49 protein-coding genes and 4 tRNA genes (2 of these 53 cut by a window edge) are annotated in these 57,671 nt (G+C 71.2%); 36 read left to right on the forward strand and 17 right to left on the reverse strand.

Features of this window, described 5'->3' with window-relative positions:
* The 4 genes from KAG51_RS00560 to orn all read right to left on the reverse strand — a co-directional run.
* Positions 1 to 131: the start of a DUF4235 domain-containing protein gene (locus KAG51_RS00560; protein ID WP_290579538.1), read on the reverse strand. 175 nt of this gene lie to the left of the window's left edge; 131 of the gene's 306 nt are visible here — the first part of the coding sequence; its start codon is at positions 129 to 131; its stop codon lies off the left edge, out of view.
* Positions 128 to 1,324 (reverse strand): YihY/virulence factor BrkB family protein, encoded by a 1,197-nt coding sequence (locus tag KAG51_RS00565; protein ID WP_290579540.1) that lies wholly within the window; start codon positions 1,322 to 1,324, stop codon positions 128 to 130. Before KAG51_RS00565 ends, KAG51_RS00560 begins: the two co-directional genes overlap by 4 nt.
* A 97-nt stretch (positions 1,325 to 1,421) precedes the next feature.
* A tRNA-His gene (locus KAG51_RS00570) sits at positions 1,422 to 1,494 on the reverse strand.
* Between the two features lie 50 nt (positions 1,495 to 1,544).
* On the reverse strand, positions 1,545 to 2,156 hold the full coding sequence (gene orn / locus KAG51_RS00575; RefSeq protein ID WP_290579542.1) for an oligoribonuclease: 612 nt from the start codon (positions 2,154 to 2,156) through the stop codon (positions 1,545 to 1,547).
* Between the two features lie 173 nt (positions 2,157 to 2,329).
* On the opposite strand from orn, the gene KAG51_RS00580 reads away from it, so the two are divergent.
* Together KAG51_RS00580 and KAG51_RS00585 are read left to right on the forward strand one after the other, a co-directional pair.
* Positions 2,330 to 3,145 carry a thioredoxin domain-containing protein gene (locus KAG51_RS00580; RefSeq protein ID WP_290579543.1) on the forward strand — a complete coding sequence of 272 codons (816 nt, stop codon included), beginning with the start codon at positions 2,330 to 2,332 and terminating at the stop codon, positions 3,143 to 3,145.
* A gap of 24 nt (positions 3,146 to 3,169) precedes the next feature.
* Positions 3,170 to 3,880, forward strand: a complete 711-nt coding sequence (locus KAG51_RS00585; RefSeq protein ID WP_290579544.1) for a GAP family protein — start codon at positions 3,170 to 3,172, stop codon at positions 3,878 to 3,880.
* Positions 3,881 to 3,942: 62 nt separating this feature from the next.
* Here KAG51_RS00585 and KAG51_RS00590 read toward each other — a convergent pair.
* Positions 3,943 to 4,015: transfer RNA gene (locus tag KAG51_RS00590), tRNA-Arg, on the reverse strand.
* 41 nt (positions 4,016 to 4,056) lie between these two features.
* On the opposite strand from KAG51_RS00590, the gene KAG51_RS00595 reads away from it, so the two are divergent.
* The 4 genes from KAG51_RS00595 (at position 4,057) to ettA (ending at position 10,537) form a co-directional block, all read left to right on the forward strand.
* Positions 4,057 to 5,265, forward strand: coding sequence for a PrsW family intramembrane metalloprotease (locus tag KAG51_RS00595; RefSeq protein WP_290579545.1), 1,209 nt, complete (start codon positions 4,057 to 4,059; stop codon positions 5,263 to 5,265).
* Between the two features lie 83 nt (positions 5,266 to 5,348).
* Complete coding sequence (locus KAG51_RS00600) at positions 5,349 to 7,085, forward strand: GTPase (protein ID WP_290579547.1); 1,737 nt, start codon at positions 5,349 to 5,351, stop codon at positions 7,083 to 7,085.
* 67 nt (positions 7,086 to 7,152) lie between these two features.
* The gene (locus tag KAG51_RS00605) at positions 7,153 to 8,805 is read left to right on the forward strand and encodes a GTPase (RefSeq protein WP_290579549.1); all 1,653 of its coding nucleotides are present in this window, start codon (positions 7,153 to 7,155) and stop codon (positions 8,803 to 8,805) included.
* A 49-nt stretch (positions 8,806 to 8,854) separates the two neighbouring features.
* Positions 8,855 to 10,537 carry an energy-dependent translational throttle protein EttA gene (ettA, locus tag KAG51_RS00610; RefSeq protein WP_290579551.1) on the forward strand — a complete coding sequence of 561 codons (1,683 nt, stop codon included), beginning with the start codon at positions 8,855 to 8,857 and terminating at the stop codon, positions 10,535 to 10,537.
* Positions 10,538 to 10,611: 74 nt separating this feature from the next.
* Here ettA and KAG51_RS00615 read toward each other — a convergent pair whose 3' ends face one another.
* Positions 10,612 to 10,812: a DUF559 domain-containing protein gene (locus tag KAG51_RS00615; protein ID WP_290579553.1), complete on the reverse strand. Its 201-nt coding sequence runs from the start codon at positions 10,810 to 10,812 to the stop codon at positions 10,612 to 10,614.
* A gap of 27 nt (positions 10,813 to 10,839) precedes the next feature.
* Between KAG51_RS00615 and KAG51_RS00620 the strand changes: the two genes are divergently transcribed.
* Entirely contained in the window at positions 10,840 to 11,325 is a 486-nt protein-coding gene (locus tag KAG51_RS00620) for a hypothetical protein (RefSeq protein ID WP_290579555.1), read from the forward strand.
* Between the two features lie 321 nt (positions 11,326 to 11,646).
* On the opposite strand, the gene KAG51_RS00625 is transcribed toward KAG51_RS00620, so the two are convergent.
* Positions 11,647 to 12,132, reverse strand: a complete 486-nt coding sequence (locus KAG51_RS00625; protein ID WP_290579557.1) for a MarR family transcriptional regulator — start codon at positions 12,130 to 12,132, stop codon at positions 11,647 to 11,649.
* Between the two features lie 98 nt (positions 12,133 to 12,230).
* On the opposite strand from KAG51_RS00625, the gene KAG51_RS00630 reads away from it, so the two are divergent.
* The gene (locus KAG51_RS00630) at positions 12,231 to 12,770 is read left to right on the forward strand and encodes a YceI family protein (protein WP_290579559.1); all 540 of its coding nucleotides are present in this window, start codon (positions 12,231 to 12,233) and stop codon (positions 12,768 to 12,770) included.
* A 6-nt stretch (positions 12,771 to 12,776) separates the two neighbouring features.
* On the opposite strand, the gene KAG51_RS00635 is transcribed toward KAG51_RS00630, so the two are convergent.
* A complete protein-coding gene (locus tag KAG51_RS00635; RefSeq protein WP_290579561.1) occupies positions 12,777 to 13,355 on the reverse strand; it encodes a TetR/AcrR family transcriptional regulator in 579 nt (192 codons plus the stop codon).
* Positions 13,356 to 13,505: 150 nt separating this feature from the next.
* On the opposite strand from KAG51_RS00635, the gene KAG51_RS00640 reads away from it, so the two are divergent.
* From KAG51_RS00640 to KAG51_RS00660, 5 genes are all read left to right on the forward strand, one after another.
* On the forward strand, positions 13,506 to 14,651 hold the full coding sequence (locus KAG51_RS00640; RefSeq protein ID WP_290579564.1) for an acyl-CoA dehydrogenase family protein: 1,146 nt from the start codon (positions 13,506 to 13,508) through the stop codon (positions 14,649 to 14,651).
* 64 nt (positions 14,652 to 14,715) lie between these two features.
* Positions 14,716 to 15,933 (forward strand): acetyl-CoA C-acetyltransferase, encoded by a 1,218-nt coding sequence (locus KAG51_RS00645; protein WP_290579566.1) that lies wholly within the window; start codon positions 14,716 to 14,718, stop codon positions 15,931 to 15,933.
* Positions 15,930 to 16,697, forward strand: a complete 768-nt coding sequence (locus KAG51_RS00650) for an SDR family oxidoreductase (protein WP_290579568.1) — start codon at positions 15,930 to 15,932, stop codon at positions 16,695 to 16,697. Before KAG51_RS00645 ends, KAG51_RS00650 begins: the two co-directional genes overlap by 4 nt.
* Before the next feature lie 193 nt (positions 16,698 to 16,890).
* Positions 16,891 to 26,019 (forward strand): type I polyketide synthase, encoded by a 9,129-nt coding sequence (locus tag KAG51_RS00655; RefSeq protein ID WP_290579570.1) that lies wholly within the window; start codon positions 16,891 to 16,893, stop codon positions 26,017 to 26,019.
* Between the two features lie 10 nt (positions 26,020 to 26,029).
* Positions 26,030 to 26,431, forward strand: coding sequence for a holo-ACP synthase (locus KAG51_RS00660; RefSeq protein ID WP_290579572.1), 402 nt, complete (start codon positions 26,030 to 26,032; stop codon positions 26,429 to 26,431).
* A gap of 93 nt (positions 26,432 to 26,524) precedes the next feature.
* Here the strand turns inward: KAG51_RS00660 and KAG51_RS00665 are convergent, their stop codons facing one another.
* The 4 genes from KAG51_RS00665 to KAG51_RS00680 all read right to left on the reverse strand — a co-directional run bounded on the left by KAG51_RS00665 (position 26,525) and on the right by KAG51_RS00680 (position 30,102).
* On the reverse strand, positions 26,525 to 27,505 hold the full coding sequence (locus KAG51_RS00665; RefSeq protein ID WP_290579574.1) for a hypothetical protein: 981 nt from the start codon (positions 27,503 to 27,505) through the stop codon (positions 26,525 to 26,527).
* Positions 27,506 to 27,685: 180 nt separating this feature from the next.
* Complete coding sequence (locus tag KAG51_RS00670) at positions 27,686 to 28,300, reverse strand: TetR/AcrR family transcriptional regulator (RefSeq protein ID WP_290579576.1); 615 nt, start codon at positions 28,298 to 28,300, stop codon at positions 27,686 to 27,688.
* Positions 28,301 to 28,303: 3 nt separating this feature from the next.
* A complete protein-coding gene (locus KAG51_RS00675; RefSeq protein WP_290579578.1) occupies positions 28,304 to 29,341 on the reverse strand; it encodes a phosphotransferase family protein in 1,038 nt (345 codons plus the stop codon).
* 5 nt (positions 29,342 to 29,346) lie between these two features.
* Entirely contained in the window at positions 29,347 to 30,102 is a 756-nt protein-coding gene (locus KAG51_RS00680; protein WP_290579579.1) for an SDR family oxidoreductase, read from the reverse strand.
* A gap of 205 nt (positions 30,103 to 30,307) precedes the next feature.
* Between KAG51_RS00680 and KAG51_RS00685 the strand changes: the two genes are divergently transcribed.
* From KAG51_RS00685 to KAG51_RS00695, 3 genes are read left to right on the forward strand one after another with little or no spacing between them, the layout of a single operon-like run.
* Positions 30,308 to 31,801 (forward strand): acyl-CoA carboxylase subunit beta, encoded by a 1,494-nt coding sequence (locus KAG51_RS00685; RefSeq protein ID WP_290579581.1) that lies wholly within the window; start codon positions 30,308 to 30,310, stop codon positions 31,799 to 31,801.
* Positions 31,798 to 32,028 (forward strand): biotin/lipoyl-binding carrier protein, encoded by a 231-nt coding sequence (locus tag KAG51_RS00690; protein WP_290579583.1) that lies wholly within the window; start codon positions 31,798 to 31,800, stop codon positions 32,026 to 32,028. Before KAG51_RS00685 ends, KAG51_RS00690 begins: the two co-directional genes overlap by 4 nt.
* A 47-nt stretch (positions 32,029 to 32,075) precedes the next feature.
* Positions 32,076 to 32,798: a thioesterase family protein gene (locus KAG51_RS00695; protein WP_290579585.1), complete on the forward strand. Its 723-nt coding sequence runs from the start codon at positions 32,076 to 32,078 to the stop codon at positions 32,796 to 32,798.
* A 17-nt stretch (positions 32,799 to 32,815) separates the two neighbouring features.
* Here the strand turns inward: KAG51_RS00695 and KAG51_RS00700 are convergent, their stop codons facing one another.
* Positions 32,816 to 33,211 carry a globin gene (locus tag KAG51_RS00700; RefSeq protein WP_290579587.1) on the reverse strand — a complete coding sequence of 132 codons (396 nt, stop codon included), beginning with the start codon at positions 33,209 to 33,211 and terminating at the stop codon, positions 32,816 to 32,818.
* Positions 33,208 to 34,119 (reverse strand): mechanosensitive ion channel family protein, encoded by a 912-nt coding sequence (locus tag KAG51_RS00705; RefSeq protein WP_290579589.1) that lies wholly within the window; start codon positions 34,117 to 34,119, stop codon positions 33,208 to 33,210. Before KAG51_RS00705 ends, KAG51_RS00700 begins: the two co-directional genes overlap by 4 nt.
* A gap of 33 nt (positions 34,120 to 34,152) precedes the next feature.
* Between KAG51_RS00705 and KAG51_RS00710 the strand changes: the two genes are divergently transcribed.
* Entirely contained in the window at positions 34,153 to 34,425 is a 273-nt protein-coding gene (locus KAG51_RS00710; RefSeq protein WP_290579591.1) for a hypothetical protein, read from the forward strand.
* A gap of 212 nt (positions 34,426 to 34,637) precedes the next feature.
* Here KAG51_RS00710 and pepN read toward each other — a convergent pair whose 3' ends face one another.
* The gene (gene pepN / locus KAG51_RS00715; protein ID WP_290579593.1) at positions 34,638 to 37,178 is read right to left on the reverse strand and encodes an aminopeptidase N; all 2,541 of its coding nucleotides are present in this window, start codon (positions 37,176 to 37,178) and stop codon (positions 34,638 to 34,640) included.
* 268 nt (positions 37,179 to 37,446) lie between these two features.
* On the opposite strand from pepN, the gene KAG51_RS00720 reads away from it, so the two are divergent.
* The 19 genes from KAG51_RS00720 to KAG51_RS00810 all read left to right on the forward strand — a co-directional run bounded on the left by KAG51_RS00720 (position 37,447) and on the right by KAG51_RS00810 (position 54,268).
* Positions 37,447 to 38,589, forward strand: a complete 1,143-nt coding sequence (locus KAG51_RS00720; protein WP_290579595.1) for a glutamate--cysteine ligase — start codon at positions 37,447 to 37,449, stop codon at positions 38,587 to 38,589.
* 38 nt (positions 38,590 to 38,627) lie between these two features.
* The gene (locus KAG51_RS00725; protein ID WP_290579597.1) at positions 38,628 to 39,233 is read left to right on the forward strand and encodes a disulfide bond formation protein DsbA; all 606 of its coding nucleotides are present in this window, start codon (positions 38,628 to 38,630) and stop codon (positions 39,231 to 39,233) included.
* The gene (locus KAG51_RS00730; RefSeq protein WP_290579599.1) at positions 39,234 to 40,124 is read left to right on the forward strand and encodes an alpha/beta hydrolase; all 891 of its coding nucleotides are present in this window, start codon (positions 39,234 to 39,236) and stop codon (positions 40,122 to 40,124) included.
* A 13-nt stretch (positions 40,125 to 40,137) separates the two neighbouring features.
* Complete coding sequence (locus tag KAG51_RS00735; protein WP_290579601.1) at positions 40,138 to 40,623, forward strand: ribose-5-phosphate isomerase; 486 nt, start codon at positions 40,138 to 40,140, stop codon at positions 40,621 to 40,623.
* The gene (locus tag KAG51_RS00740; RefSeq protein WP_290579603.1) at positions 40,616 to 41,452 is read left to right on the forward strand and encodes a DNA-formamidopyrimidine glycosylase family protein; all 837 of its coding nucleotides are present in this window, start codon (positions 40,616 to 40,618) and stop codon (positions 41,450 to 41,452) included. The genes KAG51_RS00735 and KAG51_RS00740 overlap by 8 nt, the downstream gene beginning before the upstream one ends.
* Before the next feature lie 29 nt (positions 41,453 to 41,481).
* Positions 41,482 to 42,552 carry a PP2C family protein-serine/threonine phosphatase gene (locus KAG51_RS00745; RefSeq protein WP_290579605.1) on the forward strand — a complete coding sequence of 357 codons (1,071 nt, stop codon included), beginning with the start codon at positions 41,482 to 41,484 and terminating at the stop codon, positions 42,550 to 42,552.
* Between the two features lie 67 nt (positions 42,553 to 42,619).
* Complete coding sequence (locus tag KAG51_RS00750; RefSeq protein ID WP_290579607.1) at positions 42,620 to 42,784, forward strand: hypothetical protein; 165 nt, start codon at positions 42,620 to 42,622, stop codon at positions 42,782 to 42,784.
* Between the two features lie 64 nt (positions 42,785 to 42,848).
* Positions 42,849 to 42,924 (forward strand) — tRNA-Gly (locus KAG51_RS00755).
* Positions 42,925 to 43,210: 286 nt separating this feature from the next.
* The gene (locus tag KAG51_RS00760) at positions 43,211 to 44,278 is read left to right on the forward strand and encodes an ice-binding family protein (RefSeq protein WP_290579609.1); all 1,068 of its coding nucleotides are present in this window, start codon (positions 43,211 to 43,213) and stop codon (positions 44,276 to 44,278) included.
* 35 nt (positions 44,279 to 44,313) lie between these two features.
* Positions 44,314 to 44,387: transfer RNA gene (locus KAG51_RS00765), tRNA-Pro, on the forward strand.
* Between the two features lie 347 nt (positions 44,388 to 44,734).
* Positions 44,735 to 46,372, forward strand: coding sequence for an alkaline phosphatase D family protein (locus KAG51_RS00770; protein WP_290579611.1), 1,638 nt, complete (start codon positions 44,735 to 44,737; stop codon positions 46,370 to 46,372).
* 160 nt (positions 46,373 to 46,532) lie between these two features.
* On the forward strand, positions 46,533 to 47,903 hold the full coding sequence (tig, locus tag KAG51_RS00775) for a trigger factor (protein WP_290579613.1): 1,371 nt from the start codon (positions 46,533 to 46,535) through the stop codon (positions 47,901 to 47,903).
* A 216-nt stretch (positions 47,904 to 48,119) separates the two neighbouring features.
* Complete coding sequence (locus tag KAG51_RS00780; RefSeq protein WP_290579615.1) at positions 48,120 to 49,373, forward strand: hypothetical protein; 1,254 nt, start codon at positions 48,120 to 48,122, stop codon at positions 49,371 to 49,373.
* Positions 49,374 to 49,423: 50 nt separating this feature from the next.
* Entirely contained in the window at positions 49,424 to 49,903 is a 480-nt protein-coding gene (locus tag KAG51_RS00785; RefSeq protein WP_290579617.1) for an SRPBCC family protein, read from the forward strand.
* Positions 49,903 to 50,376: an SRPBCC family protein gene (locus KAG51_RS00790; RefSeq protein ID WP_290579619.1), complete on the forward strand. Its 474-nt coding sequence runs from the start codon at positions 49,903 to 49,905 to the stop codon at positions 50,374 to 50,376. The genes KAG51_RS00785 and KAG51_RS00790 overlap by 1 nt, the downstream gene beginning before the upstream one ends.
* A 132-nt stretch (positions 50,377 to 50,508) precedes the next feature.
* Positions 50,509 to 51,087 carry an ATP-dependent Clp protease proteolytic subunit gene (locus tag KAG51_RS00795; protein WP_290579705.1) on the forward strand — a complete coding sequence of 193 codons (579 nt, stop codon included), beginning with the start codon at positions 50,509 to 50,511 and terminating at the stop codon, positions 51,085 to 51,087.
* Positions 51,084 to 51,686: an ATP-dependent Clp protease proteolytic subunit gene (locus KAG51_RS00800; RefSeq protein WP_290579621.1), complete on the forward strand. Its 603-nt coding sequence runs from the start codon at positions 51,084 to 51,086 to the stop codon at positions 51,684 to 51,686. Before KAG51_RS00795 ends, KAG51_RS00800 begins: the two co-directional genes overlap by 4 nt.
* An 88-nt stretch (positions 51,687 to 51,774) precedes the next feature.
* The gene (gene clpX, locus KAG51_RS00805; RefSeq protein WP_290579622.1) at positions 51,775 to 53,043 is read left to right on the forward strand and encodes an ATP-dependent Clp protease ATP-binding subunit ClpX; all 1,269 of its coding nucleotides are present in this window, start codon (positions 51,775 to 51,777) and stop codon (positions 53,041 to 53,043) included.
* 34 nt (positions 53,044 to 53,077) lie between these two features.
* Positions 53,078 to 54,268 carry a saccharopine dehydrogenase NADP-binding domain-containing protein gene (locus KAG51_RS00810; RefSeq protein ID WP_290579623.1) on the forward strand — a complete coding sequence of 397 codons (1,191 nt, stop codon included), beginning with the start codon at positions 53,078 to 53,080 and terminating at the stop codon, positions 54,266 to 54,268.
* A 261-nt stretch (positions 54,269 to 54,529) separates the two neighbouring features.
* Here KAG51_RS00810 and valS read toward each other — a convergent pair whose 3' ends face one another.
* On the reverse strand, positions 54,530 to 57,112 hold the full coding sequence (gene valS / locus KAG51_RS00815; protein ID WP_290579624.1) for a valine--tRNA ligase: 2,583 nt from the start codon (positions 57,110 to 57,112) through the stop codon (positions 54,530 to 54,532).
* Between the two features lie 49 nt (positions 57,113 to 57,161).
* Positions 57,162 to 57,671, reverse strand: the end of a protein-coding gene (locus KAG51_RS00820) for an MMPL family transporter (RefSeq protein WP_290579626.1). 1,800 nt of this gene lie beyond the right edge of the window; only the last 510 of its 2,310 coding nucleotides appear in the window; the start codon falls outside the window, past its right edge — the gene reads right to left on this strand; the stop codon is at positions 57,162 to 57,164.

The raw sequence follows: 57,671 nt of genomic DNA on the forward strand, positions 1-57,671 counted from the left end.
ACCCGCTTCCACACCTGGTGGAACACCTTGCTCGCCACGAGGCCGCCGAGGATGCTCGCCACGAGGCCCCAGGGCCGGTACAGGATCTTGGCGGTCTTGCTGGGCTTCTCGGTCTCCCGCGACGTGCTCATGCGCTGCCTTCCTCGTGGTGGTGACGGACGGGGTCGCTGGTGCGCCCGGCGGTGAGCCGCAGGCGCCGACCCCGCTTGATGTCATCCTGCTGCTTCTCGGCGGCCTTCGCGATCTGGCGCGTGTCGCGCAACGGAAGCTGGATCGCCACCTCCGCGACGAGCCCGGCCTGCAGCTGCCGGCCGCGTTCGAGCTCGGCGTCGAGCTCGGCCCCGAACAGCAGGGCAAGGTTCGTGATCCACAGCCAGAGCAGAAACACGACGACGCCGGCCAAGGATCCGTAGGTCGCGTCGTAGCGGGAGAAGTTCGCGACGTAGAAGCCGAACAGGCCCGACGCGGCCGCCCAGACCAGGATCGCGAGGACCGCACCGCCGCTGATCCACCGAAATCGCGGCTGCTGCACGTTCGGTGTGGCGTAGTACAGCAGCCCCACGAGCAGCGCGACGGCCGCGAGCATGAAGGGCCACTTCGCGATGTTCCAGACCAGCACCGCGGTCGAGCCCAGTCCGACCGCCTCGCCGACCGCCCGAGCGGCGGGACCGGTCAGCACCAGTCCCATGGCCACGATCGCTGCCAGCACCACCGTCACGACGGTGACCGCGAGCATCGCGGGGCGGCGCGTCCAGATGGGCCGCCCCTCCTCGATCTCGTAGATACGGTTCAGGCCGCGGCCGAACGCCCCGACGTAGCCCGACGCCGTCCACAGCGCGGTGAGCAGGCCGATCACGACACCAGCGCCGACGCCGGGAATCCCGCTCATCTCGGCCAGGATCGGCTCGAGCGTGTCGGCCACGCCGGTCGCCCCGAGGTCCCGCAGGATGTCAGTCAGGGTGCGCACGGTCTCCTGCCCCTGGCCGACGACCCCCACCAGCGACAGCAGGGCGATGGTCGCCGGGAACAGGGCGAGCACGGCGTAGTAGGTGAGGGCCGCCGCCACGTCGGTGCACTGGTCCCGGGAGAACTCGCGCGCCGTCTTGCGTAGCACGTAGGTCCACGACGCACGCGTGAGGTCGTCGGGGGAGTCCGGCAGCTCGCGCTCGTCGTGGGTCCGGTCGCGGTCCGGGTCAGCAGCGGCGGGTGAGGCCGTCGCGGGCTCGTCCGCGACGGTCGGCTGTCCGCGCCGCAGTCGGGCGCCCGCGGCCACGACGGCTCCCACGAGGGTCAGGCCGCCGATCGTCTTCCACGTGCTGGTCATGAGTCCTCCCGCAGCGATCGGTGGCCGCGGGAGTACCCGCGGACGACCCCGGACATGCAGAACGGTCCTGGCGAACACGCCAGGACCGTTCTCTCGGGGTGGACGACGGGACTTGAACCCGCGACCACCGGCACCACAAGCCGGGGCTCTACCAACTGAGCTACGCCCACCACGCGCCCCGGGCTGGACCCGGAACGGCGAGGTAGAGCATAGCGCAGGGTCAGAGGGTCCCCGTCACCGAGCCGCCGACCTCCGCCGCGATCGCGCGGGCGGCGTCGGAGTCGATGCCGGGGTCCGGCGTGAAGACGGCCCGCCGGTAGTACCGCAGCTCCTCGATGCTCTCGGCGATGTCGGCGAGTGCGCGGTGGTGGCCGGCCTTGGACGGCGCCGCGAAGTAGGCCCGTGGGAACCAGCGTCGCGCGAGCTCCTTGATGCTGGACACGTCGATGATCCGGTAGTGCAGGTGCTGCTCGAGCTCGACCATGTCGCGGGCGAGGAAGGCGCGGTCGGTGCCGACCGAGTTGCCCGCCAGGGGAGCCTTGCGGGGCTCGGGCACGAAGCCGCGCACGTAGTCGAGCACCTGGGCGTGCGCGTCCTCGAGGCTGAGACCGGACTCGAGCTCGGTGATCAGGCCCGAGGAGGTGTGCATCGTCGTGACGACCTCGTTCATCTGCTCGAGCGCCGCCTGCGGGGGCTTGATGATCAGGTCGATGCCCTCGCCCTTGACCTGGAGATCGAAGTCGGTCACGAGGACCGCGACCTCGACCAACGCATCGGTCTCCAGCGACAGTCCGGTCATCTCGCAGTCGATCCACACCAAGGAGTCGTTCACGGTCGATCACCCTACGCGGCGCCCGGGTGCGGCCCGTCCGAACCCGGTGGGCCTGCGGCGTCGAGGTGACAGGGAACTCGTGGTGGGTGCTCGGTCGTTACGATCGTCAAGAGCCGCGGATCTCCCCGCCCAGACCTCGTGCCGCGTGGCACGGAACCCGAAGAGGAACACTCGTGAGCAAAGACCGTCAGCAGCGCGCCGCCCGCGCCGAGCAGATGCGCAAGGAACGCGAGAAGGCGTCCAAGCGTCAGCGCAACGCCATCACCGGCGCGATCGTCGCCGTCGTGATCGTCCTCGTGGCTGCGGCGGCCTACGGGGTCAGCACGATCAGCAGCGACAACGCTCCGGAGGCGTTCAGCGTCGACTACACACCCGAGGACGCCGGGGCGCCCGCGCCGACCGATGGCTACGAGCCCGTCGTGGTTGAGCTGTACGAGGACTTCCAGTGCCCCGCGTGCCAGGCGCTCGAGCAGGTCTACGGCGAGCAGCTGAAGGCGCTGGTGGCCGCGGGCGACATCACGATCAAGTACCACCCGTTCTCGTTCCTCGACGAGCGCGGCCTCAGCCTGAACGACTACTCCAAGCGTTCGACGAACGCCGCGATCTGCGTCGACGAAGAGTACGGTGCTGACGCCTACGTCCAGTATCACGACTACCTGTACGCGAACCAGCCTGCTGAGGGTACGGCTGGTCCTGAGAACGACGCGTTGATCGCTGCGGCCGATTCGATGGGCTTCACGGGCCTCGAGACGTGCATCAACGACGAGACCTACTTCGACCGCATCAAGAAGGCCAAGGAGGCCGGTGGTGAGCGCGGCGTCACGGGCACGCCGACGATCTACATCGAGGACGAAGAGGTCGCCGACAGGGGAACCCTGATCGAGCAGATCAACGCGGCCGTGGCCGAGAAGAAGGGGCTCCCGGCCCCGACGGCCGACCCGAGCACGGATCCCACGTCCGCGCCGACGGCCACGACGCCCGTTGGCTGACCGACTGACGCAGAGGCGCGAGCCGTGGCGCTGACGACGCTCGCGGTCCTGGCGGGGCTGGCCCTGGTCGACTCCACGAGCGTCGGCACCCTGGTCATCCCGCTGGTCTGGGTGCTCCGGCCGGGACCGGTCGCGTGGCGACCGCTGCTCACGTTCCTCGCGAGCGTCGCGGCGGCCTACGCCGCGATCGGGGCGGTGCTCCTGGTGGTCGGGCAGTCGTCCGCCGCGGCGCTCGCGGGGATCGGCGACGTCGACGCCGTGCGATGGTTCCAGTTCGCGCTCGGGGTCGCGCTCCTCGCCGTGGCGTTCAGCGACGCGGTCATGGGCCGGGTCGCGGGCCGGGCGCTGCGCTGGCGCGACCGGCTGCGCGGCGACGACGCCACGCACGGATCGAGCGCCCGGCGGTCTGTGGTCGCGACCGCGACCGTGGCCGTCGCGGTCGAGCTGCCCACGATGCTGCCGTACCTCGGGGCCATCGCGATCGTGGCCGCCGCGGACCTTGCCGCAGGCGCTCAGCTTGCCCTGCTCGGCGGCTACGCGGTCGTGATGGTGCTGCCGGCCCTGCTGCTGGCCGTCTCGCGCGCCGCGCTGGGAGCCAGGATCGAACCGTCGCTGCGGCGACTCGACGCCTGGCTGACCCGCCAGGCCGACGAGATGACGGGCTGGGTGTTCGGGATCGTCGGCTTCCTCCTGGCCGGCGACGCCGCGCAGGCGCTCGGCCTCCTCGGCGCCTGAAGGGCGGAACTGGGCTCGCGGGGGTCAGCGCCGGCGCGCAGGTCCCGCGTCGCCTGCCTGAGCGCGCCCGGCAGGAGTCGAACCTGCGACCGGGAGATTAGAAGGCTCCTGCTCTGTCCTCTGAGCTACGGGCGCTCGCGACCAGCGTAGTGGGAGCCTCGCCTACGATGCGTCACGTGACCCCTGACACCGCGACGGCGCCAGCGAAGGACCCCTGGCGCCAGCGTGGCCGGCTCCCGCTCCTGGTCGGCACGGGTCTGCTGGGGGTGGGCGCGGTCGCCCTGGTCGTCTACTTCGGGTACCGGGCCGACTCGGCGCGGGCCGTCGCGGTCGGCCTGGCGCTCGGCGTCGTGCCGCTTCCGCTGCTCGGGCTCTTCTACTGGTGGATCGACCGCTATGAGCCGGAGCCTCGGCGCTACGTCGTGGCGGCGTTCCTGTGGGGCGCCGCCGGGGCCGTGGGGATCGCCCTGGTCTTCAACGAGCTGCTGGCCTCGACGTTCGACCTCAGCGACGGCCAGACCGCGACGTTCGTGGCGCCCTTCGTCGAGGAGACCGCCAAGGGCCTGTTCCTGCTGGCCACGTTCCTGCGGGCGCGCAGGGTCATCGGCGGCGTCCTGGACGGGCTGTTCTACGCCGGTGTCGTCGGCCTGGGCTTCGCCTTCATCGAGAACATCCTCTACTACTCCGCGAGCTATCTCGGAGGACCGGAGCTCGGCCTCGGCGGGGCGCAGGGAGCCACGGCGACCTTTGCGATCCGTGGGCTCCTGAGCCCGTTCGCCCACCCGTTGTTCACCGCCAGCCTCGGTCTGGCGATCGGACTTGCCGTGCTGCAGCGCTCCTGGTGGGCCCGCGTGCCGCTGGTTCTCGGCGGCTGGGCCGGGAGCATGCTGCTGCACGGGCTCTGGAACGGGTCCATCAGCTACGCCGGGATCGCGGGGTTCGCGCTGTTCTACCTGCTGCTCGTCGTCGTGTTCGCCGGATTCGTGACGCTCGCGATCGTGCTGCGCCAACGCCAGTTCGTCGTCCTGCGACGCTCGCTGTCGTACGTCGCGGACCGTGGGTGGATCCATCCTGCCGAGCTCCCGTGGCTCACCTACGTCGGCTACCGCGCCCAGGCGCGTCGCCACGCCCGCGACCTCGGAGGCCGCGACGCGGCAGCGGTGGTGCGCCGGTACCAGGCCCTGGCCACCCGGCTGGCCTTCGTGCACGACGCCGTGATGCTCGGGCGCCCCGGTCGAGACGGGGTCGAGCGCACCCTGGCGATCCGGGCCGAGATGGACACGCTCCGGCCGCGCCTGCAGCTGCCGCCGGCAATCGCCCCGCTGCCTCGTCCGCCGCTGCTGGGGCCGCCGATGCTGACCGGTCCGCCGGTCCGCTGGTCCTGAGGCGGTCGTCCGGCCCGCCTGGGCCCGGCGTCCACTAGGCTTTCCACGAACCGTGTGACGGGTGAGACGTGAGAGGAGTGGTCGTGGTCGGCGTAGACGCCCCCGGCGAGCTCCTCGGCGCGCTCAGCACGCTGCTCGACCGGGTCCGCCATGTCGAGCTGCCGCTCGCCACCGACGACGCTCCCGAGGCACGGCGCCTGCAGGCCGCGGTCGCCGACCAGCTCTCCGACTACGTCCTGCCGCGTCTGGTGCAGCTCGATGCACCTGTCCTGGTCGTGGTGGGCGGGTCGACCGGCGCGGGCAAGTCCACCCTGGTCAACTCGATCGTGGGCGAAGTCGTCACCGAGTCCGGTGTCCTGCGCCCCACGACTCGCTCACCCGTGCTGACCCACCACCCCGACGACGGCGCCTGGTTCCAGGCCGATCGCATCCTGCCCGACCTGCCGCGCACCGACGTGCCGGGCAACGCGACCTACGGACTGCGGCTCAGGGCCAGCTCCCACGTCCCGAAGGGGCTGTCGATCCTCGACGCCCCCGACGTCGACTCGATCGATGAGGGCAACCGGGAGCTCGCGACGCAGCTGCTCGCGGCGGCCGACCTGTGGCTGTTCGTCACGTCCGCGGCGCGCTACGCCGACCAGGTCCCGTGGGACTACCTGCGCCAGGCCTCCGAGCGCAGCACGTCGGTCGCCGTGGTGCTCGACCGCACGGCACCCGACGGCATCGTCGAGGTGCGCGGCCACCTGGCCCGGATGATGACGGCCCGGGGTCTGTCCGACTCGCCGCTGTTCACCGTGCCCGAGACCCCGGTCGACACCGACGGCCTGCTGCCGGCCGACGCCGTCAAGCCGATCGTCGACTGGTTGCACGACCTCGCCAGCAACGACGAGACGCGTGCCCTGATCGTGCGGTCGACCCTCGACGGCGCGGTGCGGCACAACGTCCTGCGCAGCCACGACCTCGCCGACGCCTACGAGTCTCAGGTCCGCGCGGCCGACGAGCTCCGGGCCGCGGTCGACGGCAGCTTCGCCGAGTCCGAGCGGGCGCTGCGTGCCACGCTGGCCGGCGGCAGCCTCGTGAGCGGCGACGTCGCCGCCCGCTGGCAGAACTTCGTCGGCACGGGGGAGATGCTCCGTTCGGTCGAGGGCAAGGTGGGGCGCATCCGCGAGCGACTCGTCGACGGCGTGACGGGCAAGCGGTCCAAGGCCGACGACGTCGCAGCCGCGATCGAGCACGACCTCGCGGTGCTGATCGTCGATCACGCGGAGTCCGCCGCCACGACCGTCGTCGCGCAGTGGGCGTCCGACCCGGCGGGCGAGGCGATCGTGGCCGCCCGACCGGGCCTGGACCGAGCCCCGCGCGATCTGCGTGCCCGCGCCGAGCGCGTCGGGCGCGACTGGCAGCAGCACGTCACCGAGCAGGTGCGTGTCGCCGTGGCCGACCGCCGCCTGTCCACGGACGTGCTCGCGATCGGTGTCCCGGGGCTCGCGGTCTCGCTCATGATCACCGCGCTGGGCGCCGGCGGCACGGAGGCCGGCCGCATCAGCCGCCGGGTCCTCGACGCCGTCTTGTCGAGCGACGTGGTCGAGCGGCTCGCGCAGGACGCCCTGGCGACGCTCGAGACGCAGGTCATGCGTCTGGTGCAGGAGGAGCGGGCGCGGTTCGCCGCCCTGTCGCCGGACCCCGAGCACGTGCGAGAGTCGCAGCAGACCTTGCGTGACGCGGCCCGACGGGCCGAGTACGCGCGCCACCTGGACGATCTCGAGACCCGGGTCGTCCGAGGATCGCACTCGACGGGCCAAGGGGGCACGACCGGATGAACGACCGTTCCACCACGCATCCCGCGCCGGCGCTGCCACTCGCCGCGCTCGCCCAGGGGGTGACGGCGTGAGCGGCCTGAGCGACGCCCCCGCCCCCGTCTACCGCGACGACATCGGGGAGATCGGCCGCAAGGTCGACGGTCTGGTCGCCGCGGCCGACGCCGCCCACGGCCGCCTGCCGCAGTCGGTGCTGGCCTCGGCCGACCAGCTCTCGGGTCGTGCGGTCGAGCGCCTGCGCCTCTCGGGCGAGCACACGATCGTGGCCCTCGCGGGTGCCACCGGTTCGGGCAAGTCGTCGCTGTTCAACGCGTTGACCGACCTCGACCTCGCCGGCGTGGGCCTGCGTCGCCCGACGACCTCGTGGGCCCTGGCCTGCGCCTGGGGCCCCGACGGCGCGCAGGGGCTGCTGGAGTGGATGGGCATCCCGCCGCGGCACCAGGTCTCCCGCATGAGCATGCTCGACCGGTCCTCGGAGGACACCAAGCTCGACGGTCTGGTGCTGCTGGACCTCCCTGACCACGACTCGACCGAGGTCTCCCACCATGTCGAGATGGATCGCCTGGTGCAGTACGCCGACCTCATCGTCTGGGTGCTCGATCCGCAGAAGTACGCCGACGCCGCGATCCACGACCGCTACCTGCGGCCCATGGCCGCCTACAACGACGTGTCGCTCGTCGTGCTGAACCAGATCGACCGGATCCCGTACGAGCAGCGTGGGCGCGCCGTCGAGGACGTGCGCCGCATCGTGGCGGCCGGCGGCATGACCGACGTCCCGGTCATCGGGGTCTCGGCCACCCGCGGCGACGGCGTCGACGACCTCCGACGCGAGCTCGCGACCCGCATCCGGGCCCGCGCCTCGGCCAAGGACCGGCTGGACGCCGACATCCGCGCGGCGGCCGAGCAGATCGCGGCCGTGGGGGGACGCAGCAACGTCCCCGGGGTCACCGAGGCCGACCGTGACGAGCTCGTCCGTGCCCTGTTCGACGCCGTCGGTGGTGGGCAGCTGGCCGCCGCCGTCGGCGCGTCGAGCCGGCGGCGTGCGGTCCGGCTCACGGGCTGGCCCCTGACGCGGTGGATCGGCGGTCTGCGCAAGGACCCGCTCAGCGAGCTCGGGATCGACGTCGACCGGCGCGAGCTGGAGCGGTCGAGCCTGCCCGACGCGATCCGTCCGCAGCGGTCGGCCGTCGAGACCTCCGTCCGCGTCTTCGTCGAGAAGGCCTCGGTCGGGCTCGAGCGGCCCTGGCGCGACTCCGTGCGGGTCGCCGCCGACTCCGCGGTCGAGGGCTCGCAGGTCGCCGACGCGGTAGAGTCCGCGGTGGCCTCCACGCGCCTCTCGCTGCGCGGTGCCGCGTGGCTGCACCTGGTCAGCGCCCTGCAGTGGCTCCTGCTCGCCACGGCCGTGGGCGGCCTCGGATGGTGGCTGCTCGGTCGCGTCGGGTCGGGGGTCGGCGAAGGACCGGTCGTGTCCGGCTTCGGCCCGGCCGACGGCCATCCGCTCTCGCTCGTGCTCGGCGTCGTCGCCGCGGTCGCGGGCGTCGTGATCGCCGTGGGGGCCCGGATCGCGTCCCGGTTCGTCGCCCGCAGCCAGTCGGCGCGCGTCGAGCGGGAGCTGCGAGCAGCCCTCGGTCAGGTCAGCGCCGAGCTCGTCGTGGCACCGGTCGATGCCGAGCTCAGCGCGTACGAGCGCTACCGGGCCGGCATCGTCGCGGCCCTCGGCTGACCCTCCGGCCGACCAGGTCGGCGTGGTCGCTCGCTAGGCTGGAGCCACCATGGCTGACTACGTGATCTCCCTCCGCAACGTCCGCAAGGCCCACGGCGACAAGGTCGTCCTCGACAACGTGTCGCTCTCGTTCCTGCACGGGGCGAAGATCGGTGTCGTGGGCCCCAACGGCATGGGCAAGTCGTCGCTGCTCAAGCTGATGGCCGGCCTCGACCAGCCCAACAACGGCGATCTCGTGCGCGATCCCGAGGCCACCGTCGGCATGCTCCAGCAGGAGCCGCCGCTCACGGAGGGCACCACGGTGCTCGAGAACGTCGAGGAGGCCGTGGCGGAGATCAAGGCCAAGATGGCCCGCCTCGAGGCCGCGTACGCCGAGATGGCCGAGCCGGACGCCGACTACGACGCCCTCGGCACCGAGACCGGTGAGCTGCAGAACTACCTCGACGCGGTCGGTGCGTGGGACATCGACTCCAAGCTCGACCAGGCGATGGACGCCCTGCGCTGCCCGCCGCCGGACGTGCTGGTCGACCACCTCTCCGGTGGTGAGCGACGCCGGGTCGCGCTCTGCAAGCTCCTGCTGCAGCAGCCCGATCTCCTGCTGCTCGACGAGCCCACCAACCACCTCGACGCCGAGTCCGTCCAGTGGCTCGAGGGGCATCTCAAGAGCTACCCGGGCGCCGTCCTGGCCGTGACCCACGACCGGTACTTCCTCGACAACGTGGCCGAGTGGATCGCCGAGGTCGACCGCGGCCAGATCCACGGGTACGAGGGCAACTACTCGACGTACCTCGAGACCAAGAAGGAACGCCTCAAGATCGAGGGCCAGAAGGACGCCAAGCGCTCCAAGATGCTGGAGAAGGAGCTCGAGTGGGTCCGCTCCAACGCCAAGGGGCGCCAGGCCAAGAGCAAGGCGCGTCTGGCCCGCTACGAGGAGCTCGCGGCCGAGGCCGAGAAGGCCCGCAAGATCGACACCTCCGACATCAACATCCCGGCCGGGCCCCGCCTGGGCGACGTCGTGCTCGACGCGCAGGACCTCACCAAGTCGTTCGACGGCCGGGTCCTGTGGGACGACATCAGCTTCACCCTGCCGCGGGCCGGCATCGTGGGCGTGGTCGGCCCGAACGGCGTCGGCAAGACCACGCTGTTCCGCATGATCACCGGTGGTGAGGAGCCCGACTCGGGCACGCTGAACGTCGGCAAGACCGTCAAGATCAGCTACGCCGACCAGACCCGCGCCAACATCGACCCGGACAAGAACGTCTGGGAGGTCGTGTCGGAGGGGCTGGACTTCATCAAGGTCGCCAACTTCGAGATGAACAGTCGCGCCTACGTCGCCTCGTTCGGCTTCAAGGGTCCCGACCAGCAGAAGAAGGCCGGCGTGCTGTCCGGTGGTGAGCGCAACCGCCTCAACCTGGCGCTGACCCTCAAGCAGGGCGGCAACATGCTCCTGCTCGACGAGCCCACCAACGACCTGGACGTCGAGACGCTGTCGGCCCTCGAGGACGCGCTGCTCGACTTCCCGGGCTGCGCCGTGGTCACCTCGCACGACCGGTGGTTCCTGGACCGCATCGCGACCCACATCCTGGCGTGGGAGGGCACCGACGAGAACCCGGCCAACTGGTTCTGGTTCGAGGGCAACTTCGCCTCCTACGAGGAGAACAAGATCGAGCGCCTCGGCGCCGAGGCCGCCCGCCCCCACCGCGTCACCCACCGCCGCCTGACCCGCGACTGACCGCGTTCCCCAGATTTGCGCCGAGTTGTGCAGTTTCACGGTCGTGGAATCGCACAACTCGGCGCATTTCTTGATCAGGCCCGGGTGTCGAGGGCCTGACGGATCCGGGCGATGACGAGGTGGGGCTTGTCCATGTCGATGCTGGTGACGACGATGACTCGCCAGCCGGCTGCCTCGAGCTGCTCCCGCCTGATGTGGTCCCACTGCCGCTGCTTGGCGTCGCGGTCGTGCTGCCAGCCGTCGTACTCGACGAGGACCTTCTGGCGGAAATACACCAGGTCACCTCGCGCGAGCCAGCGACCATGCTCGTCGAGGATGTCGACGTTCACCTCCGGCTCGGGCAGGCCACCGCGTCGGATTGCCCACCGGAGATCGGACTCACGGACCGAACCGACGTGTTCCCTGACCTGCTTCGCCACGCGCCGCGCGCGTCTGACGCCGTCGAGGTGCGATTCCGTGCAGAAGTCACGCAGCTCGTCGAGTCCGATGAGCCCGTGCGCGACCATCCAGTCGCCCACTCGGAGCAGTCGGCGGTCGTCGAGCTGGGTGCCGAGGTCGACGAAGGTCCGCGATGGCGGGGTGATGATGAAGCCGTTCAGCACGTCGACGGCGAACTCGTGGCGGTAACGGTGGACGGCGATTGCCGGGTCGCGGTGCTGGTGGGGGTGACAGGTCGCGAAGTGCAGGGGGAGAAGTGGCCCGACGACGAATCCTCGAAGCCGAAGACTGGTGATGTGGCTGACGGCGACATGCTCCGGAAGGGTGAGTCGGGCGGCCTGAAGTCGTAGCTCGAGCGTCGGCTCGGTCTGTGCGGTGCGGTAGACGCCTTCGTGAAGTCGAACGAACCGGCGGCCCCGCAGCGAACCGTCACTGAGGCCGAGCCTGAGCGCCTCCTGGCGCGTGAAGGGGCGACCGTGAAGTGTCTCGGGTATGGGGTGCATCCCTCGACGGTGTCGCCGTTGTCGGCCACACGGGAGCGCCCGCCAGTCCCCTGGGGATTCAGCCCGGCTGTGGATAACGTCGTGCGCTGAGTTGTGCGGTTTCGCGAGTGGAAAAGTGCACAACTCGGCGCAAATCTGGGGGAGGCGGTCACCCAGGGTGGCGGTGGGTCAGGGGGCGGGGCAAGAGCCTTGGTCGTCGAGCTCGTCGACGACCCGCTGCATGACGCGGCCGAGGACGTCGAACTCGGCCGGCGAGGCGTGCTCGACCAGGTGCGCGTGGACGCCGCGCACGTGGGTGTGGGCCGCCTGCTCGAGCACGGAGAAGCCGTGGTCGGTCAGCACGGCCGAGACGCCGCGTCCGTCGCCGACCGCCTGGGTGCGTCGCACGATGCCCTTGCGCTCCAGGCGCGAGATCGTGTGCGTGACCCGGCTGCGCGAGTGCGCGACCTGCGCGGCCAGGGTGGCCATGCGGATGGAGCGGTCGGGCGCCTCCGAGAGGCGGACGAGGATCTCGTACTCGGGCATCGAGAGGTCGTGCGCCGTGCGCAGGTCGCGGTCGAGCCGGTCCATCAGGAGCGTCGTCGCCCCGAGGAACGACCGCCAGACGCGCTGCTCGGGCTCGGTGAGCCACGGCGTGTCGGTGATCGTGTCCATGGCGGCATCCTAACGGAGAACGGAGGTTGTTGAAGCGTCAATTACATGATATCGTCTCTCTTGTTGAACACTCAACCACAGACCACGCAGGAGCAGTCATGAGCATCGTCACCCCGGGTACCTGGAACCTCGACCCCACCCACACCGAGATCGGCTTCTCGGTCCGTCACCTGATGAGCAAGGTGCGCGGCACGTTCGGCACGTTCGAGGGCACCCTCGTCACGGCCGAGGACGTCACCGACTCGAAGGTCACCGTCGAGGTCGACCTCAGCTCGATCAACACCGGCACCGCCGATCGCGACGCCCACCTGCGCAGCAGCGACTTCTTCGACGTCGAGACGCACCCCGCGATGACGTTCGCGACCAACGGCGTCACGCAGAAGAGCGACTCCGAGTTCGTCGTGAACGGCGACCTCACGATCCGCGGCGTCACCAAGCCCCTCGAGCTCCAGGTCGAGTTCCTCGGCGAGGGCGGCGACCCGTGGGGCGGCACGCGCGTCGGGGTCGAGGCCACGGGCGAGATCAGCCGCAAGGAGTTCGGCATCGACTTCAACATCCCCGTGGCCGGCGCCGACAAGGCCATGATCGGCGACAAGATCTCGCTGACGATCAACGCCGAGGCCGTGCTCCAGGCCTGATCCCGCCTACGCCGGGCCGGGGCGCAGCATGCGGACCGCGAGGTCGGCGTGCAGGCGCCCCAGCTCGGCCGCGGTGTGAGCGCCCCCGGGCTCGAACCACCGCACCAGATCGACGCTGAGGCTCAGCACGGCACGCGCCGTGCCCCGCACGTCGGTCACCTCCAGGACGCCCTCGTCGACCCCCGCGACGAGGGCGTCCTGCAGGTGGTGCTCCATGCGTCGCCGCAGGTCGGCGATGATCGCGCGGTGCTCGGCTGAGAGCGCGCCGAACTCGTACTGCACGACCCGGCCGATCCGGCTGTTGCGGGCGTGCCACTCGCTGAAGGCCTGCACCATCGCCGCGATCTGCTCGACGGGGGAGTCGCTCGTGGAGGCGGCGTTCGCCAGGACCTCCAGCGCGTGCTCGTGGCCGCGCAGGGAGATCGCGAACAGCAGCTCTTCCTTCGTCGCGTGGTGCACGTAGACCGCCGCCGGGCTCATGTGCGCCCGCGCGGCGATGTCGCGCGTCGTCGTGCCGCCGAAGCCGTGCTCGGCGAACGCCTCGACGGCGGCGTCGAGCAGCCGGTCGCGGGCGGTGGTGGTCATGGCAGGTCCTCTCCCGGTGAGGGGGTGGGGCGTGGTGGACAGCATGGACCAGCGGTGGCATGCTAAGCAAGCGCTTAGTGACTCGGCGGTAACCGAGACCGACCGAATGAGCGCCTCGCCCACGAATCCCCTCCGCCCCGAGAGGCTCCCATGGACCGCACCATCTACACCGACGACCACGAGGCCTTCCGCGAGAGCTGTGCCGCATTCCTGGCCAAGAAGGTCGCGCCGCACATCGAGCAGTACATCGAGGACAAGTCGCTCCCGCGGGACTTCTGGCTCCGCGCCGGCGAGCTCGGTCTGCTGGGCCTGGAGGTCCCCGAGGAGTTCGGTGGCGCCGGCGCGGAGGACTTCCGCTTCAACGCCGTCCTGGCCGAGGAGCTCAGCAAGGTCAGTGCGGCGCTCGCGTCCTGCGTCGGCATCCACGCCGACATCACGGCGCCGTACCTCGTGGCCCTCGGCACGCAGGAGCAGAAGGAGCGCTGGCTCCCTGGGGTCGTGTCCGGCGAGATCCTGCTCGCGATCGGCATGACCGAGCCGGGCGGCGGCTCGGACCTGGCCGCCCTCAAGACCACGGCCGTGCGCGACGGCGACGGCTGGGTCATCAACGGGTCCAAGACCTTCATCACGAACGGCTACAGCGCCGACCTGGTCCTGACCGCCGTGCGCACCTCGCCCGAGAAGGGTGCCAAGGGCATCACGCTGTTCGCGATCGAGGCGGGCGACGAGGGCTTCAGCCGTGGCCGCAAGCTCGACAAGGTCGGCCAGACGGAGTCCGACACGGCCGAACTGTTCTTCGAGAACGTCCGCGTCGGCGACGACCGCATCGTCGGCGAGCTCGACGGCGGCTTCATCCACATGATGCAGAAGCTGCCGCAGGAGCGCCTGAGCTGTGCGATCTCCAATGTCGCGCACGCCAAGCAGATCCTGGCCGAGACGATCCAGTACGCCCACGAGCGCAAGGCGTTCGGCGCCTCGATCGGCAGCTTCCAGTGGAACAAGTTCCTCATCGCCGAGCTCGTGACGCAGATCGAGGTCGCCGAGGCCTACGTCGACCAGGCCGTCGTGGCCCATGCCGAGGGTCGCTTCAGCGCGATCGACGCCGCCAAGGCCAAGTGGTACACGTCCGACGTGCAGAACAAGGTCCTGGACCACTGCGTCCAGATCCACGGCGGCTACGGCTTCATGAACGAGTACCGCGTGGCCCGCGCGTGGCGTGACGCCCGCGTGACGCGGATCTGGGCCGGCTCGAACGAGATCATGAAGGAGCTCATCGGCCGCGACCTGGGCTTCTGAGCCCCGACCGTCAGCCCTGCTGGACCGCACGACATCCCACCCCGCTCGACCCGAGGAGAACACCATGCCCGAAGCCGTCATCGTCTCGACCGCCCGCTCGCCGATCGGTCGCGCCAACAAGGGATCGCTCAAGGACATGCGGCCCGACGACCTGGCCGCCGCGATGGTCCAGGCCGCGCTCGCGAAGGTCGAGGCGCTCGACCCGAAGGACATCACCGACCTGCACCTCGGCATCGGCCAGCCGGCCGGCGAGGGCGGACACAACATCGCGCGCGCCGTCGCCGTGCTCTCGGGGCTGGACCACCTGCCCGGCGTCACGGTCAACCGCTACTGCTCCTCGTCGCTGCAGACGACCCGCATGGCGTTCCACGCGATCAAGGCCGGCGAGGGCGACGTGTTCCTCTCCGGCGGTGTCGAGACCGTCAGCCGGTTCATGAACGGCTTCGCCGACCTGCCCGGTTCGGAGAACCCGCTGTTCGCCGACGCGATCGCCCGCACCGCCCAGCGCGCCGAGGGCGGCGCCGACACCTGGACCGATCCGCGCGAGTCCGGTGAGCTGCCCGATCTGTACATCGCGATGGGCCAGACGGCCGAGAACGTCGCCCAGCACCTCGGCATGAGCCGCCAGGAGCAGGACGAGTTCGGCGTGCGGAGCCAGAACCTCGCCGAGGCGGCCATCGCCAACGGCTTCTGGGCCAAGGACATCACGCCCGTCACCCTTCCGGACGGCACCGTCGTCTCCACTGACGACGGCCCTCGTGCCGGGGTCACGCTCGAGGCCGTCAGCGGGCTCAAGCCGGTCTTCCGCCCCGACGGTACCGTCACGGCCGGCAACGCCTGCCCGCTCAACGACGGCGCTGCCGCGGTCGTCATCATGAGCGACACCAAGGCCAAGGAGCTCGGCCTGACCCCGCTGGCGCGCATCGTCTCGACGGCGGTCACGGGCCTCTCGCCCGAGATCATGGGGCTCGGTCCGGTCGAGGCCATCCCGGCCGCGCTCAAGAACGCCGGCATGGGCATCGACGACATCGACCTGTACGAGATCAACGAGGCCTTCGCGGTCCAGGCCTGGGGCTCGGCCAAGACGCTCGGCATCCCGCTCGACAAGCTCAACGTCAACGGCGGGGCGATCGCGGTCGGTCACCCGTTCGGCATGACGGGCGCCCGCATCACCAGCACCCTGATCAACTCCCTGCAGCACCACGACAAGCAGTTCGGCGTCGAGTCGATGTGCGTCGGTGGCGGCATGGGCATGGCCATGGTGCTGGAGCGCCTCTCGTGAGCGCCCCCTCCGGAGCTCGGCACGCCGGAAAGGTCGCGATCGTCACCGGTGCGAGCCGTGGCATCGGGTTCGCGGTTGCCGAGCGCATCGTCGCCGAGGGCGGGCGGGTCGTCATCACGGCGCGCAAGCCCGAGGCGCTCGAGGAGGCCGCCACGGCACTGGGCGGGCCGGACACGGCTCGCTGGGTGGCGGGCAACGCGGGCGACGACGCGCACCAGAGCGAGGTCGTGGCGGTGGCGCTCGAGGCCTTCGGTGGTCTGGACCACCTCGTCAACAACACCGGCATCAACCCGGCGTACGGCCGCATGATCGACATCGACCTGGAGGCGGCGAACAAGATCTTCGCGACCAACGTCGTCGCGGCGATCGGGTGGGCGCAGAAGGTCTACCGGGCCTCGTTCGAGGCGAACGGCGGCTCGATCGTCAACATCGCCTCGGTCGCGGGTCGCCGCCCGGCACCGAACATCGGGACGTACGGCGCCTCCAAGGCCGCGTTGATCCACGTGACCGAGGAGCTGGCCGTAGAGCTGGGCCCGAACATCCGGGTCAACGCCGTCGCCCCGGCGGTCGTCAAGACCAAGTTCGCGGGGGCCCTCTACGAGGGCCGCGAGGACGAGGTGTCGGCGCCGTACCCGCTCAAGCGCCTGGGCGAGCCCGAGGACATCGGCTCGCTCGTGTCGTTCCTGCTGAGCGACGAGGCCAGCTGGATCACCGGCCAGACGGTCTCGATCGACGGCGGGCTGCTGCTCACCGGCGGCGTCTGAACCACTTCGTGTCACGGCCCGACGGGCGCCGATCCAGGACGGGTCGGCGCCCGTCGGCGCGTCTGCGGGAAGCCGCGGTGGAGCAGTGGACTGTCCACGTGACGAGAAACATGAGGAATCCCTCATGAAAAACTTGAGGAATCCCTCACGTTCTTGAGAGGATGGGGGCACACCGCACCTGAGGGGTTTCTCTGTGACGACGTTCGACACGCCTGTTCCGCCCGTCCACGACCGCGCTTCGGTCCTCGATCAGCCCGGCCGGGTCCGCGCGCTGCTCGACGACCTGCGCGCCGGTACCGACCGCTACGGCGTGGTCTTCGGCGGTCAGGGCATCGCCTGGCTGCCGACGCTCGCCGCACTGGTCCGCGACCATGGGACGGGCGCCGAGCTCGCGGAGCTCCTCGAGAGCGTCGAGCTGCGCCTGGCGCCCGTCGCGGGCGAGCTCGCCCGGGTCGACGCGCGATTCACCCCGCTGGCCTGGGCCGATGTCCTGGCGGCCGGGGAGTCGGTCGACAGCGACGACGACGCGGAGGCCCCGGCCGTCCCGTCCGAGGGCGATCTCGCGGTGCCTGCGCTCTCGGTGCCTGGCATCGCGTTGACCCAGATCGCCGCGCTGCGGGCCCTGCGCGGCTGGGGACTGGACCCGACGCCCGGCGGCGAGCACGGTGCCCGTGCCGCCGCAGGTCACTCACAGGGCGCGCTGGCGGTCGAGGTCCTGCGGGGTCGTGACGAGGCCGACGTCCTGCTGGTCGCCCGCCTGTGCGGTGTCGCGACGCAGCTGGTGGCCCGCCGCCGCGGCCTGACCGGCTCGGCCGACGCGCCCGTCATGGTCTCGGTGCGCGACGTCGAGCTCGGCGCGGTCGACGAGGTCCTCGAGGGTCTGCCGGGGACGCGCGCGGTGCGCGGCCTGCGCAACGGTCGTCGCTCGGTCGTGCTCGCCGGCCCGTCCGCCGATCTCGCCGCCGTGCTGGCGGCCTTCGAGCGCCGCTCGGCCGCCGAGAAGGACGCCCGCGACAAGAAGCTCACGGGCGGGGCCGTGTTCGCTCCCGTCGTCGAGCCGCTCGGCGCGGCGGTCGCCTTCCATCATCCCGACCTGGCCGAGGCCGCAGATCTCGTGGCCGGCTGGGCCTCGACGCTGGGCCTCGACGCCGCGTGGGCCCGGGATCTCGCCCGGACCTCCTTCATCGACCCGGTCGACTGGGTCGCGCAGCTCGACGACGTGCTCGCGACGGGAGTCGACTGGCTCCTCGACCTCGGTCCCGCGGCCCTCGCAGCGACCGTCACGGCCGACGAGGTCACCCCGCGGGGCGTCGGCGTCGTCACCGTCACGACCCGCCGCGGTCGCCGCGAGCTCACCGTCCCCGGCGCTGCTCCCACGCGCCCGACCCCCTGGTCGAGCCACCTGCCGACCGTCGTGCACCTGCCCGACGGCTCCGTGCGGCTCGAGACGGCATTCACCCGCCTGACCGGCAAGTCGCCCATCCTGCTCGCCGGCATGACCCCGACGACCGTCGACGCGGCGATCGTCGCCGCTGCCGCGAACGCCGGCTTCTGGGCTGAGCTCGCCGGCGGCGGCCAGGTCACGGCGGAGATCTTCCGCGACCGCATGGCCGAGCTCGACGGCCTGCTCGAGCCGGGGCGCAGCTTCCAGTTCAACTCGCTCCTGCTCGACCCCTACCTGTGGAAGCTGCAGCTGGGGCAGCAGCGACTCGTCCAGCGGGCGCGCGCCGCCGGCTCGCCGATCGACGCCGTCATCGTGACGGCGGGCGTGCCCGAGCTCGACGAGGCCGTCGCGCTGGTCCGCGACCTGCACGAGGTCGGCATCGAGCACGTCGTGTTCAAGCCCGGCACGGTCCGCCAGATCCGTCAGGTCCTCGACATCGCGAAGGCCCTGGCCGACACCGAGCTCGACGGCACCAGCCTGATCATCCAGATCGAGGGGGGCCAGGCCGGCGGGCACCACTCGTGGGAGGACCTCGACGACCTGCTCGTCGCGACCTACGCCGACCTGCGGGCCACGCCCGGTGTCGTGGTCTGCGTCGGAGGCGGCATCGGCACCCCCGAGGCGGCCTCGTCGTACCTGACCGGGGAGTGGGCACGTCGTCACGACCTGCCGCTCATGCCGGTCGACGGCGTCCTGATCGGCACCGCCGCGATGGCGACCGCCGAGGCCACGACCTCGCCGCAGGTCAAGCAGCTGCTCGTCGACACCCCGGGCACTGCGGCCTGGATCGGGGCCGGCCAGGCCGTCCGTGGCATGTCCTCCGGCCGCAGCCAGCTCGGCGCCGACATCCACGAGATCGACAACACCGCCTCGCGGACGGGTCGCCTGCTCGACGAGGTCGCCGGTGACGCCGACGCCGTGGCGGCGCGTCACGACGAGATCGTCGCGGCGCTCGACGCGACCGCGAAGCCGTACTTCGGCGACGTGGCGCACATGTCGTACGGCGCGCTCCTGGAACGCTTCGCGGCTCTGACGACCGTGCGCACCGACGAGGGCGCCGAGGCCTGGCTCGACGTCTCGTTCCGGGACCGCTTCCTGGAGCTCGTGCACCGCGCCGAGGCGCGCCTGGCCGACGCCGACCACGGCGACGTCCCGACGCTGTTCGCGAGCGCGGCCGACGTCGTGTCACCGGCCGAGGCCCTGGCGACGCTGCGGACCGAGCACCCCACCCTCGACGACGTCGTGCTGCACCCCGCCGACGTCAGCTTCTTCCTGGCGGTGTGCCGCCGTCCTGGCAAGCCCGTCACGTTCGTGCCCGTCATCGACGCCGACGTCCGCCGGTGGTGGCGCTCGGACTCCCTGTGGCAGGCGCACGACGCGCGCTACGGCGCGGACGCCGTCTGCGTGATCCCCGGACCCGTCTCGGTGCGCGGCATCACCCGCGCTGACGAGCCCGTCGCCGAGCTGCTGCAGCGCTTCGAGGACGAGACGATCGACGGTCTCCTGGCCGCCGGCCGGTCGACCTGCCGTGTCCCGGGTCGCCGCCGCGACGACCGGGCCCCGGGTGTGCTGGGCCTCGTGCTCGCCGCCCACGACGTCCTGTGGGCCGGCCGCACCGTGATCAACCCGGTGCACCGTCTCGGGGAGGGGTGGACCGTCACGACGGACACCCGAGCCGACCACACGCCGACCGGCGCCACCCTCCTGGAGCACGAGGACCACGTGGTCCTGACGGTTCCGGTCGGCGACGGTCGTGCGGTGGAGCTGCCGATCGACGTCCCGGCAGGTGCCGCCCTCGGCGCAGCGCCGGTCGTCGAGGTCGCCGCCGCCGCAGCCGCCATGAGCGAGCTGCTGCGCGGGGCCGCCGGTGGCGTCCTCCCGCGATCGGGCGTGGACTCCCTCGTCCACGCCTGGTCGTGGGACCTGGTCGCTGATCACGCGGGCGTCACGACGCCGGCGGTCACCGGCACCGACCCGCTGACCGAGGACTTCGTGCCCGACGTGCTCGTCGGCCTGGCCTGGCCGGCCGTTTTCGCCGAGCTCACCGCCGCGACCACCGCGACCGGGCTGCCCGTCGTCGAGGGCGCGCTCGACCTGGTGCACCTCGACCACGCGATCGCCGTCCACGAGGCTCCGGCCGAGGGCGCCGAGCTGCGCATCGAGGCCCGTCTCGAGGGCGTGGAGGACACCGAGGTCGGTCGCGTCGTCACGATCGACGTCGACGTCACGACCGGCGGCAGCACCGTCGCGACCCTCCGCGAGCGCCTCGCGATCCGCGGCAGGGCCGGTGCCGGATCCCTGACCGACCCCCGTCGCGGCGGAGGCGTCCTCGTGGACCCGCGCGACACCCCGCGACGCACCCGGGCCAAGGTCCGCGTCGGCGCCCCGGTCGACATGCGGGCGTTCGCCGCGGTCTCCGGCGACCACAACCCGATCCACACCAGCAGCGCCGCCGCCCGGCTGGCCGGTCTCGGCTCGCCGATCGTCCACGGCATGTGGATCTCCGCACTCGCGCAGCGTGCGGTGGGCCGCCGGCTCGAGGGCTGGACCGCCCGCTTCCTGAGCCCGGTCCGCCCGGGCGCCGATCTCGACGTCCGCGTCGAGCGGGTCGCCCTCGACCAGGGGGCCGAGGTCCTCGAGGTCACGGTCCGCAGCGACGGTGAGCTCGCGATGTCGGCCACGGCCCGGGCCGTCGCCCCGCGCACCGCGTACGTCTTCCCGGGTCAGGGCATCCAGCACGCGGGCATGGGCATGGACGGCTACCAGCGCTCGGCCGCCGCGCGCGACGTCTGGGACCGCGCCGACGCGCACACCCGCCAGGTGCTCGGCTTCTCGATCCTGACGGTCGTGCGTGACAACCCGACCGTGCTCGTCGCGAACGGCGTCACGCACCGCCACCCCGACGGCGTCCTGTTCCTGACCCAGTTCACGCAGGTCGCGATGGCGGTGCTCGGGTCGGCGCAGACCGCAGAGCTCCGGGAGACGGGAGCCTTCGTGGAGGGCGCCGTGCTGGCCGGCCACTCGGTCGGTGAGTACAACGCGCTCGCCGCGGTCTCCGGCGTCATCCCGCTCGAGGCCGTCGTGGAGGTCGTGTTCCAGCGTGGCTCGGTCATGCACACGCTCGTCGAGCGTGACGCCGAGGGACGCAGCGACTATCGCCTCGCCGCGATCCGTCCGTCGCAGATCGGCCTGGACGACTCGACCGTCGGGGCCTACGTGGACGAGCTCTCCGAGCGCACCGGGGAGTTCCTGCAGATCGTCAACCTGAACCTGCGCGACTCGCAGTACGCGCTCGCCGGCAGCGTCCGGGGTCTCAAGGCGCTCGAGGCCGACATCGCCGAGCGGCGTGAGCGGTTCGGGGGCAAGGGCGCGTTCATCCTGGTGCCCGGCATCGACGTGCCCTTCCACTCGCGCGTCCTGCACGGCGGCGTCGACGACTTCCGGGCGCGGCTCGACGAGCTGCTGCCCGCGGAGATCGACCCCGATGTCCTGATCGGACGCTACGTGCCGAACCTCGTGCCGCGCCCGTTCACGCTCGATCGTGGCTACGTGACCGAGGTCGCCGAGCTGGTCGACCCGGAGGGTCGGGGCATCGGCGTCCTGCGCGGCGTGCTGGCGGACTTCGAGCAGTGGAGCGCCCGTCCGGGTGCCCTGTGCCGCACGCTGCTGATCGAGCTGCTCGCCTGGCAGTTCGCGAGCCCGGTCCGCTGGATCGAGACGCAGGACCTGCTGTTCGCCCCGCTCGGCGAGGGCGGCCTGGGGGTCGAGCGCCTCGTGGAGATCGGGGTCGGCCAGTCGCCGACGATCGCCAACCTGGCGGCCTCGACGCTGAAGCTGCCGGTCGGTTCGCACACGCGCCGTCGCGACACCGTGCAGGTGCTCAACGTCGAGCGCGACGCGGCCGTCGTGTTCTCGACCGACGAGGAGGTCCCGGACGTCGACGTGGTCGACGACGAGCCCACCGAGACGACGTCGAGCGATGCCGCGCCGGCCGCACCCGCGCCGGCCGCGTCGGGGGGTCCGTCCGAGCAGACGGCCGCCGACCTGCCGTTCGCGGCATCGGACGCCACGTCGGTGCTGATCGCCTGGTGGACCAAGCTGCGGCCCGAGCAGATCGGCGCCGCCGACACGATCGAGTCGCTGTGCGACGGCGCGTCCTCACGCCGCAACCAGCTGCTGCTCGACCTCGGCGGGGAGCTCTCGCTGGGGGCGATCGACGGTGCGGCCGAGGCCGACATCGTGACGCTGGGCGCGCAGGTCGACGGCCTGGCCCGGGGCTACAAGCCGCTCGGCCCGGTCCTGTCGGCCGCGATCGGCGACCACCTCAAGAAGGTGCTCGGCCCGACCGGCAAGCGTCCCGGCGCCATCACCGACCGTGTCACACAGACCTGGGGCCTGGGCGCCGGGTGGGCGCAGCACGTGCTGGTGCGCGTCGCGCTCGACACCCGCGAGGGTGCCAGCGTGCGCGGTGGCCAGCTCGGTGAGCTGACGATCGGCTCCGCCAGCGACCTCGACGCGGCCATCGACACGGCCGTCGCGGCGGTCGCCGCCTCGAACGGCACGACGGTGCAGATGCCGAGCACGGGCGGTGGCAGCGGTGGCACCGTCGACGTCGAGGCGCTCGGCGAGCTCACGGCCCACATCGCGGGGCCGGACGGCGCGCTCGCATCGGCCGCCCGCATCGTGCTCGACCGGCTCGGGCTGGCTGACGTCGCGGACACTGCGGCGGTCAGCGAGGCCGACGCCGACGACGCCGCCGTGCTGGAGCTGGTCTCGACCGAGCTCGGCCCCGACTGGGCGCAGCGCGTGGCCCCCGCGTTCGACTCCCGTCGCGCTCTGCTGCTCGACGACCGCTGGGCCTCGGCCCGCGAGGACCTTGCGCGCATCGCCCACGGCGACGACGTCCGAGGGAGCTTCACCGGCACCGGGGAGGTCGTCGCCCGCCAGGCACGCTTCTGGGCCGGTTCCGTCTCCGACCCGGCCCTCGCGACCCGCTTCGAGCAGATCGCTGCCGACGCGACCGACACCTCCACCGGCCCCTGGGCCGACGAGGTCGCGGTCGTGACCGGGGCGAGCCCGGGTTCGATCGCCGCTGCCGTCGTCGGTGAGCTGCTCGCCGGTGGCGCCACGGTCGTGGCGACCACGTCGTCGCTCGGTCCGTCGCGTCTCGCGGCGTTCCGCGACCTGTACCGCACGCACGCCCGCGGCGGCGCGACCCTGTGGGTCGTGCCGGCCAACCTGGCCTCGTTCGTCGACGTCGACGCCCTCGCGTCGTGGGTCGTCAGCGAGCAGGTCGACACCTCGGGCCCGGTCTCGACGGTCGTCAAGCCGGCCCTGACGCCCACGCTTCTGCTGCCCTTCGCGGCCGGCCCGGTGCGCGGCGACCTGGCCGACGCCGGACCGTCGAACGAGATCGACATGCGCATCCTCGTGTGGTCGGTCGAGCGGCTCATCGGGGCGTTCGCGCTCCAGGGCCGTGGGCACGACATCGCCTCTCGCCTCCACGTCGTGCTCCCGGGCTCGCCCAACCGCGGCACGTTCGGCGGCGACGGCGCGTACGGCGAGGCCAAGGCCGCGCTCGACGCGATCGTGGCCAAGTGGCGCGTCGAGAAGCGGTGGTCGCAGCGCGTGACCCTCGTGCACGCCCTGATCGGCTGGGTGCGCGGCACGGGCCTGATGGGCGGCAACGACCCGCTCGTCGAGGCCGTCGAGGCGCGAGGGATCCGCACCTGGGCGACCGACGAGATGGCCGCCGCGCTGCTCGAGTCGTGCACGCCGCGGGCCCGTGACGAGGCGCTCTCGGCACCGCTCGAGCGCGACCTCACCGGCGGCCTGGCCGGCGCCGACATCGACCTGCCGGGTCTGGCCGCCTCGCTCGGACGGCCTGCGGGCGAGGCCGAGCCCGAGGTCGCGACGATCAAGGCCCTCGCCCCGGCGCCGACCGCCTCGCGGCAGGTCGCCGAGGCACCCTCGTGGCCTGAGGTCTCGGCGAGCCCGGAGGACCTCGTGGTCATCGTCGGCGCCGGCGAGCTCGGCCCGTACGGTTCCTCGCGCACGCGGTTCGAAGCCGAGGTGGAGGACCGCCTGTCCGCCGCCGGGGTCGCCGAGATCGCCTGGAGCACCGGCCTGATCCGGTGGGAGAACGGCAGCTGGGTCGACACCGAGACCGACGAGGACGTGGACGAGGCCGACCTGGTCGAGCGGTACCACGACGTCGTGCGGGAGCGGGTCGGCGTGCGCAGCTACGGCGACGACCAGACGATCACCGATCACACGGTCCCGCTGCTCGCGAGCGTCTTCCTCGACCAGGACCTCACGTTCACGGTCGGCACGCGCACCGAGGCGGAGGCCATGAAGGCCGCCGACGCGGAGCACACGCGCATCACCGAAGGTGCGGACGGCGACTGGACGGTGACCCGCCTCGCGGGAACCGAGATCCGGGTGCCGCGCCGCATGAAGCTGACGCGGACCGTGGGTGGCCAGATCCCGACCGGGTTCGACCCCACCGTGTGGGGCGTCCCGGCCGAGATGGTCGAGTCCGTCGACCGGGTCGCACTGTGGAACCTCGTCTGCACCGTCGACGCGTTCCTGTCGAGCGGGTTCGACCCGTCCGAGCTCATGCGCTGGGTCCACCCGGCCCTCGTGGCCAACACGCAGGGCACCGGCATGGGCGGCATGTCCTCGATGCAGTCGCTCTACGTCGACACGCTGCTCGGGGAGGCCAAGGCCAACGACATCCTGCAGGAGGCGCTGCCCAACGTCATCGCGGCGCACGTCGTGCAGTCGTACGTCGGGTCGTACGGCGCCATGGTGCACCCCGTCGCGGCCTGCGCCACGACCGCGATCTCGGTCGAGGAGGGCGTCGACAAGATCCGCCTCGGCAAGGCCGAGTTCGTCGTGGCCGGCGGCTTCGACGACCTCAGCGCCGAGGGCATCATCGGCTTCGCGGACATGTCGGCCACGGCCGACACCGAGGCGATGCGGGCCAAGGGCCTGCAGGACCGGTACCTCAGCCGGGCCAACGACCGCCGTCGCGGCGGGTTCGTGGAGTCGCAAGGCGGCGGCACGATCCTGCTGGCCCGCGGTGACGTGGCGCTCGCGGCCGGTCTGCCGGTCCTGGGTGTCGTGGCGTACGCGGGCTCGTTCGCCGACGGGGTCCACACGTCGATCCCGGCACCGGGCATCGGGGCCCTGGCCGCGAGCCTCGGTGGGGAGCGGTCGCCGCTCGGTCGGGGGCTCGCCGCCCTCGGCCTGACCCACGACGACGTCGCGGTGGTGTCGAAGCACGACACCTCGACGAACGCCAACGACCCGAACGAGTCCGACCTGCACGAGCGCATCGCCGCCGCGCTGGGGCGCGCCGAGGGCCGACCGCTGTACGTCGTGTCGCAGAAGTCGCTGACCGGCCACGCCAAGGGTGGGGCCGCGGCGTTCCAGCTCATCGGACTCTGCCAGGTCCTGGAGTCGGGCACGCTGCCGCCGAACCGGAGCCTGGACTGTGTCGACGACGTGCTCGCCGAGCACGAGCACCTGGTCTGGCTGCGTCGTCCGCTGGCGACGTCGGGCCTGCGGGCGGGGCTCGTCACGAGCCTGGGCTTCGGGCACGTGGCCGGGCTCATCGCGCTGGCGCACCCGGCCGCCTTCCTGGCGACGGTGCCGGCCGAGCAGCGGGTCGAGTACCTGGGGCGCGCCGAGGCGCGGCGGACCGCGGGTCGGCGCCGGCTGGCCGAGATCATGCACGGGGGTCAGCCGGCCTACCAGCGCCCGGCCGACCGGCGGCTCGGGGCCTCGGGCGTGAAGGCGCGCGAGGCGGCCCTGCTGCAGGATCCGGATGCCCGGCTGGTCGGTGACGTCTACGCGGGGCCGGGGTGCTCGTGAGCGTTCCTCGATGACCGTCCTCGGTGTGGGCGTCGACCTCGTCCACGTGCCGTCGTTCGCCGCCCAGCTGGCGCAGCCCGGCACGCGGTTCGCGGAGGCGTTCACGCCGGGGGAGCGGGCCGATGCGGCCGAGCGGGCCGATCCCGATGCCTCCCTCGCGGCCCGGTGGGCGGCGAAGGAGGCGGTCGTGAAGGCCTGGTCGGCCGCGCTGTTCGGCTCCCCGCCGGGGCTGCCCGAGGGCGTGCACCGGCGGATCGAGGTCGTCTCCGACGCCTGGAACCGCCCCGCCGTCCGTCTCCTCGGCGACGTCGCGACCGCCGTCGCCTCCTCCGTCGGCCCCGACCTCCACTGGCACCTCAGCCTGTCCCACGACGCCGAGTACGCGACCGCCTACGTCACCCTCACCCGCTGACCCCCGCCCGGGCACGAGTTACGGAGTTGACTCCGTAACTGGGGACTTCGCACGGGACGTGTGCCGTGCGAAGTCCCGACCTGCCGTGCTGAGTCAGGCGCCGAGGTCGATGACGCGGCGGACGAACCGGGCTGACCGCGCGAGGTCCGCGCGGACACGGGCCGCGAGTCCTCGCTCGTGCGAGGGATCCAGGTCCTGCCACGTCCAGCGCGTGACACCGTTGGCCCGCTGCCGGATCGCGTCTTCGCGACGCTTCTCGTCGACCAGCACCTGGCCGACGTCGGTGGCGTAGGGGTTGAGGCGGCCGTACTTCACCAGGCCGTCGAACTCGCCGACGTGACAGAACAGCTCCCACCAGAAGTCCGACCGGGCGATCACGAGACCGGATGCGTCGCGGAGCTCGTGCTGCAGCTCGGGCAGGGCAATGGCGTGCGCGGCGAAGAAGCACATCGAACGCACCTCGCCGACCGACTCGAGACGGGGATCGGCGAGGTGGGCCGCGCGAGTGGCGGAGACCGCGCCGGGCCACCGTTCGACCGCCGTGATCAGCTCGGCGATCTCCGCCTCGGGCACGCCGGCGTCGCGCATGGCCGACGTGAACGTGACGGCACCCGTCGCGGTGGTGCCGGCCAGCGCGGTCTCCACCGCGGCGCGGGCGGGGGAGGACACCAGGATTCCGTCGATCTCGACGAGGTCGGCGTCGTCGATCTCGCCGCAGTGGAACCGCACGCCGGCGTCGAGGCGGCCCGAGCGACCATCGAGCCGTCCGACCTGCACCTCGGCCAGGTCGACGCCCCACAGGTCGAGCCCGTGCAGGGCGGCGGCGGAGTGGTGCGACGCGTAGACGTGCCGTCCGAGCTTGGCGAGCACCGCGCGGGCGAGGATCTGGTGGCGCTCGACGGATGACGAGGCTCGCCAGGTCGGGCCGTGCGCATAGGTTCCGTAGCGGACACGGGTGATGTCGCCGTCACGCAGCGCACGCCGCAAGGCCGTGTCGGTCCAGCCGAGGTCGTGCAGCTCGTGCCGCTCGAGAGAACCGCCGACGGCGTGGAACAGGTGTCCGAGATCGTCCATCGCGCCAGGATCGCCAAGCCTGGACCGCAGGGGGCGACCCGCGGCAGCGCCTGTGGACGCGGCCGGCTTGGGGACGATGGCACTCCGCACGGAGACTCGTGACTTCGCACGGGACGTGTGCCGTGCGAGGTCACGAGTTGCGGAGTGGACTCCGTAACTCGGCGCAGGCGGGCAGCGGGGTCAGGCCTCGGCGGCGAGGAGGTACGCGGCGAGGAGGCGCTTGAGCTCGATGACGGCCTCGGCGTGGGCCTGGCCGTCGCGGATCGAGAAGTTGAGCATCGAGTAGGTCACGTGAACCAGGACCTCGGCGACGATGCGGCGGCGCTCGCGGGGGGTGCCCGGGGTCAGGGGGGCGAGCGCGTGGGCGACGGAGGCGGCGAGGTCGCGCTCGGTGACCGCGGCCGTCGCGCGGGTGGCGGGCGTGGCCTGCACGGCGTGCCAGACCGCGCGACGCGACGGGTCGGCGACCCACAGCGCGGCGATGTGGTCGATCAGGCGGTCGAGGAAGCGCAGCCAGTCGAGCGTGGGGATCTGGCCGGCGAAGGCCTCCAGCTCGGACTTGACCGCCACGGCGTCCTGGCGGTCGAGCTCGCACACGATGACGTACTTGTTCGCGAAGAACTGGTACAGCGTCCCGATCGGCAGCTCGGCGCGCTGGGCGACCTCCTCGCACGTGAACGACTCGAACCCGACCTCCAGCAGGAGCTCACGCGAAACTGCCAGAAGAAGATCGAACTTCTTCTGGCTCCGCTCCTGCGTCGGGCGCTTGCGTGGCTCGAGGATCTCGACCGTCACGCGTCACACCCTAGTGGCCTCCAGCCCGGCGGCGACCAGAACGACGACAGCGTCGCCGAGCCCGTCGAAGCCGCCACCCACGGTCTGGCCGTGGCTGTGGCGGTAGTGGATGCCCTCGAGGATCACGGCGAGCTTGAAGAACGCCAGCCCGATGTGGAAACCCATCGCGCCCAGGTCGCGGCCTGACGTCGCCGCGTACCGCTGCAGGATCTCGTCCCGCGTGGGGTAGCCCGCGGCGAGCGGCGCGTCGGTCACGGCCGCGCCGCCCCCGGACATGGCCATCTGCTGGTAGGCCAGCATCAGGGCGACGTCGGTCAGGGGGTCGCCGAGCGTGCTCATCTCCCAGTCGAGCACCGCCGTGATGCGGTCGCGCCCGTCGGGCGTGGAGTCGACCAGGGCGTTGTCGAGGCGGTAGTCGCCGTGGACGATCGTGCCCTCCGAGTGCGTCGGCAGCTGGCGCTCGAGCTGGGTCGCGAGCTCGTCGATCCCGGGGATGTCGCGGCTGCGTGAGGAGTCGAGCTGCTTGCGCCACCGGCGCAGCTGGCGCTCGAGGTAGCCGTCGGGACGACCGAAGTCGGCCAGACCGACCGACGCGGGGTCCACCGCGTGCAGGTCCACGAGCGTGTCGACCAGACGATCGGCGATCGCCCGCGTGCGGTCGGCGCCGATCTCCTCGAGCTGGGCGGCACGGGAGTACGGAGTGCCCGGCACCGACGCCATGACGTAGAACGGGGCCCCCGTCACGGCGGCGTCGTCGCAGTGCGCGTGCACGACCGGCACGGGCACCGCGGTGTCGGCCAGCGCCTTCATGACGCGGTACTCGCGGCCCATGTCGTGGGCCGTGGCCAGCACGTGACCCAGCGGCGGGCGGCGCACGACGACCTCGGTCGCGCCGTCGGTCACGCGGTACGTCAGGTTCGACTTGCCGCCGGTGATCAACGAAGCCGTGAGCGGCTCGCCCAGGAGGCCGGGCACCTCCCGCGCGAGCCAGCCACCGACGGCGTCCAGATCGAGTCCGTCGACCTGAGCGCGGTCATTCATGGCCGTCAGTCCTTCGGTCCGCCGGCGACGTAGATGACCTGGCCCGAGACGAACCCGGCACCCTCGCTCACCAGGAACGACACGGTGTGCGCGATGTCCTCGGGCTGGCCGACGCGGGCCACCGGGATCTGCTCGGCGCTGAACTTGATGAAGTCGTCGAAGGGCACGCCGATGCGCTCGGCGGTAGCCGCGGTCATGTCGGTCTGGATGAAGCCCGGAGCGACGGCGTTGGCCGTGACGCCGTACTTGCCGAGCTCGATCGCGAGGGTCTTGGTGTAGCCCTGCAGGCCGGCCTTGGCGGCGGAGTAGTTGGCCTGGCCGCGGTTGCCCTGGGCCGAGGTGGAGGACAGGTTGACGACACGACCGAACTTGGCCTCGGTCATGTACTTCTGCGCCGCCTTGACGGTGTTGAACGCGCCGCGCAGGTGCACGGCCATGACCGAGTCCCAGTCCTCGACGGTCATCTTGAACAGCAGGTTGTCGCGGATGATGCCGGCGTTGTTGACCACGACGGTCGGCGCGCCGAGCTCCTCGGCGATCTTCGTGACGGCCGCGTCCACGCTGGCCGGGTCGGCGACGTCGGCGCCGACCGCGAGGGCCTTGCCGCCGGCGGCGGTGATGGCGTCGACGACGGGCTGGGTCCGGTCGGCGTCGAGGTCCAGGACGGCCACCTGCAGGCCGTCGGCGGCGAGGCGCTGGGCCGTCGCTGCGCCGATGCCCTGAGCGGCGCCGGTCACGATCGCGGTGCGGGTCTCGGTCACGAGTTCTCCTCAGAGGTGCGGGAAGTGGGGGTCACGGGGCCCGGTAAGCGCTCGCTTAGTCGGGCTCCCTGCACCGTAGCGCATCGCCGCGGCGCGGGGGGAGGGGTGGCGTGATGCTCGCCACGATCGAGAAATCGTCCCGCCGCAAACATGAGGAATGCCTCATGTTGTGGTTTACTTGAGGAAACCCTCATGTTTTGGAGGCATGGTGACTCAGCTCGATCTCGCAGCACTCGACGCGTCCGCCCACCGGTCGGCCCTGACGCAGCGTCGCCGTGACCGCCTGGCGCGCGTGGAGCCCCGTGGCGCCCGCCAGCACACCGCTCGGGAGCGCGTCGAGCTCCTGGTCGACGCAGGGTCCTTCGTCGAGATCGGTCCGTTGCGCACGGCCGACGGCAAGGGCACGGGCGTCCTGACCGGCTGGGGGCGCGTCGACGGGCGTCATGCCGTGGTGATCGCCCACGACGCCGCGGTCGCCTCGGGCGCCATCGGCGCGGTGTTCGCCGACGCGGTGCAGAAGGCCCAGCAGCTCGCGATCGACCGGGGATTCCCGATCGTCTACCTGAACGACTCCGGCGGAGCCCGCGTGCCGGACGGGATCTTCGCGCTCCACGGCTGCGGGGGGATCTTCACGCTCAACGTCCTGGCGCAGCGCCGCGTGCCGCAGATCTCCGTGATCCTCGGCCCCTGTGCCGGTGCCGCGGCGTACTCGCCGGCGCTGACCGACTGGACGATCATGGTCAAGGGCCACGGTCACATGTTCCTGACCGGTCCGGACATCGTGAAGGCCGCGACGGGCGAGGACGCCACCGCCGACGAGATCGGCGGCTCGCAGCTGCACACCGTCACGTCCGGTGTCGCCCACCTGGAGGTGGAGGACGAGGACGCGGCGCTCGCCGAGACGCGTCGTCTGCTGTCGTTCCTGCCCTCGCACGTGGGCGCGCCGATGCCCGTCGTGGCGCCGGTCGAGCCCGATCCGGTCGCAGTCGAGTCCCTGCCCTTCGTCGTGCCGGAGAAGGCGAGCGTCGTGTTCGACATGAACCGCGTGCTCGACGGCGTGCTCGACGCGGGTGAGCGGCTCGAGCTCATGCCCGGCCACGCGCCGAGCGTCCTGACCGTCCTCGGTCGCCTCGACGGCAGGCCGGTCGGCATCATCGCGAACCAGCCGGGTGCCCGCGGGGGCATCCTCGACGCGAAGGCCTCGGTCAAGGCGGCCCGCTTCGTCGAGTTCTGCGGTCGCTTCGGACTCCCGGTCCTGACCTTCGTCGACGTGCCGGGCTTCCTCCCGGGCACGGTCGAGGAGGGGCGCGGCGTGATCACCCATGGGGCGAAGCTGCTCAAGGCCTACATCGAGTCGCCTGCGCCCGTGCTGACCGTGGTGGTCCGCAAGGCTTACGGGGGCGCCTACATCGCCATGGGCGCGAAGTCGCTCGGAGCGGACTTCCAGTGGGCCTGGTCCAACGCCGAGATCGCCGTCATGGGTCCCGGTGGCGCCGTGACGCTGCTGCACCGCCGCGCCCTCGCGGCCGCCGACGACCCCGTCGCGCTGCGCGACGAGCTCGCGGCGCAGTACCGCGAGGAGGTCGCGCGCCCGTACGTCGCGGCCGAGTCGGGGATCGTCGACGACGTCATCGTGCCCGAGGAGACGCGCAGCCGCCTGTCCGACGCGCTTCGCATGCTCTGCGCGGACCCCGCATGACGACCGCGGCGCGCGCCGAGATCGTCGCGAACGTCTGGAAGATCGTGGTGCGCGAGGGCGACCCCGTCGCGGCGGGGGACGAGCTCGCGATCCTGGAGTCCATGAAGATGGAGATCCCGGTCACGGCTCCCTCGACCGGCCATGTCGTGCGCATCTGCGTCGAGCAGGGCCAGATCGTCCAGGAGGGTGACGTCGTGGTCGAGATCGACCCGACGGTCGGCGCCTGAGGACCCCGTGCCCCGCGCCCGGGATCGGGCGCTGAGATGATCCCCCGATGACGCGCTACCGGCTTCCCATGCGTTGGGCCGATCTCGATCAGCTCAACCACGTCAACAACGTGGTGTACCTCGAGTACGCGGCCGAGGCGCGGGCGGCCCTCGTCGAGGACGGTGTGCTCGACGAGGGGCTCGCGCCGGTCGGTGTCGAGATCGAGTTCGCGCGACCGATGCCGCTCTCGCGGCGAGCCGTCGTGGTCGACCAGCGGCTCGACGGCGCGGTGCTGACCCAGGAGATCTCGCACGAGTCCGACGGTGAACGCGTCGTGTTCGCCCGACTGACCACCCGTCTCGGCACCCCCGTCGACCTCGGCGCTCCCCAGGTGGAGGGCACGGTGGTGCCGTTCCGGGGGCGGCGCGGCGACGTCGACGGCGCGGGGCACGTCGACGCGGTGCGGATCTTCGAGTACTTCCAGGAGACTCGTGTCATCTGGATGGCCGGTCGGTCCGGAGAGTCTCGTGAGATCGGGAGCGTCGTCGTGGCCCACGTGGGTGTCGAGTACGGGCCGCCGGTCGTCTGGCGTCCAGCGCCGTGGGACGTCGTCGTGGGCCTGGAGAGGATCGGTGACAAGTCGTTCACGCTGGCCAGTGAGTGGCGCGACGGCGAGACCGTGCTGGCCCGCAACACGGCCGTGCTCGTCGCCTTCGACGTCCAGACGCAGAAGGCCCGGTCGTTGACCGAGGCCGAGCGGGCCTATCTGAAGCGCCTCGCGTCTGCCTGAGGGCCCGCGGCCGGGGATCAGCCCGGCGTGTTCACCATGAACTGGGCCGCGTGCTGGGCGTAGCTCCAGAAGCGGGCGTCCTGCTCGGGGGTCAGCCGGGCCTCGTCGAGGCCGGCGCGGAAGTGGCCGAGCCACCGCTCGCGGGCCTCGTCGGTGACGGCGAACGGCGCGTGACGCATGCGCAGGCGCGGGTGGCCTCGCTGCTCGCTGTAGGTGGTGGGTCCGCCCCAGTACTGCTCGAGGAACTGAGTGAACCGCTCCTCGGCGGGACCGAGGTCGGCCTCGGGGTACATCGGTCGCAGCACCGGATCGGCGGCCACGCCCTCGTAGAAGACATGCACGATCCGGGCGATCGTGGCGCGCCCGCCGATCTCGTCGTAGAAGCTGATCTCGGACTCGGGTGGTGTGGTCACTCTGGCTCCGGGGCGGTGGCGAGGATGGAGGACGGGATCCGGATGCCGGCCTCGTCGAAGGCGGCCTTGATGCGCTCGCGCATCGTGCGGGCGACGGTCCACTGCTCGAGCGGCGCGGTCTTCAGCACGACGCGCACCACGGCACCGTCCTTGTCGAAGCGCTCGACGCCCCAGACCTCCGGCTCCTCGATGATGACCCCGCGCAGGGCCGGCTCCTCGTACAGCGTGTGCGCCACCTCGGCGAGCACCTCCTGCACGTGGGCGAGGTCGGCGTCGTAGGTGACCGTGACGTCCAGGACCGTGCGGGCCCAGTTCTGCGACTGGTTGCCGATGCGCACGATCTCGCCGTTGCGCACGTACCAGACCGTGCCGTTGACGTCGCGCAGTCGCGTGATGCGCAGGCCGACCGCCTCGACCGTGCCGCTGGCCTCGCCGGTGTCGACGAAGTCGCCGACGCCGAACTGGTCCTCCATGATCAGGAAGATGCCGGCCAGGAAGTCCTTGACGAGCGTCTGCGCACCGAAGCCGAGCGCCACGCCGAGGATGCCGGCGCCGGTCAGGAGCGGGGCGATGTTGACGCCGACCTGGTCGAGCACCATGACGAAGGCGATGGCGACGATGGTGATCGTGGCGATCGAGCTGAGCAGGTCGCCCATGGCGGACGCGCGTTGTTGGCGTCGCGCGGAGGCGCCCGGTCGCAGGTCGGCCAGCAGCTCGCCAGCCTTGGAGTTCGCCAGCACGCTCGGCACCGCGCCGCGGCTGGCACGACGGACGATGCGTGCGATGAACCGCTTGGCGAGCCAGCGGATGATCAGTGCGACGACGATGATGACGAGGACGCCCGTCGGGCGTTCCACGAGGTACTCGTAGAGCTTTCCGTCGGGCAACGACAGGTCGAGGTCCGGCATGTCGTCCAGCGTACGGGCCGGTACGATGAGGTCATGTCGACCCCCGCGCGCCTGCTCGCCCTCGCCACGACCGTGCTCACGATGATCGTGCTGGCCCCGGCCGCCGCCCTGGCCGATGCCCCCGTCGCCTGGGAGACCGAGGAGGGCCTGGGCTTCTTCGGTTACCTGGTCCTGCTCGGCGGGATCCCGGTCGCCATGATCGTCGTGATCTGGGTGCTCACGGCCCTGCTGTCGCGCAAGAACTACGTGCCTCCGGCGCCGGGCAACGAGATCCACGTCTCGGCCAGCGACGTCGACCACCACTAGTCCGACCCGTTGCCGGGGTCCTCGCGCCCCGGCCCCTCACACCCCGCCGCCCGGAGCCCGCTCCGGGCGGCGTCGTCGTCCCCGACGACATGCGTCGACCCCGCTCGGGGCCGTCGCCGAGGACCACGTGCGAGGTGAGGCCGGCGGTCTGCTCACCCCCGAGGCCCGCGCGGTGCTGCGCGGGACCCTGGGGGCTTCGGCGACCTGAGGTGTCAGGCCGAGACGCCGGCCCGGGCTCGCAGGGCCCGTGCGAGGTCGTCGCGGCCCTCCTTGACGTAGCGCACCGCGGCCGCCGGAGCCGACGTCGTCTGCAGCCAGCTGTCGACCCGGTCGAGCGTCGCAAGCTCCGGGTTGGCGTTGGGGAACAGGTTGATCAGGGCGATCTGCCCGATCCAGACGCCCATCTCGTCGATCACGGTCTCGGCCATCGCGAGGTACTTCTCGACGTACGGGCGCAGGACCTCGGCCTGACCCGCGACCTGGATGCCGGCGGCGATGCTGCGGCGGGTCTCGTTGGGCGTGCTCGCGTCCTCGACGGCCCGGCGCCAGGCCTCGGCCTTGGCCTCGGCGAGCGGACGCAGGGCCAGCGCGCCGGCGGCGTGCTCGCGCCCCGAGCTCGTGGCGTCGCGCTCGAGCTCGGCCGCGATCTCGTCGGCGTCGGCGTGGCCGATCCGGGCCAGGGCCGACACCAGCGTCCAGCGCAGGTCCGCGTCGACCGTGAGGCCCTCGAGCTCGCCCGCGAGCAGCGTCCGCAGGAGCTCCGGTGACCGTGCTGCACCGGCGTAGCCGCGCACGAGGGCCAGCTGGTGGTCGCTGCCCGGCTCGGCCGCGTGCACGAGGTCGCGGATGCCGGACTCCCAGCGCCCGGCGAGGGCGTCGAGCTCGGCCTCCGGCGTGTAGAGGTTGACGGCACCGAGCCCCTGTCGCAGGAGCGCGCCGACCGCGACGAGGTCGGTCTCGGTGCCGATGCCGGCCAGCACGAGATCGATGAAGTCGGAGGAGGCCAGCTCGGCGTCGCGGGTCATGTCCCACGCCGCGCCCCAGCACAGTGCCCGGGGAAGGGACTGCTCGAACGTGGAGATGCCGCGCTTGAGCGTGGCGAACGACCGGTCGTCCAGGCGGATCTTGGCGTAGGTGAGGTCGTCGTCGTTGAGCAGCACGAGATCGGGCTGGCGGACCCCGATCAGCTCGGCGACCGAGGTGCGCGCGTCGCGCACGTCGGTCTCGATGCGATCGCGACGGACGAGGCGCCCCTCGGCGAGGTCGTACAGGCCGATCGCGATGCGGTGCCGGCGCAGCGTGGGGTGATCGGGATGGGCGGTCTGCACGACGTCGAACGAGGTGAAGACGCCATCGTCGTCCGTCGTGAGCTCGGCGCGCAGGGTGTTCACGCCGGTGGTCTGCAACCACTCCGCCGACCACGACTGCAGCTCGCGGCCGGACGCCTCCTCGAGCTCGTGCAGCAGGTCGCCCAGCTCGGTGTTGCCGAAGGCGTGCTTGGCGAAGTACGCGCGCAGCCCGGCGAGGAAGTCGTCCAGCCCGACCCAGCTCACGAGCTGCTTGAGGCTCGAGGCGCCCTTGGCGTAGGTGATGCCGTCGAAGTTGGCCTCCACGGCGTGCAGGTCGTAGTTGTCGGCCGCGATGGGGTGCGTCGAGGGGAGCTGGTCCTGGCGGTACGCCCAGTTCTTGCGGTTGTTGGTGAAGCCGGTCCACGCGTCGGTGAAGCGCGTGGCCTCGACGCTGGAGTGGTGCGCGGCCCACTCGGCGAAGGACTCGTTGAGCCACAGGTCGTCCCACCACTTCATCGTCACGAGGTCGCCGAACCACATGTGGGCCATCTCGTGCAGGATCGTGTTGGCACGCTGCTCGTACGCCGCGACGGTCTGGCGGCTGCGGAAGATCATCTCGTCGCGGAAGGTCACGCAGCCCGCGTTCTCCATCGCGCCCATGTTGTACTCCGGCACGAAGAGCTGGTCGTACTTGCCGAACGGGTAGCCCATCTGGAACGCGTCCTCGAAGAACGCGAAGCCCTGCTTCGTGATCAGCAGGATGTCGTCGGCGTCGAGGTAGGGCACGAGCGACTGTCGGCAGAACACGCCGAGCGGGATCTCGCCGTGGTCGCCCACGTAGGTGTCGCGCACGACGTGGTAGTCGCCGGCCACGAGCGCCGTGATGTAGGTCGACATCTTCTGGGTGGGCGCGAAGTGCCAGGTGCTGGCCGGCTGGGGTGTCGTGCCCTCGGCGGCAACGGGCACGGGCTCGGGCGTGGGGGAGTTCGACACGACCTGCCAGTGCGACGGCGCCGTGACGTGGAACGTGAACTCGGCCTTCAGGTCGGGCTGCTCGAACGTCGCGAACACCCGACGGGCGTCGGGCACCTCGAACTGGGTGTAGAGGTAGACCTTGTCGTCGCTCGGGTCGACGAATCGGTGCAGGCCCTCGCCCGAGTGCGAGTAGAGGTTGCGGGAGGTGACCACGAGCTCGTTGCGCTCCTGCAGTCCCTCGAGCGGGATGCGGCTGTCGGCGTAGACCGCCGGGTCGATCGCCTCGCCGTTGAGCGAGATCGCGTCGACCTCGGCGTCGACGAGGTCGACGAATGTCGAGGCTCCCGGGGTGGCGGAGAACGTCAGGGTCGTGACCGACCCGAAGCGCTCGTCGCCGGCGGTCAGGTCGAGCGCGACGTCATAGGTCGGGTCGGACACGACCGATGCGCGCGCGAGGGCTTCTTCACGGGTGAGATTGGTGCCGGGCATGGTGCCCACTCTGTCACCGCCGGCCGCCGGGCTCGTCCCGGGGACGCGTCAGCGCCGCGTCGCCGTGGCGTAGACCAGACCCCGGCGGGGCGGACCGAATCTGATCGCTTGCGGTTGGTGGTGCTGAAGTTCGAGGGGTTGAGGGTCCCACGTCACCCTCAACCCCTCAGGTCTCGTGGTCCAGCAACCGCAACCCCTCACACTTTGTCCCGACTGACACGTCCGTCCCCGGCGAGCAGGCACCTTCACGTCGGGCAGGATGGAGGCCATGGCCGTCCCCTTCGCCGCCTCCGAGCGGTCCACGGTCGGCATCGAGTGGGAGCTGGCCCTCGTCGACGCCGACTCCGGCGACCTGCGTCAGGTCGCGGAGTACGTGCTCGAGGCGGTCGCGCCCGTCGGCGGTGGGCAGCATCCGCACATCCGCCAGGAGCTGCTCGTCAACACCGTCGAGGTCGTCTCCGGGGTCTCGCGCACCGTGGCCCAGGCCGGGCAGGACCTCGAGCGCAGCATCGAGCTGATCCGCACCGTCACCGATCGGCTCCGTGTCGAGCTGCTGTGCGCCGGGACGCACCCGTTCTCCCGCTGGGACATGCAGAAGGTCACCGACAAGGAGCGCTACGCGACCCTGATCGACCGCACGCAGTGGTGGGGCCGTCAGATGCTGATCTACGGCGTCCACGTGCACGTCGGCATCGAGGACCGAGACAAGGTCCTGCCGATCAGTCGCGCCCTGCTGGGGCACTACGGGCACCTGCTCGCGCTCAGCGCGTCGTCGCCGTACTGGGGCGGCAAGGACACCGGCTACGCCTCCAACCGGGCCCTCATGTTCCAGCAGCTGCCCACCGCGGGCCTGGGCTTCCAGTTCGACACCTGGCCCGAGCTCGAGGGATACGTCGAGGACATGCTCCACACCGGTGTCATCGACTCCTTCGACGAGATCCGCTGGGACATCCGTCCGTCCCCCAAGTTCGGCACGATCGAGGTGAGGGTGTGTGACGGCATCCCCACCCTGACCGAGGTGCTCAGCATCTCGGCGCTCGTCCACTGCCTCGTCGAGCACTTCTCGCGCGAGCTCGACGCCGGTCGTGAGCTGCCGACGATGCCCCCGTGGTTCGTGCAGGAGAACAAGTGGCGCGCGGCGCGCTACGGCATGGACGCGATCCTGATCCTCGACCGGGCCGCTGACGAGCAGCTCGTGACCGACGACCTCGCGCGCTGGCTGCGCGTGCTCGAGCCCGTCGCCCACGACCTGGGCTGCACCACCGAGCTGGCCGGTGTCGCCGACATCGTCTCCGCTGGTGCGTCGTACCAGCGTCAGCGAGCGGTCGCCGCCACGCACGCCGGAGAGCTCGACGCGGTGGCCGCCGCGCTCGTGGAGGAAATGCGCACGGGCCGTCCGGTGTTGGGCTGAGAAGACCTGTCCTGTCCCTGACTACCTGAGGAGCACCCGTGGCTGCCGAGAACGTCGACTTCTGGTTCGACCCGCTGTGTCCGTTCGCCTGGATCACGTCTCGCTGGATGCTGGAGGTCGAGAAGGTCCGTGACGTCGAGACCACGTTCCACGTCATGAGCCTGTCGGTGCTCAACGAGGGCAACGACGTCCCCGACGAGTACCGCGAGATGATCCAGCGCGGGTGGGGCCCGGTGCGCCTGGCCATCGCGATCGAGCAGCAGCACGGCCCCGCAAAGTTGCGCGAGTACTACACCTCGATCGGCACCAAGAAGCACAACGACGGTCGTGAGTTCGACGCCGACCTGTTCGCCGAGGTGCTCGCCGAGATCGACCTGCCCACCGAGCTGGCCGCGGCCGCCGACGACACGTCGCTCGACGACGCCGTGCGCGCCTCGCACCAGGTCGGGATCGACAAGGTCGGCCAGGAGGTCGGCACGCCGGTCATCGAGATCGCGGGTGTCGCCTTCTTCGGCCCGGTGCTGCAGTCGATCCCCAAGGGCGAGACCGCGGGCACCGTGTTCGACGGCGCCCGGGCGCTCGCCGGGTTCCCCGACTTCTTCGAGCTCAAGCGCACCCGGCACGGCGAGCTCGACTTCAGCTAGATGGCGCTGCATCCCCAGGCGCGGGCGTACCTGGCCTCCCTCGGTGATCCCGACGCGCTGTCGGTCGAGGGCGTCCGCGCGGCGCGGGTCGAGATGCGGGCCGCGGTGCCTCCGCTGGCCGGCCGGGTGGCGCTGGAGCACGTGGCCGACGTCGACGCCGGGGGAGTCGGGGGGCGGCTGTACCGGCCGCACCGGGGTGCGCCTGTCGCGCTCTACGTGCACGGCGGTGGCTGGGCGCTGCACGACCTCGAGACCCACGACGCCTTCTGTCGCTACCTGGCCGATGCGGCGGGCATCGCCCTCCTCGCGGTCGACTACCGGCGCGCACCCGAGCACCCGTACCCGGCGCCGCTCGACGACGTCGAGACGGCGGCACGGTGGCTCCGCGCGACGGCCTCCGCGCTCGAGGTCGACGCCACGTGGCTGCCGGCGATCGGGGACTCGGCCGGCGGCAACCTCGTGGCCGGGCTCGCCGTGCGCGACCCCCGGGCGGTCGACCTCCAGGTGCTGCTGTACCCCGCGGTCGACCGGCGCGCGGACCTGCCCGACGAGGACAACGCGGCCCTGGACGCGAGCGGCATGACCTGGTTCTGGGAGGCGTACGCGCCCGGCGCGGCCGGTGATCATCCGGAGGTCTCGCCGCTGCGAGCCGACCTCGCCGGGCTGCCACCGGCGATCGTCGTCACCGCCGAGCACGACGCGCTGCGCGACCAGGGCGAGGCGTACGCGGCCGCGCTGGCCGACGCCGGCGTGCCTGTCGTGGCGCACCGGGTCCTGGGCCAGGTCCACGGGTTCTGGCGTCAGCCTGACGTGTTCGACGCCTCCCGCGCCACGGTCGCGACCGTCGCGGCCCTCCTGCGGACCAGCCGCCCGCCTGGCGCGCCGTCCTGACAGGATGGGCCCCATGCGCGTCCACGTCGCGGCGGATCACGCCGGATTCGAGCTCAAGACCCACCTCCTGACCTGGCTGGCCGACCACGGCTACGAGCCCGTCGACCACGGGGCGTTCGCCTACGACGCGCTCGACGACTACCCGCCGTTCTGTGTCGCGGCCGCGGAGGGCGTCGCCGCCGACCCCGGCTCCCTCGGCATCGTGATCGGCGGGTCGGGCAACGGCGAGCAGATCGCTGCCAACAAGGTCACGGGCATCCGTGCCGCCCTGGCGTGGAGCACCGAGACCGCCTCGCTCGCCCGTCAGCACAACAATGCCCAGGTCGTCTCGATCGGCGCGCGCATGCACTCGCAGGACGAGGCCACGGCGATCGTCGAGACGTTCCTCACGACGCCCTGGAGCGACGAGGCGCGGCACCAGCGCCGCATCGACCTGCTGCTCGGCTACGAGACCACGGGCACGTTTCCCGACGCTTCGGGCCCCGGCGCGGGTGCCTGAGGGCCACACCCTCCATCGTCTCGCGGCCGACCTCACCGAGAGCTTCGCGGGTCGGCGCGTCCGGTCCACGAGTCCGCAGGGCCGGTTCGCGGCGAGTCGGCTCGACGGCCGCGCCGTGGCGGGGGCGCAGGCGTGGGGCAAGCACCTGTTCGTGAGCGTGCTCGACGCCCCGTGGCAGGTGCATGTGCACCTGGGGCTCTACGGCTCGTTCCGGATCCAGGCCGGATCGCGGCACCCGGTCGTGGGCCAGGTCCGGTGGCGGCTCACGGCCTCGGCGAGATCCGGCAGCCCGGTGACGGCCGACCTGCGGGGCCCGACGGTCTGCGAGCTCCTGATGCCGGAGGAGGTCGACGCGGTCATCGCCCGGCTGGGACCCGACCCGTTGCGGGCCGACGCCGACCCCGACCGAGGCTGGGCGCGCCTGCGCCGGTCCAGTCGGCCGGTCGCGGCGCTGCTGCTGGACCAGACCGTGCTGTCCGGGGTCGGCAACGTCTACCGGGCCGAGGTCCTGTTCCGTCACGGCATCGATCCGATGACCCCCGGATCGGCGATCGACCGCCCGACGTGGGACGCGATCTGGCACGACCTGGCCGCCCTGATGAGGATCGGAGTCGAGCGCGGCCGGATCGACACTGTCCGCCCCGAGCACGAGCCGGAGGCCATGGGGCGTCCGCCGCGCGAGGACGACCACGGCGGCGAGGTCTACGTGTACCGGCGCGACGCGATGCCGTGCTGGATCTGCGGCACGCCGGTGGCGACGCGAGACCTCGATCAACGTCGGTTGTTCTGGTGCCCGAGCTGCCAGGTCGCCGATAGTGTCAGCCCGTGACCAGACCGGCTCATGGAGCGTCTCGCGCGGTGCGTGAGTACGTCAACGACACGGTCGTGCGATGGCGCAGCGGCACCCGGGAGGGGCAGCTCACGGTGCTGGCCGCGATCGTGGGGGTCGACGTGGCGTTCCTGGCGATCTCGCTCTACGACTACAACCGGATGCCGATCAGCGGCTTCTACGTGCCGCTGCTCCTCGGGATGCTCCTGCTGCGGTTCTGGCCGCTCGTCACGCTGGTCTCGATCACGACCGTGTTCGGAGCGATCACGGTCGTCGCCCAAGGCCCGCTCACGACCGCGCGCACCACCTCGATCCTGCTCATGGTGTGCTCGATCAGCCTGATCCTCTACCAGGCCAGCCGCCAGCGGTCCGGTCTCCCGGGTCCGCTGGGGCAGGCCATGCTGGTCGACCTCCGCGACCGGCTGCAGTCCCAGAGCACGATCCCGGACCTCCCGACGGGCTGGCGCAGCCAGTCGGCCATGAAGACAGCCAGCGGCATCAACTTCGCCGGCGACTTCCTCGTCGCCAACCTCTCGAAGGACCAGCGCCGGCTCGAGATGGTGCTGGTCGACGTCTGCGGCAAGGGCGTCGGGGCGGGGTCGCAGTCGTTGCAGTTCGCCGGTGCTCTCGGCGGGCTGATCGGCGCGCTCCCGCCCGTCGGGCTGTTCGGAGCCGCGAACGACTTCCTGCTCCGCCAGCGCTGGGACGACGGCTTCGCGACCGCCGTTCACGTGCTGGTCGACCTGGAGTCGGGGGAGTACTCGATCCTGAACGCGGGCCACCCACCCGCGATGCGGTGGGACGCGGTGGCCGGGGAGTGGGTCATCGACGGGGCGCGCGGTCTGGCGCTCGGCATCGACGAGCGCCCGGAGTTCCACCAGACCACGGGCCGGCTCGACCACGGGGACGCCCTGATGTTCTACACCGACGGCGTCGTCGAGTCGCGCACGCGCGACATCGGCGCCGGGATCGAGTGGCTGCGGGAGGTCGCACGTCCGATCGCCGCCGCGGGGCTGGACAACGCTCCGCGGCGCCTGCTTGCGCTCGTCGCGGAGGGCGGCGACGACCGGGCCGTCCTGATCATCGAGCGCCGCGCCTGAGCGCGGCCAGGGGGTGACCCTCCCCGGCCGTAGACTGCGCGGACCGATCGATGGGGGAGACGCGCGCATGGCACGCCGGTGGATCGAGGACGACCCGTGGGACGAGGTCGACGGGTCCCTGCCCGAGCCCTCCGAGGAGTCGCGCGCGCCCGGAGTTGCCGTCGTGCTGGGTCTCGGCTCCGTGGTCTCGGCGCTGGCGGCGGTCGTCGCCGTGCTGGCGCTGATCAGCTAGGGCGCACAGGACTCGGTCGCGTCCGGAGGCTGTGGCATCATGGGGGCGCCGCGCGAGCGGCATCGCGGACGTAGCTCAATGGCTAGAGTCTCTGCCTTCCAAGCAGAATGTTGCGGGTTCGAGTCCCGTCGTCCGCTCCACGGGACCGCATCGGCGGAGGCCGGCGCAGAAAAGACTGCAGGTACGCCCGATCGGTGCGAAACTGGCCACGAAGGGCCGTTGCTCGACCAGACGTGAATGCGTCGTCCTGCTCGCTCTCGCCATTGCTGGGCTTCGGGAGGAAGCGCAGGCACGCTCACCGCGACCTTGGCCGATCACCCGTCCTGGCCGTTGCGGAGTGGTCCGCCAACCGCGAAGCCTTTCGCCGGCACGGACGATCAGAAGCCGCGACCCTTCTTCGCCTGGTCGTGAGAATCGACCAGCATCATGTTCCGTCCTCCCCGTTCCGTGCGCCGGGAAAACCGTCGTGACCTGCGCCGCCCCCGACTGCTCATCGGTGCGGCCCTCGTGGCCGCCCTGTGCTGGACCGGCGCGCCGGGCGCGTACGCCGCGGACCCGGAGATCGACCTGCAGTCGGCCGGTGCGTTCTCCGTGCTCGCCGGATCCGGTGTGACCAACACCGGTGACACGCGCCTGGCGCAGAGCATCGGCTCGCACGAGACACCGACCATCACGACCGACACACCGTTCACCTTCACCGCCCCGGGCGCGACGAACCATGCCGGCGACGCGGTCACCCAGCTGGCGAAGGCCGATCTGCTCACGGCGTACAACGCGGCCGCTGGCGCGCTGCCGCCGACCGCGATCCCGCAGGAGCTCGTGCGGACCGAGCCCTACCTGCCCGGGATCTACGCCGTCGAGAGCAGCATGCTGCTGAGCGGGGCGATCACCCTGGACGGCGGCGGCCGGTCGGACGGCGTCTTCGTCTTCCAGGTGCCGAGCTCGCTGACGACGGCGTCGAACTCCGTCGTGCTCTTCGTCAACGGGGCGCAGCCCTGCAACGTCTACTGGCAGATCGGCAGCTCCGCGACCTTCGGTTCCGGGACCGTGTTCGTGGGCAACGTCCTGGCCGACACCAGCATCACCGCCAACACCAACGCGACCTTCCAGGGTCGTCTTCTGGCGAGCAACGGGGCCGTGACCCTCGACACCAACACCATCACGGTACCCGCGTGTCAGGTCGACGGCGACGGCGACGGTGACGGGGATGGCGAGGGCGACGGGGATGGCGATGGTGACAGCGACGGCGAGGGCGGCGGAGGCACGACCGACCCCGGCAGCGGCACGCCGTCCGGCCCGGGCACCGTGACCCCAGGCTCGGGTGACGGCGGCGCAGGCGTGGGTGGCGGCGCGGGCTCCGGCTCCGGCACGCCGCCCGGCGCGTCGCAGCTCCCGGCGACCGGAGGACCGGCCGTCACCCTGCTGGCAGCCGGCGCGCTCGCCCTCGTCGGCGGGGGGCTGCTCCTGCAGCGGTTCCGGGGACGAGCAGCCTAGGGCGTCAGCGGTCGGTCTAGACTCGGCCGCTGTCACGGGATGTAGCGCAGCTTGGTAGCGCATCCGCTTTGGGAGCGGAGGGTCGCAGGTTCAAATCCTGTCATCCCGACTCACCGGATCGCCGGGGGGATTTGAGGAGGAGGCGCGCCAGCGCCGACGGGGTCCTGTCATCCCGACTCACCGGATCGCCGGGGGGATTTGAGGAGGAGGCGCGCCAGCGCCGACGGGGTCCTGTCATCCCGACTCGCCGGATCGCCGGGTCGTCTGCCCCGGATTTGTGCAGGAACTCGGCTGTTCTGACCGTTCCCGGCCGAATTCGTGCACGAATCGGGTGGGAACGAATCGGGCCCGAATCGGGCACGTCGTCCGGGCGCGACCTCGACTCTTGAGGATCCGGTCGAGTGACGTTCACCTGGGCGGCACCGCGGCGTCCGCCGGTGCTGGAGCAATGGGGGTGTGCAGCGGTTCGAGGCGCCGACACGTCGCCAGGTCCTGATCGGCGGCATGAGCCTTGCCGCGGTCGCCGGGGTCGTGGGGCCCGCAGCGTTCCCCTCACCCGCGACGGGCTACCGCCACCACCGCTTCCAGCACGGGGTCGCGTCGGGAGACCCGCTGCCTGACGGGGTCGTGTTGTGGACCCGCGTGACCCCGTCGATCGAGGCGGTGCCCGGCTCCGGACTGGGGGATCCGGCGGAGGTGTACTGGGAGGTCGCGGCCGACGAGGGCCTGCGCGAGGTCGTCGCCTCCGGCACGGTCACGACGGACCCGGCCAGCGACCACACGGTCAAGATCGACGTCACGGGCCTGCTCCCCGGACTCACCTACTTCTACCGGTTCCGCAGCGGTCCCGACAGCTCGATGGTGGGTCGCACCCGCACGGCGCCGGCGCAGCACGCGGCCGGTGGTGCTCTGCGGTTCGGGGTCGTGTCCTGCGCGAACTGGCAGGCCGGGTGGTTCAGCGCCTACCGGCACCTCGCTGAGACCGACGACCTCGACGCCGTGATCCATCTGGGCGACTACCTGTACGAGTACGAGCGTGGCAAGTACTCGTACGGCTACGACTGGGTCGACGTGCGCGCTCACGAACCGCCGCACGAGACCGTCACCCTGGCCGACTACCGCACGCGTCACGCCCAGTACAAGACCGATCCGGACCTGCAGGCGCTGCACGCGCTCGTGCCGTTCATCGTGACGTGGGACGACCACGAGGTCGCCGACGGCTGGTTCCCGGGCGGTGCGTTCGAGCACCAGGCCGACGAGGGCAGCTTCGCCGAGCGCCTGGAAGCTGCCCAGCGGGCCTACGACGAGTGGATGCCCGTGCGCCTGGGCGGCACCGCCGTGGTCGGCGACGGCACGCGGATCTACCGCCGGATCCGGTTCGGTGCCCTCGTCGACCTGATGATGCTGGACCTGCGGGGGTATCGCGACGAGCGGGTCGACCACGACGACCCCGCGCTGACGGCCGACGACCGCCAGCTCACGGGAGCCGAGCAGCTCGCCTGGCTCGCGGGCGAGCTGGCGACCTCGCCGGCACGGTGGAAGCTCATCGGCAACCCGGTCATGGTCGCGCCGATGCTGATGCCGCAGCGCCCCCGCGGACAACAGCTCGCGCTCGTCACCACGACCGACCCGATGTCGTGGGGCCCCGCGGAGCCGAACACCGACACGTGGGACGGCTACCCCGCGCAGCGTCGCGCCCTCCTGCAGCACATCGAGGACCGCGGGATCGACGACGTCGTGTTCCTCAGTGGTGACGTGCACACCGCGTGGGCCAACGAGATCCGGGGATCCGACGGCGCCCCGGTCGCGGCCGAGTTCGTGTGCGCGTCGGTCACGAGCAACAACGTCGACGACTACATGGGGACGGCCCCACGGTCGGTGTCGGTCGCGATGGAGGAGGCGATCATGGACCTCAACCCGCACGTCCGCTTCGTCAACCTCGACGACCACGGGTACTGCGTGCTCGAGGTCGACGAGGCGGGGGCGCGGATGGAGTGGTGGGCGGTCAGCGACCGCGCCGACCCGGACGCCTCGACCCGGCGGCTGGCGACGCGGACCCTTCGGTCCGGATCCTCGCGGATCCAGACGGTCTGACCCTGGTGCGCCTGGCGCCGTGCTCCGCGACCTGCGTGCGGGGCCGTGCCCGCGAACCCGTAGACTCGCCACCGGCCCGCGTGAGGTTTTCCGCGGGCCCGGCTGTTCATGCAGCCCCGCGTCACCTACCGCACAGTCGTCCACCGCAGGAGTCATCCACGTGAAGAGCACCACCGAGAACCTGAGCCCCACCCGGGTCAAGCTCACCATCGAGGTGCCGTTCGACGAGTTCAAGCCCGCTCTCGACAAGGCCTACAAGTCCATCGGCTCGCAGATCCAGGTGCCGGGATTCCGTCGCGGCAAGGTGCCTGCGGCCGTCGTCGACCAGCGGGTCGGGCGAGGTGTGGTGCTCGACGAGGCGATCAACGCCGCCCTGCCGGACTGGTACCGGGAGGCCCTGCTGGAGACCGACCTGCAGCCGCTCGGCCAGCCCGAGATCGACCTGACGAAGTTCGCCGACGGTGAGGACATCGAGATCACCGCCGAGGTCGACGTGCGTCCCGAGGTCGAGCTGCCCGATCTGACCTCGGTCGAGGTCGAGGTCACGGCGATCGAGGTCGGCGACAGCGACGTCGACGAGCAGCTCGAGGCGCTGCGCGAGCGCTTCGCGACCTACACCGGGGTGGAGCGCGCCGCGGCGAAGGGTGACCAGGTCACGCTGAGCCTGGCGGCCGCGCACAAGGACGGCACCGTCATCGAGGACGCCACCGCGGAGGACCTTCCCTACCGGGTCGGCGGCAGCGAGATGCTCGACGGTCTCGACGAGGCCGTCACGGGCCTCGAGCCCGGGAGCACCGCGACGTTCGCCACGACCCTCGTCGGGGGCGAGCTCAAGGACACCGAGGTTGACGTCACCGTCACGGTGACCGAGGTCAAGCAGACCGAGCTCCCCGAGCTCGACGAGGAGTTCGTCCAGATGGCGTCGGAGTTCGACACCCTCGAGGAGCTCCGGGCCGACCTGCGCGAGCGCATCACGCGCGGCAAGCGCATGGAGCAGGCCGCCGAGGCGCGCGACCTGGTCCTCGACGAGCTGCTGAGCAAGGTCGAGGTCCCGCTGCCGGAGACGCTCGTGGCCGAGGAGCTCGCCGCCCGGCGTCAGCAGATCGAGCAGCAGCTCGCCTTCTCCGGTGTCGCGTTCGAGCAGTACCTCGACGACCAGGAGCAGACGGCCGACGAGTTCGAGGCGGAGCTCGAGAAGTCCGTCCACGACTCGATCGTGTCGCAGTTCATCCTCGACCAGATCGTCAAGACCGACGAGATCGGTCTCGACGACAACGAGCTGACGCAGCACATCATGCGCCGCGCCCAGCAGTCGGGGGAGGACCCGAACTCCTACATCCAGCACATCATGGAGCACAACCACGTGCCGGAGATGGTCAGCGAGGTGCTGCGCGGCAAGGCGCTCGCCTCGCTCGTCGAGGGCGCCACGGTCAAGGACTCGACCGGGGCCGAGATCGACCTCGCCTCGCTCCAGGCCGACGGCTCGCTCAAGAGCGAGACCGCCGAGGACGACGCGTCCGACCAGGACTGAGCTCACACCTGCACCACGCCGGCGGGCGAGTCATCGCTGGGCGGGCCACGGACTGAGCACGGCAGACCGTGACATGGCGCGGGAGATCTCCCGTGCCATGTCACGCGTTACGGAGTGAGCTCCGTAACGCGCGGCGGTCGGCGGAGGTGGCCCGTGACCAACGACGCGTCCGTCTCGTCTTGGCATCGCGTGGTGCGAGTTGTCACACTGAGTGACATGCCCACCGATCCCGCCCGGACCACCGATGTCGCGGCGCTCGCGCTCGAGTACGGCGACCGGCTCCTGGTGGGTACCGTGCGCGACGTGCACCGCGCGGTGGCGGAGCGGGCGTTCCGCGCCACCCGGATCGTGGGTGGTCGTGTCCCCGAGTCGCTGCACGATGCCGTGGCCACGTCGATCTACGGCGCCATCAGCGGCGTGCTGCGGGTCTCCAGCGGCTCGGTCCGCGCGCTGTCCGCACGCGGGGTGGGCCGCCCTGTCGAGTCGACGCGCCTCGGTCGCGGGGTCGTGGCCGCGGTCAACGGGATGGTCGGCGACGAGCTGCGACGCCTGGACGACCCGCAGGCCATCACGATGGCGGTCCGTGTCGACGGTGCCGACGTCCCCGTCACGGGCTGGCCGCTCGCGGAGGCCTTCCGCGACGCCACGAGCCACATCGTGCTGTTCCTGCACGGCCTGTGCGAGGACGACGAGTCGTGGAACCAGGGCCGGCGCGCCCACGGCACGTCCTACGCCGAGCGGGTGGGCGCCGAGACCGACGGCACCCCGGTGTTCGTGCGGTACAACACGGGACTGCACATCTCCGAGAACGGCAAGCACCTCGACGCCCTGCTGCGTCAGCTGGTCGAGTCCTGGCCGGTGCGGGTCACGCGCGTGACCCTCGTGGGTCACTCGATGGGCGGCCTCGTCGCCCGTGCGGCCACCAACCACGCCACGGCCACGGGTGGCACGTGGACGGGGCTGGTCCGTGACGTGGTCTGCCTCGGCACGCCCCACTCCGGCGCGGTGCTGGAGAAGGCCGTTCACGCCGGCTCGCGGGTGCTGCGCTTCCTGCCCGAGTCGCGACCGTTCGGCCACCTCCTCGACACCCGCTCGGCCGGCATCGTCGACCTGCGGCACGGCTACATCAGCGCCGACGAGTGGGAGGGGCAGGACCTCACGGCGCGCTGGGGCCTGGACCGCATCGCGGCGGCGCCGCTCGCCCACGCCGAGTACCACTTCGTGGTGGCCACGATGGGCGCGACCCAGAAGCACCCGCTGAGCGCGGTGCTGGGCGATCTGCTGGTGCACTTCTCGTCGGCCGCGGGCATCGGACGCAGCGGCCCGATCGTCGACGGCGCGAGGTTCGAGTACATCCCGAGCGCGCACCACTTCGCGCTGCTCAACCACCCGCAGGTGGGCGACTGGCTCGTGACCTGGATCAAGGCATCGGGTCGCGAACGGCGCGCGATCGTGGCCGGCGAGGCCTGAGCGTCCGCATACCGCTGGTATGTGAGGCCGGATTCGAGTAGGTTCCGGACATGGTCAACCGTGACATCATCACTGACAGCATCGAGATCGCCGCACCGCCAGCCGTGGTCTGGGCCCTCGTCTCCGACCTGAAGCGCATGGGGGAGTGGAGCCCGCAGTGCCGGCGCATGATCGTGCGCGGCGGCGAGGTCGCGCAGGGAACCCGCACGATCAACATCAACCGGCAGGGCTGGAAGGTGTGGCCCACGCGGTCCTACGTCAAGGTCTTCGAGCCCGAGCGCACGCTCGCCCTGAAGATCGCCGAGAACGGCACGATCTGGACCTACGAGCTGGAGCCCGTCGCGGGCGGCACGCGCCTGACCGAGTCGCGCACCGCACCGAACGGCGTGTCGAGCCTCTCGAACTTCCTGAGCAAGCGCGTCCTCGGCGGCACGGAGAACTTCGAGGCCGAGCTCGAGCGCGGCATCCAGGACACCCTGGCCCGCATCAAGCACGAGGCCGAGAAGACGCACGCGGGCCGGTCCGCCTGATGGCTCGCGCGCACGTGGCGCCGCTCGTCGCCTCGATCGACATCGCCGCGACTCCCGCGCAGGTGTGGAGCCTGCTGGAGGACCAGCGCCGCATGAACGAGTGGAGCGACGAGACCTGGAAGCAGGCCTTCCTCGGATCGCCGCTGCGGGCCGGCACCGTCAGCCTCAACCTCAACAAGCGCAAGGCCGCGATCTGGCCGACCGTGAGCCGCTACCGGGAGGTCGTGCCCGGGCGGCGTCTCGCCTTCCAGGTCATCGGCCCGGGCGCCACGTGGAGCTACGACCTGCAGCCGAACGACGACGGCGGCACGGTCGTCACCGAGACCCGGGTGCTCAAGAATCACCGGGCCACGATCGCCTCGGTCGTCACGGCAAACCTCATGCTCGGCGGGCTCGCGAGTCACGAGGCCGAGATCCTGGCCGGCATGCGCGCCACCCTGGAGCGCATCAAGGCCGAGGTCGAGGGCCGCTGAGCCGAGCCCGCCCGCGGTGGGCCTGCTACGCCCATGGCGAACAGGGCGTGTTGGCGCGTGTGTCGGATCGATCGGCCAACTAGGGTCGGTGACGTGAACCCACTCGAAGCCCCCCAACACCTCGCGCACCGCATGTCCGCGCAGGCGGGGCCGTCCGACCTCGACGGCCACATCTACCAACGCCTGCTCAAGGAGCGCATCGTCTTCCTCGGCTCGGAGGTGCGCAACGAGAACGCGAACGCGATCTGCGCGCAGATGCTGCTGCTCAACGCCGAGAACCCCGAGGCCGACATCTCGCTGTACATCAACAGCCCGGGTGGTTCGGTCGACGCGGGCATGGCCCTCTACGACACGATGCAGTTCATCTCCAACGACGTCGCCACGTTCGGCATGGGCCTGGCCGCCTCGATGGGCCAGTTCCTGCTGGCCGCCGGCACGCCCGGCAAGCGCTACGCCACGCCGCACGCGCGCATCATGATGCACCAGCCCTCCGGCGGCATCGGTGGTTCGGCCTCCGACATCAAGATCCAGGCTGAGCAGTCGATCCTGCTCAAGAAGCAGCTCAACCAGCTCCAGTCGGTCCACACGGGTCAGAGCATCGAGCAGATCGAGCTCGACTCCGACCGCGACCGTTGGTTCACGGCCGAGCAGGCCAAGGAGTACGGCTTCATCGACCACGTGGTCGCCAGCGCGAGGGAGATCAGGTCATGAGTTATTACATCCCACAGTGGGAGGAGCGCACCTCCTACGGCTTCCGGCGCATCGACCCGTTCGCCAAGCTGTTCGAGGACCGCATCATCTTCCTCGGCACGCCGATCAGCGACGACGTCGCCAACGCCGTGATCGCCCAGCTCCTGAGCCTGCAGGTCATGGAGCCTGACCGCGACATCAGCATCTACATCAACAGCCCCGGTGGTTCGTTCACCGCCATGACGGCGATCTACGACACGATCCGCTACCTCAAGCCGGACGTGCAGACGTTCTGCCTCGGTCAGGCGGCCTCGGCTGCCGCGGTGCTGCTCGCCGCCGGCGCGCCGGGCAAGCGCTTCGCGCTCCCGAACGCTCGCATCCTCATCCACCAGCCCTACACCGAGGGCACGGGCGGCCAGATCTCCGATCTCGAGATCCAGGCCAACGAGATCCTGCGCATGCGTGAGCTGATGGAGCAGATGATCGCCGAGGCCACCGGCAAGGAGCCCGCCGACGTCAGCCGCGATGTCGATCGCGACAAGATCCTCACGGCGCAGCAGGCGCTGGAGTACGGCCTGATCGACCAGGTGCTCGACACGCTCAAGGTCCCCGCGGTCTGAGCGACACGCAGTCCGGGCCGACGTGACACACGTCGCGATCGGCCCGGGCCGCGGCTAGGCTGGACGACAGCTGAGGAAAGGAACACCCGTGGCGCGCATCGGTGAAACGGCCGATCTGTTGAAGTGCTCGTTCTGTGGGAAGAGCCAGAAGCAGGTCAAGAAGCTCATCGCGGGCCCGGGCGTCTACATCTGCGACGAGTGCATCGACCTCTGCAACGAGATCATCGAGGAGGAGCTCGCCGAGAACTCCGAGCTCAGCCTGGGCGAGCTGCCCAAGCCGCACGAGATCTACGAGTTCCTCAATGGGTACGTGATCGGCCAGGACGGCGCCAAGAAGTCGCTCGCCACGGCGGTCTACAACCACTACAAGCGCGTGCAGGCCCAGCAGGCCGGCGGACGCAGCAAGGACGAGCAGGTCGAGCTCGCCAAGTCGAACATCCTCATGGTGGGCCCCACCGGGTGCGGCAAGACGTACCTGGCCCAGACCCTCGCGCGCATGCTCAACGTCCCCTTCGCGATCGCCGACGCCACGGCGCTCACCGAGGCCGGCTACGTGGGTGAGGACGTCGAGAACATCCTCCTGAAGCTCATCCAGGCGGCCGACTACGACGTCAAGAAGGCCGAGACCGGCATCATCTACATCGACGAGATCGACAAGATCTCGCGCAAGAGCGAGAACCCGTCGATCACCCGCGACGTGTCGGGTGAGGGCGTGCAGCAGGCGCTGCTGAAGATTCTCGAGGGCACGACGGCCTCGGTGCCGCCGCAGGGTGGTCGCAAGCACCCGCACCAGGAGTTCATCCAGATCGACACGACCAACGTGCTGTTCATCGTCGGCGGCGCGTTCGCGGGTCTGGAAGAGATCATCGAGTCCCGCTCCGGCAAGGTCGGGGTCGGCTTCAACGCCGAGACCGTCGAGGTCAAGTCCCACGAGCCGGCCAAGATCTACTCGCGGGTCGAGCCCACCGACCTGCTGAAGTTCGGGCTCATCCCGGAGTTCATCGGTCGTCTGCCCGTCATCGCCAGTGTCGAGAAGCTCGACAAGGAGGCGCTGGTGCGCATCCTGACCGAGCCGCGCAACGCGCTCTCGAAGCAGTACGAGCGGCTGTTCGAGATCGACGGCATCGAGCTGGAGTTCACCGACGCGGCGATCGGCGAGATGGCCGATCTCGCGCTGCGCCGCGACACCGGTGCTCGCGGGCTGCGCTCGATCATCGAGGAAGTCCTCCAGCAGACGATGTTCGAGGTCCCCAGCAACGAGCACGCCGCTCGCGTCATCGTCGACGACGCGGTCGTGCGCGGTGAGTCGGCTCCCACGATCCTGACGCGCGACGAGGTGGAGAAGAAGGCCTCGTAGCATCGTCAGGCTCCCCATCGAAGGCGGTTCTGCCATGGTCAGCGACATCACCCTCCTGGGTGCCACGGGATACACCGGCGGCCTGACCGCCGACTATCTTGGCTCCCACCTTCCGGACGGCGCCACGTGGTCGATCGCGGGCCGCAGCCGGGCGAAGCTGGAGGTTGCCGCGGACCGGATCGAGGCCGCCGGCGGGGTGCGTCCGGAGCTCGTCGAGGCCGACGTCACCGATGCCAGCTCGCTTCGCGGCGTCGCGGAGGGCACGCGGGTGCTGGTCACCACGGTGGGGCCCTATCTCAAGCACGGCGAGCCTGCGGTGAAGGCCGCCGCCGAGGCGGGCATCGCGTACCTCGACCTCACGGGCGAGCCGCAGTTCGTCGACGACATGTGGCTGAAGCACCACGCCACAGCGGTGGCGTCGGGCGCACGCCTGGTGCATGCGGCGGGATTCGACTCGGTGCCGTACGACCTCGGGGTGCTCTACACGGTCCAGCAGCTGCCCGACGACGTCCCGATCACCGTCAACGCCTATCTGCGTGCCGGCATCACCCCGTCGGGCGGCACCTTCCACTCGGCGATCGGTCAGTTCTCGAGCTTTCGGGAGTCGGCCAAGCTGGCCAAGAAGCGGCGCGCGTCCGAGGAGCGTCCGGCTGATCGGAAGGTCCGCGGCACCGGCAGACTCGGGCGGGCGCCCCACGACACCGGCTGGGCCGTGCCGCTGCCCACGATCGACCCGCAGGTCGTGCTTCGCTCGGCCCGCGCGCTCCCGACGTACGGCCCGGAGTTCACGTACGGTCACTTCGCCCACGTGCGCACGACGCGCATGCTGGCCGCTGGTGCGGTCGGCGTCGGGGCCCTGGCCGTCACGGCGCAGGTGCCGCCGCTGCGCAAGCTGCTCCTGTCGCGCATGGATCCCGGCGACGGCCCCGAGCAGGCCCAGCGCGAGAAGGCGTGGTTCAAGCTCGACCTGCTGGCCCAGGCCGGAGGCGACACGCTGCACACCCGGGTCACGGGCAAGGACCCCGGCTACGGCGGCACCGCCAAGTACCTCGGTGAGGCCGCGATGAGCCTGGCGTTCGACGACCTCCCCGACGTCAGCGGGCAGACCACCACCGCGGTCGCGATGGGTCAGGCCCTGATCGACCGCCTCAACCCCGAGGCCATGAAGTTCCAGACCTGCGAGGAGCATCGTGCGGGTCCTGATCACCACCGCGGAGCGGTCTGACTCTCAGGACCCGCAGGTCGAGTGCCGTGCGGAGTGCCCGAGGAACGAGGGCGCGACGCGCGGTGTATCGAGACCGTGGTGAGGTGACGGACACCCTCAGCCACCGTCCGGTGCTGGGGCCCGAAGGTCACGTGACCGGGTCTCGATACGGTCGGCCGCGGGCGGCCTCCCACTCGACCAGCGAGTGGGTTCGGCGGGCGGCCTCCCACTCGACCAGCGAGTGGGTTTGGCGGGCGGCCTCCCACTCGACCAGCGGAGGGGTTACTCCGCCTCCGCCAGCGTGGCCTCGACCGTGACCTCGGTGGTGCCGTCAGCGGGGGAGAGCGTGAGCTCGCCGACCACGCGACCGGCGGCCTTGACGTCGTCGAGGGCCAGAGCGGCGAGGTCGAGCACCGCGGCCGGACCGGTGGCCGTCGCCGCGGTGACCTCGGTGCGCTGACTGACCTTGGCGGTCGACTTCGCGCCACGGATGCCGGCGAGCACCTGCCCCGCCGCCGCGAGCACGCCCGCGTCGGCGCCCTCGGGCAGCTCGTCCGCGGTGGGCCAGGCGGCCCGGTGGATCGAGCCCTCCTGCCACCACGACCAGACCTCCTCGGTCACGTACGGCAGGTACGGCGCGAGCAGGCGCAGCTGCGTCGACAGCGCCAGCACGAACGCGGCCTTTGCGGACGCGCCACCGGCGTCGTCGCGACGGGCACGCTCCTTGACGAGCTCGAGGTAGTCGTCGCAGAAGTCCCAGAAGAACTTCTCGGTGACCTCGAGCGCCGAGGCGTAGTCGTAGTCCTCGAGGAACGCCGTGGCCTCGCCGACGACGGTGCGCAGGCCCGCCAGCATGGCCAGGTCGAGCGCCTCGGTGACCCGAGAGGCATCGAGGAACGAGGCGTCGGCGCCCAGACCGTAGGACTCCTCCGCGGCCAGCACGAACTTGCTGGCGTTGAGCACCTTCATCGCCAGGCGACGTCCGACCTTCATCTGCGCCTCGTCGAAGGGCGAGTCGGCCCCCGGACGAGCACCGGCGGCCCGCCAGCGCACGGCATCGGCGCCGTACTTGTCCAGGATCTCGTTGGGCACGACGACATTGCCCTTGGACTTGCTCATCTTCTTGCGATCGGGGTCGACCACGAAGCCCGACAGTGCCGCGGTGCTCCACGGCACTCCGTCGAACTCCTGGTGGGCCCGCACGACCGAGCTGAACAGCCAGGTGCGGATGATGTCGTGACCCTGGGGGCGCAGGTCCATCGGGTAGGTCGCGGCGAAGAGCTCCGGGTCGCGCTCCCACCCTGTCACGAGCTGCGGGGTGAGCGAGGACGTGGCCCACGTGTCGAGCACGTCGGGATCGGCCATGAACCCGCCGGCCACGCCACGCTGGGACTCCTCGAAGCCGGGGGGCGTCTGCGACGCCGGGTCGACCGGGAGGGTGTCCTCGGCGGCGAAGATCGGGTCGTCGTAGTCGGGCTGAAGATCGGCGTCGAGGCGGTACCAGACCGGGAACGGGATGCCGAAGAAGCGCTGACGGCTCACGAGCCAGTCGCCGTTGAGGCCCTCGATCCAGTTGGTGAGCCGGCTCTGCATGTACCCGGGCTTCCAGCTGATCTCGTCGCCGCGCTTGACGAGCGCCTGGCGCAGGTCGCTGTCACGGCCGCCGTTGGCGATGTACCACTGGCGGGTCGAGACGATCTCGAGCGGCTTGTCGCCCTTCTCGTAGAAGTTGGCCATGCGCTGGGTCGGCACGGGGTCGCCGTCGAGGTCGCCGCTGGCGCGCAGCGCGGCCACGACGGCCTCGCGCGCCGAGAACGTGGTCTTGCCGGCGAGCTCGGCGAACAGGTCGCGACCGGCGTCGCTCGCGATCCACTCGGGCACCTCGCGCAGGAAGCGGCCGTCGCGACCGATCACGGTGCGGTTGGGGAGCTGGTGCTCGCGCCACCAGATCACGTCGGTCAGGTCGCCGAACGTGCAGCAGTGCACGATGCCGGAGCCCTTCTCCGGGTCGGCGAGCGTGCTGGCGATGACGGGCACCTCGACGCCGAAGATCGGCGAGGTCGCAGTGGTGCCGAACAGGTGCCGGTACCGCTCGTCGTCGGGGTGGGCGATGAGCGCGACGGCGGCCGGGGTGAGCTCGGGGCGGGTCGTCTCGACGTGCGTCGTGCTGCCGTCGCTCAGGTGGTAGGCCACCCGGTGGTAGGCGCCCGGGTAGTCGCGCGCCTCGAGCTCGGCCTGCGCCACGGCGGTCTGGAACGTGACGTCCCACAGCGTGGGGGCGTCCTGCGTGTACGCCTCACCCCGGGCCACGTTGCGCAGGAAGGCTCGCTGGCTCGTGACCTGGGCGGCCTCGCCGATCGTGGTGTAGGTCTGGGTCCAGTCGACGCTCAGCCCGAGCGTGCGCCACAGCTTCTCGAAGACCTTCTCGTCCTCCGCGACGAGCTCGTTGCACAGCTCGATGAAGTTGCGACGGCTGATCGGGATCTGCTTCTTCGCGTCCGGCTTCTCCGGCGGGGTGAACGCGGGGTCGTACGCGACCGTGGGATCGCAGCGCACGCCGTAGTAGTTCTGCACGCGACGCTCCGTGGGCAGGCCGTTGTCGTCCCAGCCCATGGGGTAGAACACCTCGAAGCCGCGCATGCGCTTGTACCGGGCGATGACGTCGGTGTGGGTGTAGCTGAACACGTGACCCACGTGCAGCGAGCCCGACACGGTCGGTGGCGGGGTGTCGATCGAGTACACCGCGGAGCGCTCGGCCGGGCGCTGGAACCGGAACGTCCCACGGTCCTCCCATACGCCGCTCCACCGCTCCTCGAGGCCTTCGAGGACGGGCTTCTCCGGGACACGGTTCGCGGCACTGTTCACAAGGGATGAGTCTAGGCGCCACCGGCACCCGGCCGGGCGTGCCGGGTGCCTACGCGCGGTGCTCTGGTGCGGTCCGCGCGGGCGCGGCGTCGACGGGGTCAGCCGCGTGCCCGGCGTCGGCGACGTGGTGCGAGCCGTCGGTGCGCCACAGGTGGCTCGGCCACCACATCCACCGGCCCACGTCGAGCGTCAGGGCGGTCACGAGCACCGAGCGCACGACGATCGTGTCGAGCAGGACGCCGAGGGCCACGACGAAGCCGAGCTGGGCCAGGAAGACGATCGGCAGCGTGGCGAGCGCGGAGAAGGTGCCGGCGAGCACGAGCCCGGCCGAGGTGATGACGCCGCCCGTGGCCGCCAGGCCGATCAGGGCGCCGCGGCGGGTGCCGATCTTGACCGACTCCTCGCGGACCCGGGTCATGAGGAAGATGTTGTAGTCGATGCCGAGCGCCACCAGGAACACGAAGGCGAACAGCGGGAAGGACGTGTCGGTGCCGGCGAAGTCGAAGACCTGCTGGAACACGACGGCACTGATGCCGAGCGCCGCCCCGAAGGACAGCAC

Origin of the sequence: Aeromicrobium sp. (assembly GCF_023146395.1) — a bacterium.
Classification (GTDB): Bacteria; Actinomycetota; Actinomycetes; order Propionibacteriales; family Nocardioidaceae; genus Aeromicrobium.

Coding starts and splice junctions, on each gene's coding strand:
- KAG51_RS00735 (WP_290579601.1), top strand. CDS start 40,138: ATGCGCGTCCACGTCGCGGCGGATCACGCCGGATTCGAGCTCAAGACC.
- KAG51_RS00780 (WP_290579615.1), top strand. CDS start 48,120: ATGCCCACCGATCCCGCCCGGACCACCGATGTCGCGGCGCTCGCGCTC.
- KAG51_RS00630 (WP_290579559.1), top strand. CDS start 12,231: ATGAGCATCGTCACCCCGGGTACCTGGAACCTCGACCCCACCCACACC.
- KAG51_RS00760 (WP_290579609.1), top strand. CDS start 43,211: ATGTTCCGTCCTCCCCGTTCCGTGCGCCGGGAAAACCGTCGTGACCTG.
- KAG51_RS00785 (WP_290579617.1), top strand. CDS start 49,424: ATGGTCAACCGTGACATCATCACTGACAGCATCGAGATCGCCGCACCG.
- KAG51_RS00635 (WP_290579561.1), bottom strand. CDS start 13,355: ATGACCACCACCGCCCGCGACCGGCTGCTCGACGCCGCCGTCGAGGCG.
- KAG51_RS00710 (WP_290579591.1), top strand. CDS start 34,153: ATGTCGACCCCCGCGCGCCTGCTCGCCCTCGCCACGACCGTGCTCACG.
- KAG51_RS00795 (WP_290579705.1), top strand. CDS start 50,509: ATGTCCGCGCAGGCGGGGCCGTCCGACCTCGACGGCCACATCTACCAA.
- KAG51_RS00675 (WP_290579578.1), bottom strand. CDS start 29,341: ATGAATGACCGCGCTCAGGTCGACGGACTCGATCTGGACGCCGTCGGT.
- KAG51_RS00790 (WP_290579619.1), top strand. CDS start 49,903: ATGGCTCGCGCGCACGTGGCGCCGCTCGTCGCCTCGATCGACATCGCC.
- KAG51_RS00720 (WP_290579595.1), top strand. CDS start 37,447: ATGGCCGTCCCCTTCGCCGCCTCCGAGCGGTCCACGGTCGGCATCGAG.
- KAG51_RS00730 (WP_290579599.1), top strand. CDS start 39,234: ATGGCGCTGCATCCCCAGGCGCGGGCGTACCTGGCCTCCCTCGGTGAT.
- KAG51_RS00705 (WP_290579589.1), bottom strand. CDS start 34,119: ATGCCGGACCTCGACCTGTCGTTGCCCGACGGAAAGCTCTACGAGTAC.
- KAG51_RS00800 (WP_290579621.1), top strand. CDS start 51,084: ATGAGTTATTACATCCCACAGTGGGAGGAGCGCACCTCCTACGGCTTC.
- KAG51_RS00645 (WP_290579566.1), top strand. CDS start 14,716: ATGCCCGAAGCCGTCATCGTCTCGACCGCCCGCTCGCCGATCGGTCGC.
- KAG51_RS00565 (WP_290579540.1), bottom strand. CDS start 1,324: ATGACCAGCACGTGGAAGACGATCGGCGGCCTGACCCTCGTGGGAGCC.
- KAG51_RS00690 (WP_290579583.1), top strand. CDS start 31,798: ATGACGACCGCGGCGCGCGCCGAGATCGTCGCGAACGTCTGGAAGATC.
- KAG51_RS00620 (WP_290579555.1), top strand. CDS start 10,840: ATGCTCGTCGAGGATGTCGACGTTCACCTCCGGCTCGGGCAGGCCACC.
- pepN (WP_290579593.1), bottom strand. CDS start 37,178: ATGCCCGGCACCAATCTCACCCGTGAAGAAGCCCTCGCGCGCGCATCG.
- KAG51_RS00750 (WP_290579607.1), top strand. CDS start 42,620: ATGGCACGCCGGTGGATCGAGGACGACCCGTGGGACGAGGTCGACGGG.
- KAG51_RS00660 (WP_290579572.1), top strand. CDS start 26,030: ATGACCGTCCTCGGTGTGGGCGTCGACCTCGTCCACGTGCCGTCGTTC.
- KAG51_RS00695 (WP_290579585.1), top strand. CDS start 32,076: ATGACGCGCTACCGGCTTCCCATGCGTTGGGCCGATCTCGATCAGCTC.
- ettA (WP_290579551.1), top strand. CDS start 8,855: ATGGCTGACTACGTGATCTCCCTCCGCAACGTCCGCAAGGCCCACGGC.
- KAG51_RS00625 (WP_290579557.1), bottom strand. CDS start 12,132: ATGGACACGATCACCGACACGCCGTGGCTCACCGAGCCCGAGCAGCGC.
- KAG51_RS00685 (WP_290579581.1), top strand. CDS start 30,308: ATGGTGACTCAGCTCGATCTCGCAGCACTCGACGCGTCCGCCCACCGG.
- KAG51_RS00665 (WP_290579574.1), bottom strand. CDS start 27,505: ATGGACGATCTCGGACACCTGTTCCACGCCGTCGGCGGTTCTCTCGAG.
- KAG51_RS00810 (WP_290579623.1), top strand. CDS start 53,078: ATGGTCAGCGACATCACCCTCCTGGGTGCCACGGGATACACCGGCGGC.
- KAG51_RS00640 (WP_290579564.1), top strand. CDS start 13,506: ATGGACCGCACCATCTACACCGACGACCACGAGGCCTTCCGCGAGAGC.